This window comes from Clostridium oryzae (genome assembly GCF_002029235.1).
Lineage (GTDB): Bacteria > Bacillota > Clostridia > Clostridiales > Clostridiaceae > Clostridium_AE > Clostridium_AE oryzae.
In genome coordinates this window covers 1-57671 of record NZ_MZGV01000007.1, presented here as the reverse complement: position 1 = coordinate 57671, position 57671 = coordinate 1, and the positions used below count along the sequence as shown (strand labels likewise).

Below are 57671 nucleotides of genomic sequence, written 5' to 3'. Positions count from 1 at the left end.
CATATCCGCATCGAGGTGTTGATGTTGTAACCCATCCGGTTTGTTTATCTAAAAATGTAATACCAGTCTTACTCATTAATGGATACGATTTTTTCGTCGAATTAATCAAGAACCACTTCTTTCCACCATTTATAGTCTTATAGAGTAAAGCCGGCTGATGAAACATAGCACAATCAGTATAAACTGCTTTCCACCCTATTTTCGAGTTTATGAAAACTGCATCCGAATATAATTCTTTTTCATTATACCTTACAATTTTAACGCCAATAGGAGTAAAACCTTGCATTTCTATATTGGAATTATTACTTTTTTTATCTTTTTCTGAAGATTTACTTACTACTGAATGTTTTGATTTATTCTTATTGCTATCAATTTTTCTTTTTATTGTTTTGTTTGGAGAACAAGCAGATAAAATCAACGAGCAGACCATAACAAGAATGATGAACTTTTTCATTACATTCCTCCATAATATTAAATAATATGTGTGATTACCGCATCATATTCTTATAATATTACTTTGTTGGTAACTATTGGTTACATCATAATTACAAGTGCATATAAATCATTACATACCTCAGTTACAAATTGAAATTTTCAGATATGTAAGAAGTAAGAACTAAGAAGTAATAATTATTGAAGAAATTCAGCCCAAAAGCTGAATTTCCACCTGTCACAAAATGCTCAGATTTGTCATTGACACTTGCTTTCATATAATATCTGCTAACAATCTTACCCCCTTTTCCATTTGTTCAATTTTTGTATTGCCATAACCAAATATTAATGAATTGTCTGCTTGGGAAGTTGAATTATCCGATATATAATGCTTATTCATAGCTATGATTTCTATATTTTTCTCACCAATCTTCCTCATAAGAGCTTTGTCAAAAGTAACATCTTTAAATTTAGCTACAAAATGCATCCCAGCCTGAGCGCCGGTAATCGTTACACGCTCACCAAACTCTTTCTCAAGACATTGAGTAAGATAGTTTCGCTTTTTAAGATACAATCTTCGCATCTTGCTGATATGTCGATCAAAAAGACCTATTTCTATAAACTTTGCTAATGCAATTTGTTCAAAATTTGGTGAATGGAGGTCAGCCACATACTTTATATCTTCTATTTTTCGAAGCAATTTATCAGGTAAAACCATGTATCCTATTCTTAATGCTGGCATTAAAGTCTTAGAAAACGTTCCTACATAAATGACTTTTTCTGGATCTAAGTATTGCATAGACTGTATGGGGTCTCCATCAAATCGAAATTCGCTGTCATAATCATCCTCTACAATGTAAGTCCCATGTTTTTGAGCATATTTTATCATTTCAATTCTTCGATTAATTGGAAGGACTACTCCTGTTGGAAATTGATGACTTGGTGTTGTGAATATCAATTTTGGAGGCAGTTTAGGTAATTCAGAAATAACCATCCCCTGTTCATCAACCCTAATTGGTTTCATAGTCACCTTATTACTCTTTAATGTATGCAAAATGCCATAACTAAGCGGATTTTCAACTAGTACATATTCATGAGCTTCCACCAGTTGACATAATAGAGAAAAAGCTTGTGCTGCACCATTGGTAATCAGTATATTATCAGGAGAAGTACATACACCTCTGACGCGTTCTAAATAACTAGAAAGCTCAGAACGTAATTCATAACTTCCAAAAGAATTTTGATAATCCATCTGCGTCACTTCTATATTAAGAATACTTTCCTTATACACCTGTGCCCATTTGTTAACAGGTATGTTATCTAAATCCGGAACCCCAGTACGAAATGATATTTTTTCTATACCATTATCACTTTTATTACAGTGTGATTCCATTCTTATTTTATTTTGTTGGAACTTCAACCCTTCACATATATAAGTCCCTGAACCACTTTTCGTATAAATGTACCCTTCTGCCATTAACTGCTCATAGCAATCTAGCACTACATTCCTTGCAATATTTAGATCTTTTGATAATTCTCGTGTTGATGGAAGTTTATCATTTGATTTCAGATTACCACTTAAAATTGATTCTTTATAATACATATAAAGTTGTCTCGATAAAGAAATTCTAGATTCTCTATCAATATTTATAAAATTCATATAAACACCTTCTGCACTTCACTAAAATGGTTCCTTAAAAATCATCAAAATGTGGCTCTTATCATGACCACTATATAATGCTACATTATATCATATCAGTAATAAAAATACATTAGGAGGCCATTATGAATATATTCAGCTTTTTAATTACATCATTTATCATCATATTAATTCCAGGTACAGGAGTTACATATACGATTTCAACAGGAATAACAAAAGGAAAAAGAGCCAGCATATTTGCTGCTCTTGGTTGTACTTTGGGAATCATCCCACACTTATGTGTAAGTATTGCACTTTCATCATTTATTATGAAGATGAACAGTGAATCTTTCCTCATTCTAAAACTAATTGGTGCCCTGTATTTGTTATATCTTAGTATTGGTATGATAAGATCAAAAACAAGTTTTGAACTAACAAATGGTGATTCAGAAGAAAAAGTGAGCAAGATAATTCGCAGCGGAATTCTTATTAATTTACTCAATCCGAAACTTACTTTATTTTTTTTCTCGTTCTTGCCTCAATATGCGAAGTCAACTAGTGGTAATTATATGACTGAATGTTTGTTTTATGGATTTGCATTTATGTTCCTTACGCTCTTGGTTTTTATAGGATATGGCTTACTAGCAGGGATAACAAATAAGTTTTTTATAAACTCTCCAAAAAGGATATCCTCAATTCAAAAAATATTTGGTATTATCTTTATCGTTTTTGCAATCCAGCTTGCATTTAGTTCGATTTAGAATATTTAAAAAGAGTAGAAAGTGATTTCCGTCGACTGAAAAATACCTCCTTCAACCAGAAAAGAAAATCCTATTAACTATTTAAACTTCCAGTTAGAAAATTCTTCCGTTAGTTTTGGAAGATGTTCATCTCATACAACACAATCTATAACCTCTAAATTTAATGCTGTGTTATTTCTAATCTATATTACGTTCTACATATTCTACAATAATCCCGTCTCTATGTTTTACAGTCATATTTCATCCTGTAGGTACTTTCCTAATATCTTTAATTATATCAGCACCTTTCTAGACAGCAGCTGCAACACTTTTATCAATTCCTTCCAGCTTCTAATATGCAGATGCTCGCATTCTGGCTCTGTTTCAAAAGGTTTGCGGTAAGTACATTTTATTCTACTTTCATACCATACAGGAAACATTCCACATGCAGCTGAACTTTCCACATCAAAAACAATATTATCCCCACAATACCAAATATCTTCTGGTTTTAACTGTGATTTACTAATAGCTACTTCAAACATATGAGGATGCGGCTTTCGATATAAATATTCACTTGAAGCCAAAATGAATTCAAATTTGTTCATAGGAAGTATTTCGTTAATTCTTCTTGCTAGTACCTTTTCAGAGTGAGCCATATTACTAATTACACCACTTCTTATCCCGTTCTCATTTAAATATGTAAGTACCTCTCCAATTCCTTCCATTGGTTCAATTGATTCAGTTGCTATCCAACTCTCATATTCTAGTTCATTTGGCGTAAGATCAAATTTCAAACCAAGCATTTCAAACAAAAGCATGTCCAGTTTTTGTCCCATGACTTCTAAATCCCTTGCTCTCAAAACGGAGGATTGCTCATCAAATAGTTCCTTTTGACGTCTGTTCAACTCTTCCGCTGTAATATTTTTAGGATTATAGGTAGCATGACTTAAAATTGCTTCAGCTCCCTTAATATGATCTTCTGCAGGCTCATAAACTAATGTATGCCCGTAATCAAATAGAATCATTTTAGGTGATTTCATAGTATCACTCCATCCAAAATCATAATTTTTAATTTCAATTTAATCTAAGGATAATTATACCACTTCCTTTTTATAAACCTGTACCATCCTGTCACCTGCTCTTTGAATAAAACCTGTAACTATGGAAAAAGATTATATTCAGAGAAGTGACTTAATGAACTTTGAAGACAATGATACATTTTAGGAATTAGTGAAGACTTAGTTGCACAGGGAACCGGTTTGAGCATTGATAGCATAAGGAAAATAAAAAAGAAGCTAAATCAAGATTCCATTGGTTAGCTGAAATCCCAAGAGGCAGTTCATATAATTTGAACTGCCTCTAAAATTATTCTGAATAAACATAAAGTATAAATGATATAAGCACTTGCATTTAGGCTCTTTCATCAAATACTGCAACTAATTCTGGATAAAAATCATCAATCTTTCATATAATGATTGTATAGCTGCTCAATAGAACCGTATCGTTCTACTTTCCGTCCAACCTTGTGATACTCTTCTAAATACTTATCCATGACCCTAAGAAAGTCCTCTTTAAATGATGTTAGATCATCTGCATTGAAATATTGCATTAAATCAAACTTTTTCGTGCCTCGATATTTTGTCATTTCGTCAAGAAAGCCTTGCGCTCCCAAGGCTGCATGATAAACATAGGATTTATCCTTTGCTTCAGCACTTACTATGACCTTATTGCGATAATTGCACCATAATTCTTCATAGGTACCTCGAAGATTATCATAAGTGGGTACAGGTTGTTTTACTAAATTCGCATACATCTCATCATACAAATTAATAACGCTTTTTAGCATTTCATGTGAAGCAGTGCGTATTTCAGGTATTGTCTTAGCGTTAATCACCCTCATATACCTTTTTTCGAATTCGTCAGGTATATATTGAAAAGTAGCCATTTGCTCTAAATACCTTTTAATACCACGTTTGAAGTAGCTGTTATTTAAATTTACTATGGCATTTATCAGGTTGTACAAAACTCCACCTGCTGCATATCTTACAGTTCCTATATTTTCTGAAAGCATGGTATTGGCATATTCCTGCTTGGCTAGGTCAATACAGTTTTTAGCCCGTTCAATACATTCTTCTCCTATTGGTTTAGCAAGGGCGTCGAGAGCTCTTTGCTTGTAAGCATTAAATCTTACTAAATACTCGGGCTTAGCACAATATAGAATTTGGCAATCAACCAAATGAGAAATCAGAGGGCTTTTTAGTTGAGCTTCTGCTTCAATCCTAGTTTCCCATGGTGTGCAATAAATATCATACCCAACATCTTCTAGTATGAAACAAGAAGCTATCCCCCATCCGCGATCATTATTGTTGATAATAATCAGATCAAGGTCGCTTTTTTCATGATAGTCTCCTGTGCTAAAAGATCCTGTAAGTCCAATGATAGCAATATCTTCTGGGAAATCTCTTTTTGCTCGCTCAATTACCATATTGATTATTGAATTATTTTTATCAAATAATTGCTGTCTTGTTTTTTCATCCATAAATAACACCTTCTTATTAATCAAGTTAAATACATACTTATATTTTAACGGTAGTTACCTACTTTAAAAAGATAACAATTGCTTCTGTATAGTTTTTACACAAAAAGCTTCCTTCAGTTATGTATTAGTAACTTAGGCCTTTATCCTCAATAGGATATTTTATGACAGCTCAAAGCAAAAATCATTATTATATAGATAAAAAGGCTAGAGTTTAATTTTTTTCTAAACTCTAGCTTAAGATTTAGTGTAATTCATCTTTTATGCTTTTAATATCTTCTTCCGTAAGACCGGTTGCCTTCATTACTGTCAGCATATCCAATCCAATTAAAATTAAGTTTTTCGCTACGTCCTTTACCCCTTCTTCTCTTCCTTCTTCTCTTCCTTCTTCTATACCTGCCTGCTTGGCAGTTTTTTCTCTTGTCAATTGATCCATTATTTCTGCTTGTCTTGCCTCATAAGCCATTCTTGCCTCTTTATCTTTACTTACTCTTTGCAATACTTCATAAGCAGTTTTAATATTTTCATTTTTTTCTGCAAGCATTATCATCCCCTCCTTAGATTCTGAATTAATAAATTGTAGCCAGTCTAATATAGGATCAGCACTATCTTTTATGCTGTCTAATCTCTTTAATTTGGGCAATTCTAGAAAATGCACCTCTAATACATCTGTCAATTTGTACCCTGTTTCATCTTCTGTAATATGGTAAGTTGTATGTACTTTATCTACAGGTACACACTCAAAGTCTACAACATTTATTGTTATACATTTTTTCAGTTTATCATAAGTATCCCCAGGAATTATCTGACTATTATACATTTTACTCCAATAAAACAAGGTTCTTTCCGGCATAAAAGCTGTAGGTAATATTTGTATTTCTATATCAATTTGCTTTCCATGCTTTGTCTCTACTCTAACATCTAATATCCCTTTTTTATCTTCTCTAAACTCTCTTAAAAGCTCTGTATTTATTAATTTTATTCCTTGAAACTCTTCTGTCGAAACTCTTAGAACAGCACTTAAAAAAGCAATTAAAATATCTTTATTCTTTTCATCTCCAAATATCAGCTTAAATACAAAATCTACCTTTGGAGACATAATGAAGTCATCTTCTATATTAAATTTATCTAAATCCCTATAGTCTGTTGTCATATCGTAATATATCCTCTTTCCATCATTTACTGATACAATCTTTATACGTTGCATTAAGAACTCTACCTCGTGAATATATTGACTGTGTAGGCTTCGCCCATTTTGAATAATCACAATGTAATATGTCCTCGCACTGTATCTATTTTTAATTATGATCTTTATTCAGAATTTAATTCACATATATTACTATAACTTTATTATATCACTTCAATGTTATCATTTAAATAACTGAATTTAACTATATTAACACTGCTAAACACCTCATACTTGTGATCTATATGAATATAATGAAAAGCTTATGTTCTTTTCTTAGCACTGGAATAATAGAGAGTAAAAAACATTATATAAACTATAATTCTATCTACATACTGCCATCTTAACTACTATAATTGATTACTCTCACCCTAGTCATAAAATCTTTTTAAAACAAATTATCCTGTTTGCTTCCTCAAAACCAACTTACAAATGGAAGTCATAACTTTCTTTATTGTGTAATTCGCAATCACTTGCAAATTCACTACAGCCCTGTCTTCTAGCCAATCTTCACATTGCTTTAAAAGTTCCTTTGCAAAGCCTTATAAATACTTTCTCACAATTGCTTCATTTCCCAAATCCTTGTATACTGAAAAACCATACTTTTCATATAAGGCATAAGGCCCATGATAGCTGCGATTGCTTGCCTTACCTGTTTCTGGATATGCTTCAACATAGGTGTACCCTTCTTCACAAGCATCACTACACACTCTGTCTAGCAACTGTGCTGCAATGCCTTTACGGCGCATATGTGGTGCAATCGTAAAGCATACAATTGATTTTACACTTTCATTACAATCAACATTCCTCCATATTTCAGGATACTTTTCTTTGCTCAAGCGGTCATAGTTAGCTCTATCATTAGCATTACACCAACCCACAACAGAACCATCTGCATAAGCCAGATACCCTTGCAAAATACCATTTTGAATATATTTTATTGCAAGTTCACGCTTAAAACAACCTCCACCATCCGCAGTATATTTGCTACACTCATTCTCTAATTCATCATTCCAATGATACCAAACACAGTAGCAACCGCTCCATTCAGAATTATCGGAAAAAGCTACATTATCAAAATAATCCATATAATCTTTTGTTAATTCTAGTGATAATCTTTTAATTTCAACCTTCATAATCTATACTCCAAATTTATTTTCTATTATGGCCAACCCGTAATAATCTTTCTACCAACTCAGCGTAATGGCACATATTAGATTCTTCACAGCCATCGGTATTACAAAGCATAATAATTAGCAACTGACTTTTCGGAAACCTTGTAATTCTTGTACTAAATCCTGGTAAATCTCCTCCATGCCATACCTTGTCATTCTCTATATACCATCCCATTCCATAACCGCCCAACATAGGGCTAAACATCTGATCTAGTCTCCTATTATTTATAAACTTATTTGTATAAAGAGCTTGGTCCCATTTACTCAAATCTACTACAGTAGAATAAATACTACCTGCTGCAAAGAATGAGAACAACTGTGTCTGTTTCTCCCTGTGAGCAATTCTTGGAGATTTATATCCTGTTGCAATATTTTCAAGATTAGGCTTGTATGGAATGCATCCTGATCTCTCCATATGTAGAGGTGCAAAAATATATTTTTGCAAAAACTCTTCATATTTAATACCTGATACTTTTTCTATTAAGACTCCCAGCACTATATAATTAGAATTACAGTACTCAAACTGCTCTCCCACAGGCTTATAATCCTCTAAGGTCTTAATAAAATCATAAACGTATTCTTCAGTTATTCCTTCAATCTCTTTCCACCGGGAATTACACCAATATTCAGGCATTCCAGAAGTCATATTCAACATATCTTTAATTTTAATATGCGCTCCTCTTTTAAAATCACTTAAATATTTGCCAATGCAGTCATCTATTGAAATAACTCCCCATTGATCGAGCATTAATATACACATAGCCGTAAACTGCTTAGTTATAGATGCTATGCAAAAGATTGTATCCCTGTTATGCTTTTTCATTTCTGTGAAATCAGCCATACCAAAACTTTGTTCAAAAATAACGTTTAGGCCTTTCTTGATAAAAATATACCCATTAAAATCTTTAAAGTATTCATTTTCCACATATAAAGCATTTATCTTTTTTGACAATTCATTATCCACTTAAGTAACTCCTCCTCATTATACTTATTTAATAATGCAAAACTCATAAGCTAACGCCATTAATAAATAGTATATACTGTCCAGTAAGAAGAGAGTCAATCATTATGTATCCATATTTTACCACATATTCAAAATAAAAGAACACCACTTTTACAGTGATGTTCTTTCATTATTTTAATCTTTCAATTAATTTACTCATATCCTCCGGCAAAGGAGACTGAAATTCCATAACTTCATTTTTCCTTGGATGCATGAATTTGAGTCCACTGGCATGAAGTGCCTGTCTTGCTATAAGCTCTCTGTCATCTTCGCTTCCGTAGAGTATATCTCCTACAATTGGATGTCCTAAATGGCTTAAATGCACTCTTATCTGATGCGTTCGTCCCGTTTCCAGCTTTAAGCGTACAATATCTCCTTTAGCTAAATGTTCCATGACCTGATAGTGTGTTATGCTTCTCTGACCGTCTTCACGTACAACTCTCTTTATGGATTCAAGAGAAGGTCTTAGTATCGGTAAATCGATTGTATCTGAATCCTGTGATAAATTTCCCCATACTACAGCTGTATATTGTTTTTCAAATGTGTTTTTCTCCATCTCTTTAGCTAAAAACATATGGCTGTACTGATTCTTAGCTATAACAATAAGCCCTGAGGTATCCATATCCAACCTGCTTACAAGTCTAACGATGCAATCTTCACCATTTTCTTTGAAATGATACAGCACTCCGCTGGCGAGGGTATGCTCACCATGAGTCTTAGTAGGATGAACTACCATAAAAGGTGGTTTATTTACCACAATAATATCCTCATCCTCATAGATTATATCAAGTTCCATTTTTTCAGGAACTATATTCTGGCTTTCCTTTTTGGAAACATCTACTTCAACAATATCCTTCAATTTCAACACATAATTAAGCTTTGCAGTTTTTGAATTGACCTTAATCCTTCCGTCCATGGCAGCACCGCGCAAAAGTCTTGTAGAAAGTCCAGCTGAACTCTTTAAATAATCTCTTAACTTTTTATTATCATTTATATCATCTATAACATATTTTAAAATTGACATAATTACTTTACAGCACCAATTGCTTCTATCTCTATAGGAGCATCCTTGGGAAGTTTTGCTACTTGTACGCAAGAACGTGCTGGAGCATCAGTAGGAAAATATTTTGCATATTCCTCATTTACACTAGCAAAATCATCCATATTCTTCAGAAACATAACTACTTTAATTACATTTTCAAGACTGCTTCCGCCCTGCTCTAAAATAGCCTTTACATTGTCCAGAGATGCTCTTGTTGCTCTTCTTATATCATCAACAACTAATTCTCCGCTTAGCATATCTACTGGAAGCTGCCCTGATGTAAATACTAGATCTCCAATTTTAATTCCCTGCGAATATGGGCCAATAGCTGCTGGTGCCTTTTCAGTTTTAATTATTTCCTTCATATACTTTCTCCTCCACTATTTATTTAATATGAGCCAATTTCTAGCTCTAATTGTATCAATATGTAGTAATTGTCCTTTATCTAATATGTATTTTATACTATTATCAATAGAAAGAAGAAGCGTTCCATCTAAGTCAACGAATGCACTGCTCCTTACTTTATCTACACCAAGAAAATCCCTGGAAGGTTCTATATAATCTGCTAAATATATTATTTTTTCAAGTCGCGACATATTAGCTCTGCCAGTCGTATGATATATTACGGAGTTTAATATATCCTTATCTGAAATTCCCATCTTATCTTTTGCAATAACAGCACCAGCTTTGCTGTGAAGGAGCTGAGGAGCATAGCACTCAACTTCATCAAGTACCATTCCTGCATCTTCTATTATCTTTTTAAGTTTGTCCTTATCCATATTTTTTGCACAATCATGTATTAATGCTGCATATGCTGCTTTCTTTTCATCTTCTCCATGCACCTGAGCCAATTTAACAGCTGTATTTCTAACTCCTATAACATGTTTGAATCTTTTTTCAGTAAGATTAGTTTTTAAAAATGCTATTATTTCATCTTCACTCCACATTCTGCTAACTTCACCCCTGATACAATTTTTCTTTTTTTATTATGTCCTTAACACCCTCTGTCAAAAAAAAGGATACATTTTTCCCATCCATAATATTATTCCTTATATATGTGGAAGATATATCCAATTTAAGAATATCAAGAAAGATTATCTCTGCATTGTATTGCTTTTCATATTTAGCCTTTTGAGATTCAATATCTTTCAGATTATATCCAGGCCTATTAAAAACAACAAATTTGCAATTTTCAAGTATCTTATCTGGTCTTTTCCACTTGTCTAGATCAAACAAGCAATCGCATCCAGTTATAAAATATAAAATTGCGTCCTTTCCTTCTTTACCTTTTAGATATTCTAACGTCTCATATGTATAGCTATAACTCTCTTTTCTTACTTCATAATCACTTATTACAAATTCTTTTCTGTCCTTTATAGCAGACTTAACCATATTGTACCTTATTTTTGCATCTGTTATACTGTTATTTATTTTATGAGGAGGGTTTCCTGATGGCATGAATATTATTTTATCAAGCTTCAAAGTATAAAATGCCTCATTTGCTATGTAAAGATGTCCAATATGAATAGGATCAAAAGTTCCACCAAAAACACCAATTTTATGCATAATCCCCACCCACTTTCTAACATTGAGAATGAAGAATGAGAAATGAAGAATTAAAGTCAACTTTCTGAAACTCTAGAAAGTCTTTCGGGTTATCCATTCTTAATTCTCCATTCTTAATTGTTAATTATATAAAGTTTATCTCTCTGGCAATTCAATCTTAGGCTTCTTTGTAGATTTTCTATATATAACTAACTTATTACCTATAGCCTGAACGCCTTCACAGCCAAGTCTTTCGCATATTTCATCACTAGCTTCTCTTGAACTGTATCCACTAGCAGGCAGTAAAGTTATTTTTATGAGCTCTCTCGCTTCTAATGCATCATCCAGTTGTCTATAAAAATTATCGTCAAATCCATTCTTACCCAACTGAAAAATCGGTTGGATGGTGTTAGCCAAGCTTCTTAAATAGCTTCTCTGTTTACTGTTTATCATTAAAAAATTCCTCCTGGAATACATGTATTTCTACAATATAAATTCAAATTCAAAATCGTTTAGTCTTACAGTATCACCCTGTTTGATGCCCATTTCCATAAGTTCATTAATAATACCCTTATTCCTAAGAACTTTATGGAAGTATTTAAGCGAATCAGGCTCATTTATATTAACAGCTCCGAGCAGTCTATCCACAAAACTTCCCTCCACTATGAAAGTAGAGCCTTCCTGCCTGATTGTATAAGTAAATCTTTTTTCTTCTGGAACAAACTTTTCTTCATCAGTAATTTCAAGCTCAGATATAGGTATAGTGGACAGCATCTCATAGGCCTTTTTTATTAACTCATCTACACCCTGATGATTAGCCGCTGATATCTTATAGACCTTATCGTAGCCCATTTCATTTACTTTGTTTTTAAAATTTTCAAATACCGTCTCATCATAAAGCATATCTGCTTTATTAGCTACTACGATTTGCGGTCTATCCCAAAGTTTTACACTGTATTTTTTCAATTCGTCATTTATCTTTATGAAGTCTTCTATTGGATCTCTTCCCTCAACTCCAGATATATCAACTACATGAACCAGCAATCTCGTTCTTTCAATATGTCTTAAGAAGTCAAGTCCTAACCCTACTCCTTCAGCAGCACCTTCAATTATTCCTGGTATATCTGCCATAACGAAACTACCATCAGCTACACTGACAACTCCTAAATTAGGCTTAAGAGTAGTGAAGTGGTAATTAGCTATTTTAGGTCTTGCTTTAGAGACCATAGAAAGCAGCGTAGATTTACCTACATTAGGAAATCCTATCAGTCCAACATCTGCTAAAAGTTTTAGTTCAAGCCTTATGAATCGCTCTTCCCCCGGCATACCTGGTTCTGCAAAATTAGGTGCCTGCCTTGTTGGAGTAGTGAATTTAGCATTACCTTTTCCGCCTTTTCCACCTCTTGCAACAACATATTCATCTCCTCCATGAGATAAATCTGCCATTATTTTATCGCTGTCTGCGTCTCTTATTATAGTCCCTGTAGGCACTTTTATATATAATGTAGACCCATCTTTTCCATAACATTTTGAACCTGATCCGTCAACTCCTCTTTCAGCTACATATTTTCTTCTATATGTAAAATCTAAAAGAGTAGTCATGCCGCTGTCTGCTTTGAGGATTACATCGCCTCCTCTTCCACCGTCACCGCCATCTGGACCACCTAGTGGAACATATTTTTCTCTACGAAAAGAAACAGATCCATTTCCACCATCACCTGACTTAACAAATATCTTAGCGGTATCTATAAACATATTTCTCACCTTCTTCAATTTATAATTATTTAAAAAATACCATAATCTCATTTAAATATTATCTGCAGTTGATACAAGTTTTAAACTTTCTAAAGAGTAAAAAAAGCACCCTCTCGGGCGCTTCCTTTTACTCTGCTAAAACTTGTTCAACATCTACTGGATAAACACTAGCTTTTTTCTTATCTCTACCAAGTCTTTCGTATCTTACGACACCATCAATCTTAGCAAAAAGTGTGTCATCCTTTCCAAGACCAACATTAGTTCCAGGATGTATCTTTGTACCTCTCTGTCTAACTAATATGTTACCTGCAAGAACAAATTGTCCGTCTGAAGATTTAACTCCAAGTCTTTTTGATTCACTGTCTCTTCCGTTTTTAGAGCTACCTACTCCTTTTTTATGAGCACATAGCTGAAGGTTTATTAGCATCATATTACTGCACCTCCTTTTCCGTAACTTTTATATATTTACTGTAACTAATTTCTAAATTTCTTAGTCCTAAAAGCATAGTTTCAAGAAGTATTTGACACTTCTCAATATCCTCTTTGCTCTTATTTGAAACATCAAGCGCTATATGTCCATCTTCTGCAGCATAATCTACAGAGAGTTTTAATATCTCATTGACACCTAATATAGTGACCTGAGCTAAATTCGAAACCACACCGCATACAACATCATCGTAAACAACTTCACTATGAGCTTCATATTCAGCATGCCCGTTAACCTCATAAGAAACTATATTTCCATCTTGACGCTTAAATTCAATTTTAATCATGACTAAGCCTCTATTTTTTCAATAACTAACTTTGTATAAGGCTGTCTATGTCCTTGTTTTCTTCTATAATCCTTCTTTGCTTTATACTTGAAAACAATAACCTTCTTAGCCTTTCCTTGAGTAAGAACTTTAGCGACTACTTTAGCACCCTCAACAACTGGGCTGCCAACTGCAACTTCGCCATTATCTTTTGATACTGCAAGAATATCTGTAAGTTCAACTGTGGATTCTGGTTCAGCGTTAAGTTTTTCAACGAATATAACGTCTCCCTCTTGAACTCTGTACTGTTTTCCACCAGTAGCTAATACTGCATACATTAAATACACCTCCTCAAACCAGTCTCGCCATCTCAGGTACATATGTAAAATATGTTTTCAAACCCTATGTGTGCGGCCTACAAATGCCATTTTAACATAAGCAAAGAATTTTGTAAAGAAATTTCACCTTTAAATCTTAAAATCCTCCAAGTCTGCCAATTGATTTTTAAATAGCAGCGGTTTTACCCTATAAGGGTCAATATCATTTGAATATCTTAAGTATATTTGTTTCTCGCTGCCATCTATACTTTCAACAAATGCTTCGAGCCGCTCTTCTATATACTGTTTATATCTTTCATTTACCTCAATAAACAAATTCTCCACCATGCCATTTTTTACTAGTTTTTTTATATCATTTCGTATAAGCGAGCATATATATGAAAATTTAAGTATTTTCCCTTTGGTGCCGCAACAGGTACAGTCCTCTTCAATATATTCATTTAACATCTTGCCTCTTCTTCTTCTGGAAATCTGTGCAAGATTCAATTCTGTAAGAGGAAACACTGTAACACTATTTTTATCCGCTGAAAAACATCTTCTAAGCTGCTTTTCTACATTTGTTCTATGCTCATTATCCTTCATCTCAACAAAGTCAACAACTATTATACCGCTTAGATTTCTTAATCTCACCTGTTTAGCCACCATTGCAGCAGCCTCCATATTGGTATTATAGGCTGTTTTCTCTAAAAAGCCATCAGAAGCATTCTTCCCAGTGTTAACATCTATAACATTCATAGCTTCTGTTTTTTCAATTATTATGTAACCGCCGCAGTGCAGGTTTACTCTTGAATTTCTAAGAAAGAGGATCTGCTTTTCTATGCCGTAAGTATCAAAGAGTCCTACTTCATCTTTGTGCAAAGCTGTTTTAAGAGCCTCGACTTTCTTCTCTGACAAAAATTCATTTATTGTCTCAAGGTCCTCCTCTGAATTAGCTCTTATGACCTTCATATCTTCATCAACAAAATCTCTCAGCGCATGTAAAAGAGCTCCTCCATCACTATATAGAATTCCTGGTTTCATAGTGTAGCTGCTTTTACCTAATATCTTTAAATATTGAGCATGCAGTGACTCTATTTCAGTATTAATTCTATCCATATCAGCAAATTCAGCGTTTGTCCTTATCTTTATACCAATATCATCGGACTTTATTATTTGCCGCTTAACTTTATCCTTCAGATGCTGATCTTTTATCTTTGAAGAAAAGCTTATGCCGCAGTTATCTGTTAAAAGCACGCAATATGTTCCTTGAATACTAAAAGCAGTAGTAATTTTGGCACCCTTATTACCTGTTTCCTCTTTAACGACCTCTACAATAAGTTCATCGCCCTTTTTAATACCTTTCTTTTCATACTTTCCACCCAGATACAAATATGCATTCTGATCCATGCCAATATCAACAAAGGCACTTTTTATACCTGGTATAATACTTTTAACTATTCCTTTATAGATTTCCCCCTGATGCGCTATATTCTTTTGCTCTTCAAATATGATATCTGTTATAACATTATCTTCTCTTACAGCAATTCTAAGCATTTCCTTTTGTTTTTCAACAAACATTTCTTTCAAAATTCTGCACCCCTTGGTTTATTGCTTAAAACATCTTATCAATAGCTACATATTTTCCATTTTTCTCTGCATACATTTCTTTTCTTTCGATATCTACAAAAGCTAATTTATTTATTCCGTCACAATTTTCCTTAATAAACGTTACGAATAGATCTGCTGAAAGATTCTCTCTGCTTCCGCAGCTTAATCTAACGTTAAATTTTATATAATCATCTTCTTTTGAATATTCAATGCTTTTTATCATTGGACGAATATCCACTTCTTTTTCACTCTTCTTGCTCTTCTTTAATATATTCCAGTTATCTAGTTCCATCAGTCTTTTTATACCTTCAAGAAAAACTTCACTATCTTCATACTTTATTTTTATACTATAGTCAGCAGCATCAAGAAGCGCCATGGTCTGTGGAATTTTTCTATCCTTCTTCTCTTTAACTCTTATAGCTTTAAATATCTCTATGCCAGAAGGTGCATATTGATTTAACTTATTTACAATAACATCACCGTCGACTTCTTCTATAAGATCTACGTCCATATATTCACCTATGGAGTAAACTCCTACCGCTAGCGGCTGAGCTATAGAAGTAGCCATATGCGGATTAAACCCCTGTGAGTACTCAACCGGAAGTCCTGACCTTCTTATAATCTTCTGCATTGTTCTCAGAAGATCCAGATGTGATATAAATTTTATTTCGCCCGCCTTACTGAATTTGATCACATATCGCACCTTCAAAGCACTTCCCTTCTTTAAAATTAACATTTATTCCACACTGCTTACATCCAAGTCTGCAGTCAGGTGTAACTTCAGCTACCTTTGCTCTTTCATTCTCCTTCATTAAAAATTCCTTATTAACCCCTATATCAATGAAATCCCAAGGCAGTATTTCGCTGTAATCTCTTTGCCTATAAGCATAAAAATCTCCATCTACATTACATGCTTTCAGGGCTTCCATCCATACATCGAAGTGGAAATACTCAGTCCAGCCGTCGAATCTCTGACCTAGCTCATAAGCCTTTATCAGGACATCGCTCACTCTTCTATCGCCTCTTGCGAAAATAGCCTCCATATAACTTACCATGGACTCATGCCAATTGTAAGTTATAGATCTGCTCTTAATGTTCTTTCTTACAATACCTATCTTTTCTCTTACTGCTTCCATAGTATCCTGTGGTGCCCACTGAAATGGAGTAAATGGTTTTGGTACGAATATTGACGTGCTTAAAGTTACCTTGAGACCCTTCTTTCTTATATCTCTAGGTATTTTGAAATACTCATCTGTAACCTTTTCACCTAACTCAGCAATACCTTTTACATCTTCAGCAGTTTCATAGGGCAAACCTATCATAAAATACAATTTTATCGTAGACCATCCGGAAGAAAATGCGTTTCTAACAGAATTCATAAGATTTTCTTCTGTAACTCCCTTGTTTATTATATCTCTCATTCTCTGACTTCCAGCTTCAGGAGCAAAGGTAAGACCGGTTTTTCTAACCTTTTGAATCTCTTTTATAAGATCTACTGAAAAAGAATCTATTCTTATTGAAGGAAGTGACACTCCTATCTTATCTTCTTTATGTTTTTCAATAAGTGAAAAAACGAGATTACGTATATCAGAATAATCGCATATGCTTAAAGAAGTAAGCGAAATTTCCTCATATCCTGTATTTTTAAGCAGTGTTTCAGCCTGCTGTATAAGTTTATCAGTTTTCTTTTCCCTTACAGGCCTATATATCATTCCAGCCTGACAGAATCTACATCCACGAGTACAACCCCTAAAGGTTTCTAGCATAATTCTATCATGGACTATCTCTGTATAAGGAACTACCATTTCTTCTGGGTAGGTAACATTATTAAAATCCTTAATAAATCTTTTTACAACTCTTTTTGGTACATCTTCAAACTTAGGTTCAAAGCTCATTATTGTACCATCTTCCTTATATTTAACTTCATAAAGCGAAGGAACATATACTCCTTTTATATGTGAAGCTTCTCTTAAAAAAGCTTTTTTATCATTTTTGCCTTTATACTTCTTATAAAGATCAAGAACCTCATGAAGAGCTTCTTCACCTTCCCCAAGCTGAAATAAATCTGCAATATCATAAAGAGGTTCCGGGTTATAAGCACAAGGACCTCCGCATATTACTAAAGGATCTGTTTCTTTTCTTTCTGATGCTCTCAGTGGAATGTTAGCAAGATTAAGCATATTTAATATATTTGTATAACTCATCTCATATTGAAGAGTAAAACCTACAAAATCAAACTCTGAAAGAGAATCCTTACTTTCTAATGCATAAAGCGGAATGCTGTTCTCTCTCATTAGCTTCTCCATATCCGGCCACGGAGCAAAACACCTTTCACAGTAAGTATCCTTCCTAGAATTTAAAACATGATAAAGAATTTTCATTCCTAGATGTGACATACCAACTTCATATACATCTGGAAAGCAAAATGCAAATCTTATATCTATATTACTTTTATCTTTTACTACACTATTAAGTTCACCACCAATATATCTTGCAGGTTTCTCAACCCTATACAATATATCGTCATTAATTTTTCCCATTTTTCCTCCTCATGTTTTTCCAAAAATTTAAGAATATTAACATTCTAACATAGTTACAGATAGTAAACAACAAGAGAAATGCAGAATGTAAATATATTGCGAACCAGCAGTAGGAGCGTTGACCGCTCGGTCAACGCTCCCTGCGGGCTCTGTAAATTATATAGATTGCTAGTTTTAAAGTACCGTCTCTAAAATTTTTACACGTTAATTTTACAGACGTTATTTGATGAAGTTGTATCTTTAATTTTTCTTCGTAGATTATTAAGTGAGATCTTAATTATAAAGAGAGTTAAAGGCTTCTCTTCAATATGGAAACTGTTATAATTAACTTTCTTTTAATAATCCAACTACTTAAAAGCCTATTAATCGTGGCAGGGCTCTACAAAGAAGCAGGTCTTCCAAGCCAAGACCTTTCCTGCTTAGATAGCTTTTTAAGGTTATTTCTATTAAAATGGATATTAGTTTTAGCAATTTCCAAATTAAAAAGATGTTTTTTATCTTTCTAAAAAATTAGCGATGCACTTTAGTTTTCTTCGAAGAAATTAAAAAATTGTTATTCCATAGAATAACGTTTATCCAATAGCACTTAGTTTATATTTAAAAGGTATATTAAATAATTAACAGCTATTTAATTTACAGAACCCGAAGGGCGCAATGACCGGTAGGTCATACCCCCATCGTTGGTTTGCAATATATTGATAATTCTTAATCACTGCTCTCCTTCATCCGTTCCACATATTCCGCAGCAGATATATTACCGTAAATCTTTAATGCATCTATCAAATCCTCTTCAAATAAATTGTACATAACTTTCATATCATCATCCAATATCGTAAATATACAATACTTATTCTTATCTACAAGACTCATTATTCCAAGTAAATCTATGCTGCAATGCACAGATATGTACTTATTCTCTACGTATTTTTTCCTTATAAACCTCTCTTTTTTCTTCACAATATCCCCCATTATTATGTACGCTATTCTCTCTTTTTCTTTATAGGACGATATTATAATAAATACAGCTATAATGCCTATATTATAAATCCTATGACCACAAAAAAACAAAAAAATAAAACAGCTTAAAATTAAGAAGCCTAATATAATACTTATATTGACCGTTAATTTATTTGCTTTTCTATATACCATTTTAATTGAAAAAATATCTCTTAGAATCCTCCCACCATCAAGTGGGAATGCTGGTATTAAATTAAATAAACCAAGAGTTATATTTGTTTCAATAAAAAGTTTTAGGTTTCCAAAGCCAATCGCTAATTCTAAATAATATGCTGCTACAGCAACAACAATATTAAAAATAGGACCAGATATAGATATTATCAGGTCCTCAATAGGCGATGCCTCGTCTATTTCTCTAAGCGAAAGTACTGCTCCTATAGGAAGTATAGTTACATCAAAACCTGAATAGCCTAACAAAACAGCTGCAATATAATGCACTGTTTCATGCATAAGCACCATTATAAAAGCCAAGAAAAGCTGACCTTCGAATCCTATTATGATTAACAACAATATATATGGTATAAAAAATTTATTTAACTTAATCATACTTAAATCTCCGAATTCTATTTGTTACCCTAACATATATTAAACTCCAGCTAGCAGCTTACATCCAGTAAAAGGTTCCTAAACTTCCATATATTATTGCATGTAGGCTAAGTTCCGCATTATATTTACAATGGTTTGTTTTGAAAATTCACTCCATCCTTTATTAGCTTATCTACTTTTTTCGAATATTTATTAATATACTTTTCTACATCTTTATATTTTATGCTGCTTATTTCTGTCCATGCTTGCTTATAGTTGATACTGTAATTAACAGTTTTTTTCATATAATTATATGCAACAACTGTCTGTGGTGTTTTTACTAATTTGCAAAACATTATAATAAAGCTAAGCAAAAATACTCCTACAATTTCCTGTATAAACCTATTTATGTACTTGCTTTTACGGTTTAAATTTTTATATGTACCTCCCGCCCTATTTTTCTGTATGTTTGCATAGTAGGATTCATACTGCGAATCGTAGCTACCCATATGACACTCCTCTATAATTACTTATCGATTAATTATATTAAGCCTAGAGAAAGAATATGACAAAAGGAGTATATGATCTCCTTCATGCCACAACATTTCCTATGCCCTGACTCTTAATATTCACAAATACTTTTATTATTAAGTGTGTATCTTAACATTATCCACAATTGACAAAAACATAAGTTCATAAAGAGTAAAAATAAAAATCAACCTTTCAGTTGATTTTTATTGCTTATTTAAATCATAAGCATAATCTATACTTTAAATTTAGAAATCTGCTCATTCAATCTTTCTGCGCTTTCATTTGTTTTAAATATCTGTTTTAATACATTACTTGAGTCACTATTAATTTCAGTCATGCTTCCCGCTATATCCGTCGTTCCATCTGCTCCCTCAGTAGTAGCTTTTGCTACGCTGTCTATTGTATGAAGCACATCATGTATCGATGCTAACAATTGTTCTGATGTAGAACTAAAATCCATTACAAGTCCATCTACGAATTCTGCATCTAAACTATACTGCTCCGCAACTTCAGCCATTTCACTAAAGTTATCCTCCACATCAGTTGATATAAAACTTAATATATTATTAGAATTATTCATTAACTTTTCTACTGCCATAGTAACTTTATCTGTTATACTTTGTATTTCTATAACCGTCTGCTTTGATTGTTCAGCCAATTTTCTTATTTCATCGGCAACTACAGCGAATCCCTTTCCAGCTTCACCAGCTCTTGAAGCTTCTATAGCTGCATTTAAAGATAAAAGATTTGTCTGAGACGTAATCTGCATTATAGCTTCAGACAATACGCTTATCTTCTCTACAACCTTAGATTCTTCAATAGCTTTTTCAAGTTCTGTCTTTGCATCGACAAATATTTCTTGAGCTTTTTTCTGTGATATTACCATACTTTCCTTAATTTTTTTAGCTCTATCACTTATCTTTCCAGCCTCTGCCGCACCCTGTTGAGACTTTTCAGCAATAGAATTTACGGCTCTTTCTATTTCTTGGGATGTTGCTGACATTTCCTCAGCAGCAGCAGCTGTTTCTTCCATACTAGCAGAAAGTTCCTGAGTAGTAGCGGAAGCCTGCTGTATATTTCCATCTAGCTCCGTTACACTTCCTTTAACTGCTTGTACAACATTTTCAATAGTATTAGTTTCATTAACAATATTAGTTATCAATTCTTTAAATGTAATTTGAATAGCATAAATTGCATTTGCTATATTCCCTATCTCGTCTTTTCTATCTCTTAACTTTTCATCTACCTGACTTCTAAAATCACGTTTTGAAATGCATAATAATTCCTGTACAGAAAGACTTAAAGGAACAGTAATATTCTTTGCTATGACAGTTGAACCTATAAAAATAGCCACTATTGATATAAGCAGTATTGTAAAAAACATGATTATTGTGTTTCTATACGCAATATTATTACTTTTATATAAATTGTCTGACGCTTTTATGTTATAGTCAGCTAGTTCTCTAAGTTTGGTCTGGAACTTCTCAGAAATAGCTTCTACTGAGTCATATTTTATTAGAGCTGCTTTTCTATTCCCCTCTAAAGATAACTTAATAATTTCATCTCTTGCTTGTCTGTATTCACTAAGACTGTCATCTATAGCCGACAATTCATCCTTCTCATATTCATTCACTGCAATTTTCCTATACTTATTAAGGTTATCATCAAAAATTGTTTTTCGTCGTTCTATGTCCTTAATCTTTTCATTTTGCCTATCTCTTTCTCCAGTATGTAATATGACATAAAACATATCTGCCAGTATAGCCCTTGCTTGATTACGATTATCGTTCAACCACTCAATGGCTAATAGATTATCTTTATACATTTCTGTTATCTTTTTATTACTTTTGCTAATTTGAATATACCCAACCATTCCTATAATTACTGTAAATACCAATGACAAAGATATAAGTACTCTTATCTTATTTTTTATTTTCATGTTGCTTAACATTAAGCAGCCTCCTTTTAAAAATAATTTCAACGTTTTTATAATTATACTTTATATTTTGCATAATATTCAAGTTGTTTATAGGTATACTAATATCATTTTGTAGAATATAGTCGTACGCAATTAAAAATTATCTGCAATTGTCAAAATGCTTAAATTCCTACAGACTTAAAAAAGGCAGAAATTCAGCCACGCTGAATTTCTGCCTACTCTCTACTCTTTTCTCTTCTTTTAGTTTTCTCTCATTTTAAGAGCTTTTACAAAAACTTCTGCAGAGCCTACATTGGTTGCAAGAGGTATGCAATGAACATCACATAATCTTAAAAGTGCAGTTACATCAGGTTCATGTGGCTGAGCTGTTAGAGGATCTCTTAAAAATATAACAAAATCCATTTCACCAGTAGCTACCTTTGCTCCTATCTGCTGATCTCCGCCCATAGGTCCTGAAAGAAATCTATGCACTTTAAGTCCAGTAGCTTCTGCTACAAGCTTTCCTGTAGTTCCTGTTGCAAAAAGCTCATGTTCTTTAAACACATCCACATATCTTTTTACAAAATCAATCATATCTTCTTTCTTCTTATCATGTGCAATAATTGCTATTTTCATAATAATCCCCCGTTCATTAAAAGTTAATTTTTTTCCTTCGCATACCAACATTAATTACAAGACCAAGCGCTATAAAATTTGTAACAAGCGAACTACCACCAGCACTCATAAACGGCAATGTTAGACCTGAAACTGGAAGCATACTTATAGCCATTCCTATATTCCACACTACAGAAAATAAAAATGATGAAAATACACCTACGCAGATTACTGTTCCAAATATATCCTTACTACTCCTAGCTATCTTTAAGATTTTCACAAGTAGTATGGCATAAAATAGTAGAAGCATTACTGAACCAACGAACCCCCACTTTTCACCTACTACTGCAAAAATAAAGTCATTTTGTCTCTCTGGAACGAAATTAATAAATCCCTGGTGAGAAGCCGGGCCTATCTTTTCTCCAGAACCAAACAAAGAGCCTGAACCTATAGCGATCAGTGAACGCACTATCTGAAGTCCTTTTCCCAGCTCGTCAGCCTCTGGATGAAGAAATACAGTCAGTCTACTCTTCCAATATTCAGGCATAATGCTTGAATTAAATAGTATAGCTACAGCAACAGCCAAGCTGGCTAGTCCACCAACAATAATCTTAAGATCTAATCCCATAATAAAATATATTCCTAGTGCTATAAAGAAACATACCATCGTCATTCCCATATCAGGTTGTATAATTATAAGTCCCATGGGGATAGCAGCATAGAAAGTAAGTATCATAAAGTTCTTAACATTATTTATGTTTCCTTCCATATCCTCAAGCTTCTTTGCAAGTAGAATCAACATAGCAAGCTTTGCAAATTCTGAAGGCTGCATGCTAACTCCACCTATTCGTATCCAGCCTTTGGCTCCATTTACAACTTTACCGGCCACATCATTATATATAAGTAATAAAATAGTACCTGCATAAAAAATATATGCATAATTACCAAGCACATTATAATCTATCAATGACATTACGCAGACAACAACTACACTTATCAGAAGGAATAAAATCTGCATTTTCATTAAATGGGTACCTACCGCATAATATATGTTTATACACCCAAATGCAACAATAATAAGTGCTACTAATAATATTCCAAAATCAAAATGCTTTAGAACTTTCCTATCAACTGTAAACTTTCCCAGCAATTTTATACCTCCCAGTTTAATATAATCAGTAATTTAGCTCTATCGATAAATAATACGAAACTTAGTCCTAATAGTGTGAAAGTAAGCAACCTATCGCATTTTGTACCCTATATTAGGCTTTCTTATTGATTATAACAGTTTAGCATAAAAAAATCTATTCCAATTATCTCTATCTGCTCTTTGCTTTTCTTATCGGGATATTTGCAACAAGTGCTGGAAAGTTGCCATTATCTTCATTGGTCTTTGTAAGTTCTATCTCTACTTCAGAATTATCAATTTCAACATATTTAGATATAACGTCAAGTATCTCTCTTTTAATATTATCAATAACATCAGGTGACAAAGCAGCTCTATCATTTATCAAAATAAGTCTAAGCCTATCTTTGGCGATATCTTTAGATGAGGTTCTATTTATTCCTAACATCTTTAACAAGTCCACAAAATTCATCCCCCTATTTTAAACAGTTTCTTTATAGTAGCTATAATACCACTGCTCTCTTCATCCAAATTCATTAGTGGTACTTCCTCACCTGTTATTCGTTTAGCTATGTTTTTAAATGCTTGACCTGCATATGCTTTATCATCCAAAACTATAGGTTCACCTTTGTTTGTAGAAACTGTTATATCCCTATCATCCGGCACTACTCCAATGAGCTTTACTGATAGTGTTTCTATAATATCATTAATATTAAGCATATCACCTTTTTTTACCATACTTACATTTAGCCTATTTATAATGAGTTCATGTCTTTCTAACCCTTTTGCATCTAACTTTCCAATAACCCTATCTGCATCTCTTACAGATGTTACTTCAGGATTAACAACTACTACAGCTCTGTCTGCACCGGCTATAGCATTTTCAAAGCCTTGCTCTATGCCTGCTGGACAATCTATTAAAACATAGTCCATTTCTTCCTTTAATTCATTTATAATTTTAAGCATATCCTCAGTTTTTATATCATCCTTATCTCTCGTTTGAGCCGTAGGAAGCAAATATAAATTGTTAAATCTTTTATCCTTTATCATAGCTTGTTTTAATCTACATCTATCTTCTATTACGTCGATTAGCGTAAATACTATTCTGTTCTCAAGTCCCATAAGAACATCAAGATTTCTAAGTCCAGTATCACCATCCACTACAGTCACTTTCTTGCCCATGGCCGCAAGTGCAGTACCTAAATTAGCTGTAGTAGTAGTTTTTCCAACCCCGCCTTTTCCTGATGTTACAACTATTGCTTCTCCCATTTAATAAACCTCCTGTATGTTATATATATTTATCTGGTATATAAGGTTCCACTATTATCGAACCCTCTTTAATTTTTGCTACTTCTGGGTATGATGGTTTTAAATTATCTTCAGGAGCCCTAGTAATCAGATGAGCTATTTGAAGTATATCTGGCTGCAGCAAAAAGGCAGCAACTATTGCTCTTTCATTGCCCCCGACACCAGCTTTTACGTACCCTCTAAGTTTTCCAAGAACTATAATATTGCCGCTAGCTTCAACCTCTGAGCCAGGATTGACATCACCGATAATAACCAAATTACCATTATATTGTATTACTTGACCACTTCTTACAGTTTTTCTTATAAACTTCGTCCTTCCTTCATACACTCCTGTAAATACTTTATTCTTTTTTTCAGAGGCATCTTCAAATATGCAATCTTTTATTTGAAAGTCCTCGAACAGCTTTTCCTTTAATTTTATCGACTGTCTTTCGTTTATAAGCTTCAAATCCGTCGTTATTTTTAAGGTACAACCTTTATAAAATTTTTTCCCCTTTTCCAATCTACTGCTAAGAGCATCAAGCATGTCTTGAAAATCCCCAAATTTATCCATGTTGATTACTGCATTAAGTCCATCCTTATTACCTTTAATAATTATTCTGTCCTCCATTGGAAAACCTCCGTATCTGAGTGTAATTAAATATTCAACACAGCATCATAAAATTCCTTCTTATTTTTAAATAAATTCAAAAAAAGATATGAACATATAAAAAAAATGGTAGGAAGTGATTTCCGTCGGCTGGAAAATGCCTCCTCCAACCACTTCCTACCCTATGCCGACTCTATGCATTTACAAAGCATTATTTTCTACATTACTTCTCACAAATTATTTTTCTAGTTTATTTATTTACTAGTATTTTCTTAAGAGCTTTCTTCATATTACTTCGCATATTATATAGTTATATCCTTTTATCAACTATACAATTTATTCATACACAGTTAAAAGCTATCCACAATTGGCAAAAATCATAATTTCCTTAAGACTAAAAAATGAAATGTTGTGCACTACGGAGATTGATCCGTTTATTAAGCAATTGTAACACTAATTTATGTAAATTTCCTAATTGGGGCAAACTCGTCTACGCCTCAAACACTGCCCAAATCTTAACGGAAATTCACATAAATTCGCTAACAATCGCTAAATTCACTCTATATCTCCTTCGTTCCACAACATTTCCTATGCCCTACCTCTTAATATTTACAAAATACTTATATATAAAAGTATCTTAGCATTAGCCAAAACATGAATGCCTAAAAAAATTGATTCATCGAAATTCAGTGCAGCTGAATTCCCACCTTCACTTTTCTCTTTTTTATTCCTTTGCAATTCTCTCTTTGCTTATATCGTTTTCTCTTAAGTGAAAATGCTGTTCATATATTTTTTTAGCAACTTCAGATACATAGCCGCCGTGTCCACCGTTGTAAATAACAACACAAACAGCTATCTCAGGATTATTAAGCGGTGCAAAGCCTAAATATACTCCATAGGAGGTTCTTCCTACCTTTTCCTGTTTTCCATTTTCTAAGTATGTTCCAGAACCTGTCTTTCCTGCTGTCTGAATAGGAAAGTTTGCGAAAGTTGATCCAGCTGTACCATTTTCATCAGTGACTTTCCTCATTCCTTTCTTTACTGCATCTATCGTAGACTGTTTCAACTTTATCCTTTCGACAACTTCAGGTTTATATTTTTCTATAATCTTTCCACTGGCATCCTTAAATTCACTAACTAAATGGGCCTTATACCTAGTACCGCCATTGGCAAACGTGGCTATATAATTTGCTAGCTGAACTGGAGTAAATTGATTTATTCCTTGCCCTATTGAGGCATTATATACATTTGCCGGCGTCTGTATCTGAGGAATAAAATCATACGTTACCATATTTGCCAAAGCCGTTGACATTTGAGTCGGATCATTTGGCTGGTAAGTTTCCTTCTCATCTTCTGGCAGCACATCAATAAGATCTTTAAATAGCTTTAAAAAATCTTTCTGCAATTTGTTATAAAATGCACTCTGATTTTTATCATATTCACCGGTTATAGCAATTTTGAACCTATCCTTAATAGCCGCTTTTGCATCAGCAATCACCTGTTTGTCTGAAGCATTATAGTATATATCTATAGGTGTAAAACTAAAACTTCTATATCTACCTTCCTTAAGCATTTTTGCTATATCAAATTTAAAACTATTAGCAGAAAGCTGCTTATCGGTACTGTCATTATATACATTACCAAAACCCTCATATATTTCAAGTCCCGTAGATCTTTTTGCATTTGATTTAGGATTAACTCCTAGCCCAAATTTCCATGCATACTTTGCAAGTTCATTAAGACCTCCAAGATTATATAATCGATTCCCTAACTCATAAAAGAAATAGTTACAAGATTTTTCAAGAGCTGTTCCTACATCTATTATACCGTGAGTTGCATGGTGTTCCTTCCATAACCAACAGGATCTATTATAATTATGTACTTTATATACACCTTCATCTCTTATAGTTTCATTAGGCTGTAACACTCCTGTTTCAAGTGCAGCAATTGCAGTTAGCGGCTTAAAAGTAGAACCACATGGTATAGCTGTCGTTGCGTAATTGGTAAATGGCTTTGGATATATATTATATTTATCTCTATTTTGCTTAAAATCAAATAAGTAATTTGGACTTACACTTAAATTCATTCTTTCTATATATTTTTTTGCAAAGCTTCTATAATCAGGAGAAAACAATTCTCTGCTCTTTTTAGCTGTAAGCCTCCCTGGTATTGAAAATACATTGGGATTATATTTAGGTAAGCTAGCCATAGCTAGAATAGCTCCTGTTTTTACATCTATAGCAACAGCTGCTCCACTGGTTGCATTTCCTGTATCCATCCCTTGTTCTGGATGACGGTTAACTTGAAGGGCTGTCATTCTCTGCTGCAATGCGTCTTCCGCCGTCTTTTGAAGTTTACTGTCGATTGTAAGAATCACATTCTGACCAGGATAAGGATCAAGTTTAAATAATTCCTCTGTAGCTCTTCCCTCATTATTTACTCTTACGGTAGTTCCGCCTTTCGAACCCTTTAGTCTATCCTCAAATGCACTCTCAAGACCTGCCATACCTATATAATCTGAACTTACATCATATCCTCTTTCTTCGTACCTGCTGGAGCTGCTTTCAGGTATCTTTGAAATATAACCTATAAAATCAGATCCTAAGCTCCCTTTAGGATAACATCTTATTGGTTGAAGCTTAACATCTATTCCAGGTAATTCACCTTTAATTTGTTCAAAAAGAAGTGCCATACGCTTACTAACATTAGAAGCAATAGTTACAGGTTTATAGACAGTATATTTTTGAAGTTCAATTTTATCCTTAACTAATAAATACTTTCTAAGTTCATCAACAGAATACTTTTTTAATAACATTTCCTTTATCTGATGATAGCTGATTTTTTTATGCTTCACTTTATCTCTTAGCTCACTTTGTTTTTCACTGCTTAATCCTAAAAGCTTATAAAGATGATATTTGTAAACAAGATAATCAAACGTTTCTTCAGGTGTCATCTTAAGCAATGCTTCATTAACTTTCTTCTTATCCGCATCTGTCAGTTCGGTATCATTTTTAATTTTATCAAATAATTTCTTTTCGACAAAACCTTGCATTTGTCTGTCCTTTTTAAATTGAATCTCTTGGGCCTGCTTAACTTTTTCTACTGAAGAAGAAAATTCAAATCTATATGGATTCACTTTAAGCTGTAATTCATCTAGAAGTTTATCATTCTTTCCTTTTTCTTTTGACTTCTCTAAATATCTAAACACCTTTTTAAAGGTTGGAAAGAAACTTTTTTCCACATTTTCAGGTTCCATATATACTATGGTGTAACTCTGCTTATTTGTAGCTAAGACAACCCCTTTAGAATCTATGATTTTTCCTCTCGGTGCCTGTTCCGATATCTGCCTTATAGACTTTGTATTTGCCTTTGCAATATATTCATCGGCATTTATTATCTGTAAAGAAGTTAATCTAGTAACTATAACAGAAAAAATCATAAACATTATTAGTATCAGCGCTGTAAACCTATTAAATATTTTTTTCTTTTTTTTCAATCTTCTCACCCCATGAACCCTTTACCTATATAAGTTGCAATAAAGTTCTTACATTATGGCTTCTAAAATATCACTGCTGAATCGGTTGACCCTAGGATCTTTTAGAAGTCAGAATGTATTAGAACTTTCACAACTTATATATCATAAAGTACGTCTAAGTATTTATACGTATTCACATACATAACTGTAACATTTATGTAATAATTTTACAACAGTATTAATTTGAATGTCTTTTTAATACGCCATAATATTCTTTTACTATAAATCCATAAATTATACATAAAAGTAAAGCTAAAAAATAACGGCTTAGTGATCTTTTTAAAATTTCACTAAACCGTTATTATATTATTGCTGAATATTATTATTATTTGTTTTTGCAGTATCTTCTGCTTTAGTCACATCATTTGTATCTTTCGTCTTTTTATCATTTAGATGGAAATATTGTTCATATATCTTTTTTGCTACTTCAGCTACATATCCACCATGACCACCATTGTAGATAATAACAAAAACTGCGATTTTAGGTTTATTCACTGGTGCAAAGCCCAAATATAGTCCATAGGAAGTTCTTCCTACCTTTTCCTGTTTACCACCCTGTATATAGGTTGCTGAACCAGTTTTACCTGCAGTTTGAATCGGAAAGTTATTAAACGTACTTCCTGCTGTACCATCTTCGGCACTTGTAACTAATTTCATTCCAGATACAACCGCATCAAAAGTAGATTTCTTTATGGTTGTCTTTGACACCACTTCAGGCTTATATTTTTGAACCACCTTTCCACTGGCATCTCTAAATTCCTTAACCAAATGAACCTTATACCTTGTTCCTCCGTTTGCAAAGGTAGCTATATAATTTGCCATCTGAACAGGTGTAAATTGATCTATTCCTTGTCCCAAAGCTGCATTATATACGTTACCTGGAGTCGTTACCTGAGGAATAAAATTATAAGTGATCATATCTGCTAAAGCTTCTGCCATCCTAACTGCATCATTAGACTTATATTGTGATCTTGATGCATCTGGAAGTACACTGATCATTTTTCTAAATAACGGAGTCATATCCTTTTGCAATTTATTATAAAATTCATTCTGACTATTTCTGTCGCCTTTCATTATTGCATCCTTGAATCTTGCTTTAATGGCAGCTTTAGCATCCGCAATAGATTTCTTATCGGATTCATTATAGCCTATATCTATAGGTGTAAAACTGAAGCCATTATATTTGCCGGCCTTAAGCATATTAACCATATCAAAGCTGAAACTACTGGAACTGCTGGAACTTAACAGTCTGTTGGTGTAATCATTATATACATTACCAAAACCCTCTGATATCTCAAGTCCTGTAGAACGTTGGGCATTTGACTTCGGATCAACTCCAAGACCAAATTTCCATGCGTACTTAGCTAATTCGTCCAGTCCCCCAAGATTATATAGCCTGTCTCCTAGTTCGAAAAAGAAATAGTTACAGGAAATTGCAAGGGCTTCTCCTAGATCAATTAATCCTCTCGGTCTATTTAAATCATGTCCTTTGAAACCATTTTTTGTGAATATACCAGTATCATTGATTAACCCCCCTGGCTTATATACTCCCGTTTCTAGAGCGGCTATAGCTGTCATAGGCTTGAAGGTAGAACCTACAGGTGTAGCAGTTGTAGCATAATTGGTAAATGGTTTCGGGTATACATTATATCTGTCTCTGTTAGTTTTAAAATCAAATAGATAACTCGGTGTTACATTCAAGTGATTTTTCGCAATATACTCTTCAGCAAATTTCTTATAGTCCGGAGAGAATAGTTCTCTGCTCTTTTTTGCTGTAAGCTTACCTGGTATTGAGAAAAGATTCGGGTTATATTTAGGTAAGCTTGCCATCGCAAGTACCCCCCCAGTTTTTACATCCAACACAACTGCTGCACCACTTGTTGCATTTGCTGTATTAACATCAGAGCCCTGATGAGGATGTTGCTGCAGATATGTCAATCTCTCCTGAAGGGCATCTTCTGCAACCTTCTGAAGTTTACTGTCGATTGTAAGTACCATGTTTTGTCCTGGATACGGATCGAGCTTGAACAATTCTTCTGTTGCTCTTCCCTGACTGTTAACTCTTACTGTTGTTCCACCTTTAGAGCCCTTAAGTCTATCCTCAAAAGCACTTTCAAGTCCAGCCATTCCTATATAATCCGTACTTGTATCATAACCTTTTTCTTCATATTTACTTGAACTGCTTTCCGGTATTTTTGAAATATATCCTAGAAAATTTGACCCCAGACTGCCTTTAGGATAATATCTTATGGGTTCAAGACTTACATCTATTCCAGGTAATCCACTTTTAACCTGTTGGAAAAGCAGAGCAAGATGTTTACTAACATTAGATGCTATAGTAACAGGCTTATAGCTTGAATAACTCTGCATTTGAATGGCATCTTTAACAAGAAGATATCTTCTTAATTCAGTTACGGAATACTTTTTTAAAAGCATCTCTTTAAGCTCATGGTAAGACATCTTCTTATTTTCTATATTTTTAACAAGCTGTTTCTCTTCATCACTGCTAAGCTTTAATAATTTGTATAAATCATACTTAAACACAAGATAGTCAAAAGTTTCTTCCGGCGTTATCTTCATAAGAGCTGCATTAATTTTTTTCTTATCACCATCAGTCAAATCGCTGTCTTCTTTTTTCTTTTCAAATAATTCTTTTTCAACTATATCCTGCATTCCTCTATCTTTTTTAAATTGAAGTTCCTGAGCTCTCTTTACACTCTTAATGGATGAAGTAAATTCAAACCTATAGGGTTTTACCTTTAGTTCCAACTCATCTAAAAGCTTATCGTTTTTGTATTTCTTTGAAGACTCATCAATATACTCAAAAACCTTTTTAAAGGTAGTGAAAAAATCATCCTCACCAGTTGAAGTTTCCATATATTCTATTGTGTAGCTTTGTTTATTAGTAGCCAAAACCACACCATGCTTATCTACAATTTTACCCCTTGGAGCCTGCTCAGGTATCTGCCTTATAGATTTTGTATTTGCTTTCGCAATATACTCATCAGCATTAACAATTTGGAGTGAAGATAATCTAGTAACTATAACAGAAAAAATAAGCAACATTATAAGTGTCAGTGCCGTAAATCTATTAAAAATCTTTTTCTTTTTTCCCAAATTAATCCTCCTTAAACTTCCACCTTTTCATCATAGTTTTAGATTGCATAAGCTTATATACAAACTTATATGTGAATATTCCGATCACCGCATTATATATCGCCTTATAAAAAATAGCATCAAATTTAGAACTTATACCAATTACAAACAATATGCAAAATACTAATACGCCTTTTACTACAGAAAGTCCTAATGTTAAAAAGACAGGAATTATTCTTCTCTCTTTAAAAATATTCTGTCCAATTGCATAAGCAGCCAAACTAACAAATATATTCAAAAGAGGATTTATGCCAATGATTGAAGAAAAGTAAAAATCTTGCAGTAATCCCACAAATATGGCTAAAACGATTCCTTCTATCATACTTTCATTTAAAGAAAAAAATATTAAAAATATTAAAAGCAAATTTGGATAACTGCCTTTTATCGCAAAAAAAGGCATAAGTGTATTATCTGCAAACCATAATAATACACATATTACAAAAATTATAACTCTCTTCATTTTATCTCTCCACCACTATAACCAGAACTATTTTTATCTTTAGGTATAATTATAGAAACTTCCTGTAATTTATTTAAATCAACGTAAGGCTGCAATATAGCATTTTTCATTACCTTACCTTCATCCTTTTCCACCTTTACAACATAGCCTATTCTTATGCCTTTAGGGTATATATCACCAACATTTTCTGTAGTTACAACATCATTTTCTTTTACAGACGATGACATCGCTAAATTATACATTTTTGCCTGTATCTGATTATGGCTGTTTGTAAAACCTTCCACATAACCTGTCTCATTTGAATTCTGTATTTTTGCTGCTACAGCTATATTTTTACTTCCAAGAGTTTCGACTATAGCACTATCTTTACCAGCTGAGGTAACCTGTCCAACAAGTCCCTCGTAAGTAACAACAACCCTACCAGGTATAACTCCATCGTTTCTTCCCTTATCAATCGTGAATTCATCTATGAGTGAATCTCCACCCCTATTTATTACGTTGCAGGTCACAAAATTGAAATAGCCATTTCTATTCTGAAAATCCAATTCTTTACTGAATCTGTCATTTTGCTTTTTTAATTCATCATACATGAGAGCTTTATATTCCAACTCAGCATTCTTTTTCTTTAGCTGTTCATTTTCCGATTTTACCTGAGAAAAATTAAAAACGAAACTTAGAAAGCTACTCAATTTATTATTAACACTATATACTGCCTTCTGTCCATAGTTAGTGACAACGCCAACAATATCCTCCGCACCGCTTCTTTGATCACGCATCGCGCTTAAGCCTATTAATGCTAAAAATATCACTGACAGTAAAATTATTATTACTGTCAGTTTATTTTTCAAAAACTTCATGGTTAACCTCTTCTTTTACTCATTTTATCAAAAAACTCTAGAGCCTTTCCTGCTCCCAAAGCTACGCAATCCAAAGGAGATTCAGCTATATGAACTGGCATGTGTGTTTCTTCGTTTATCAATCTATCAAGGCCTTTAAGCATAGCCCCGCCCCCTGCAAGCATTATTCCTTTTTCCATAATATCTGCAGCAAGCTCAGGTGGTGTTTTTTCTAGTGTAGTTTTAATAGCTTCAATAATTGTAGCTACAGGCTCTTTTATGGCTTCTCTTATCTGAGCTTCAGTTATTGTAATGGTTTTTGGAAGTCCAGAAATCAAATCTCTTCCCTTTATCTCCATGCTATCTTCTTCTTCTAATTGGAAGGCTGACCCTAGCTGTATCTTAACCATCTCAGCAGTTCTTTCTCCAACCATGAGGTTATATTCTTTCTTTATATAGCTTATTATAGACTGATCCAGCTCATTTCCAGCTATTCTTAAGGACTTACTTGTAACAATTCCATCCAATGAAATAACAGCAACCTCAGTTGTTCCTCCTCCAATGTCAACAATCATGCTTCCTGTTGGTTCATCTACTGGAAGTCCTGCTCCTATAGCTGCAGCCATTGGTTCTTCCATAAGAATTACTTCTCTTACTCCAGCAGATTTAGCAGCTTCATCAATAGCTCTCTTTTCAACCTCCGTTACTCCAGATGGAAAGCAAACTATTATTCTTGGACTAGCAAAAGAACTTCTGCCCATAGCTTTAGTAATGAATTTTTTAAGCATTGTCTGCGTAACATCGAAATCTGCAATAACTCCGTCCTTCATAGGTCTTATAGCAACGATGTTCCCTGGTGTTCTACCAATCATCTTTTTAGCTTCCTCACCTACTGCAAGAACCCTTTTATTTGTATTGTTTATAGCAACCACTGACGGCTCCCTTAAAACTATCCCTTTTCCCTTAACATAAACTAATGTATTTGCTGTGCCTAAGTCTATTCCCATATCTTTTGAAATTCTAAATAATCCCATGAAAAAAATCTCCTTCCAAGTTATAGTATTCCTTTTTCTTTTAAGCTTATATAGTCACCATTACCAATTATTATATGATCCAATAATTCTATTCCAATCAGCTTTCCGCATTCTTTTAATCTCGTTGTTATACTTAAGTCCTCAGAACTAGGTGATGGATCTCCAGACGGATGATTATGACATATTATTATAGATGTAGAAGAGTGCTTTATAGCTTCTTTAAAAACTTCTCTCGGGTGTACTATAGATGAATTCACTGTTCCCACTGAAATATCAAGAACTCTAATAACTATATTTTTTGTGTTAAGCAGTATTACTTTCAGCATTTCTTTCTTTTGATATCGCATGGTATTCATCAATAAATCAGCAGCATTTTTAGGGGAACATATCTTATACTCTTCACCTGATTTATAGGTCATAAAGCGTTTAGATATCTCCGCTATAGCTAGAAGCTGAGAAGCTTTAGCCTCTTTTACCCCTTTAAGTTTCATATATTCTTCTGCACTATAGTTTAATAAATTGTTAAGTCCTCCGCATTCTTTTAATATCCTGTTGCATAAGTTTAATATGTTCTCACCAGAAGTTCCACTTCTAAGTATCAGGGCAAGCAGCTCAGCATTAGATAGAGCTTCAGCTCCATACTTAAGAGCCCTTTCTCTAGGTCTTTCACTTTCAGGTAAATCCATTATTTTAAGACAGTTGTACATTAAAACTACCCCTTTTATAGATTTATCCCCATTTCCCCTAACATATTTTTTAATTTATTTAAAGGCAAACCTACAATATTAAAGAAACAACCATGTATTTCTTCAACAAAAACACCAGCATAGCCTTGTATTGCGTAAGCTCCAGCTTTGCCATAAGGTTCACCGCTGTCAACATATTTGCATATTTGTGCATCATCCAGTTTTGAAAACTTCACAGAAGTTTTCACAAAATCCTTTACGGTTTTATTGCTTACCGTATTAAGTACTGTAACCCCGGTATATACGTAATGAATCTTTCCGCTAAGCTTTTTCAGCATTCTTATGGCATCATCACGATCTTTAGGCTTACCAAGTACTTCCCCCTCTATAGCAACAATAGTATCACTACCTATTATTATAGAAGGCTCAGCTATTTTTGAGAAAACACTTAATGCTTTATTTTCAGATAATTCAACAACATATTTTCCAAAATCCCCTTGAAATTTAATAGTATCCTCATCAAAATTGCTAGGTATAACTATAAAATTTTCGGTAATTCTTTTAAGCAGTTCAAGCCTTCTTGGAGATGATGAAGCTAACACTATTTCCATCGAATCACATCCTAATGTTTTCTATATAATATTATTATTGCCAAAATCATACCTATAATAGACATAATGTTTATACCAAAATTGAAACCTAACGTAAAAGTCATCACTTTTAGGTCTATTGTCATAGGTGAACCTGTTCCAATATGATATACGTGTTTAATAAAATTGAGTTTCGTCATATTTCCTAAAATATCTCCAACAATACTTCCTGATATAGCACCTAAAAAGATTACAAAAGCAAAAAATAATGCCGAACTATTCGAATTCCTCAATTTTATCCCCACCTTTAAACATACATCTAATATAGTTTATCATTTAATAAATGTATAAACAAGATATTTACCCGGTAAATTGCAAAAATTCAGCATAAAACTGAATTTTTACATTGACATATATATTTTATATTGTTTATTGACGAATTTTCATCCTTCAAAGCATTTTTTTTTTTAAATCATTTTGACGTTTTAGATATTTCTTTAAGCATTTTATAAATATATATATAATTATCTTCGCAATTATCTTTTTTCATTTCCTTAGGCATTTTATTTATGTATAATTTATAACTTTTATAGAACTTATAATTACTGCTGTTCTTTTCTGCATGCTTCAGTCCGTTAGCCCATTTTACATATTCTTTAGTTTTAAATTTTACGTCTGCTTTTACAAATTCCATAAGGATCTTAAGATTCCCTTTAATCATTTCAGCTATCAATTTAGTCGTGTTATCCTTTATTGATATATTATAGGTAACTTTTGCTGTAGTTATTTTTTTGCCTTTTAGTCTTTTTAAAATCTTATTATAGTCTTCAGTATTATAGATTCCACATAATACCCTGTATTTTCCATCCTCTTTAATAGTGAAAGGATTAAGAATCTTCTTTAAATCCTTTTGTATAGCCTTAGCATTACCCTTTTTCGCAAAATATCCTGCCTGAACCACAATGAAACTATATTTTTCAGATTGTACAGGTGCCGTATTTGAAGTTGAAGCCCCCTGATTTGAAGATTTAGTTTCAGTGGTTTTCTTTATATCAGTTTTGTTACTGCTACTGGTAGGTACTGCCCTTTTAACATTACTTTCTGTCGGTGATTTTATGAACAGATTAAATATTATTGATCCTATGAAAAAAGCTAATACAATAAGGCTAATAAATATTAACGGCATAGGAATATATGTGTTTCTTTTCCGCCTATAATCATATCTTGTGTATCTCATGCTATAACCCCCTGATATAAATTACTATAGTATATAATATTTATATCAGTTTTCTTTTAGAATGACTTTTCCAAATTTCTTTTTAAAAGTAGCATGTCCTTTTCTTCTTTTCCATTTGAAAAGAAATTTTTCGAAATCCTGTATTCATTAAATTTATTTTTGTTCCAGAACTTTATTGATCCATCATTATCTCCTACAACTCCAGTTATATAATTTGTAATCCCATAATTTTTCTTAAAATAATCGATTATAATTTCTAATATAAAGCTTCCCACACCGTTTCTCCTCAAATCATTTTCTATAATATAACACCATATAAGAAGCTTATCCTCCTCTATTCTCCCTTTAAACACGCCAATTATACAATCATCCTTTATTAGCTTTAAAAATATCTCGTTGCCGCTTATGTAATATTCAACAAGCCTATCCCTCAGTTCACTTATATTAATCCACATAATCTCATAACATTCTCCTACCTGATGCTTCATCCAATTCTCTATATCGTCAAAATCTTCTTTTTCAATATTGGATATAAATATGTCCTCACATGAAATCTCTACATTAAACATATTATCACCACCCATTGAATATAAAATTCTACACTTATCAAAAAATTCCTTTCTAAAAGTATTAATAAAAAGGGAAATGTTGTAGCCTTCTGAGACTTATTCACTCACTAAACTCTGCATTTTTCTATTCTAAATCTCTAAAAAGTCAAAAAACAAAATAGAAAGAGACAGCACCTTATAGTGTATCTCTTTCCATTTGAAGTTTTTTCCATATTGCAGCAATTTTAACGTTGCTTTATTTTTTGTCAGTCTTTTTCTTCCTATTGACTACTAATGAATATATCTTGGAACTTACACCATCCTCAGCAGTTACCTTTATATATGCCTTATTATTGCCAACACTCAAATTTAACTTTTTATTAGCTATCTCTTTTGTGCAGGCCGCATCCTTGTATAATTTCCACGAAGCTTTTTTGCTTACAGAAACCTCTACTTTTATCTTTCCTGTTTTATATTTTACTTTTGCTGATAACTTTGTTCCAGATATTTGAGCTGCTGTTGGTGTCTTAACTTTTAGTATCTTACATTCAGAAGACTGCTTTATAATTTTATCACCTTTAACAATTGTAAAAACGCTGAACTTGGTTACTGTAAATTTAATTCCTAATACACCATCTTTATATTGAACAATTTCACCATGTATAAGTTCCTTATCACCATCACTATGCTCTATATATATCCCAAGTTTGTCCAAAAATGCTTGTCTTTTTTTAGCGTTAGTAGGAATTCCCACACCGTCCAGCGGCAATATAATATCTACAGGTGTTGATGAAAGATTAGTTTCAATAGCCATTGGTCTTCCAATTATTGATAGTGTACCAGTCCTAAAAACTGTGCTTATTACTGATTGTCCTTCAGCCCTATCTACTATCTCTTTTTTTTCCTCATCTGTTTTCATCGGTACTAATTTAAAGTATAAATCTCCGTTTATATTATTAGCTGCATACTGTACTGATTGTGCAGGCAGTTCAACTCTGCCGTTTTCTGTTTCTATACCAATACCTACGCTGCCATCAGCTAAGACGTTTAAGCTTGAATTAGGTATAGCTACAGTTGTTTCAGAAACTTCATCTTGTGCATCCGGTATATTTATAGTTGCCTTCGTCTTACATGCTTCAGACAATTTTTCAACTGTATCTTTTGCTGTATTCTCTCCATAAGTTACAGCATCAGATTTTGTACCATCAGATTCTGTAGTTCTATTTACTGTAATTTGTGAAATTACTCCATCTGAACTTCCACCTGTCACATCTGCTGGAATTTCTTCTACAGTCTCTGATGGTACTGGCGTAGTTGGCGTTACTACAGGTGGAGAAGTTATTGGATTTATTGTCACCGTAAAGCTCTTGCTAACTGTCGCTGCTAATTCATCCGTTACAGAAACTGTGAAAGTAGTAGTTTCAACATTAATTGGAGTACCTGACAATGTTCCATCAGTTGAAAGCGTTAGCCCCTGTGGTAAAGCTCCTGATACCTTTGAATAAGTTTTATTTCCTTTACCTCCCGTAGACGTAATCTTTGTGCTATAAGCAGTTCCAACTGTTCCTGAAGGTAGTGCTGAACTATTTATTGCCAATGGTTCACTACTTGTAGTAAAACTTACATCACTTCCATAACTAACTCCGGCACTATTTTTTGCATAAGCTCTAGCATGGTAGGTTGTATTAGGTTGTAGCGTTGAAAGACTTACTAAAAATGCTCCTGTTCCGCTAGAAGTTGCATTCACCTTTGTATCACTTGCTATAGTTGGATCGGTCTTTGTTCCATATACAACACCTCTTTCAGTAACTACAGAATTACCATCTGACGTAACTTCTCCACCTACTGAAGCAGTGTTATATTTAATTGCTGAAGCAGCAGCCGTAGTTACTACCGGTACATCTATTCCAACTCCTTTTATATTAAAGTAATAAGGATTTTTAGTAACATCATCGCTCGGAATGTTTATTGTAGCTGTTTTGGTTCCAGTTGCAGCTGGATTAAAGGTTACTTCTATGGTTATGCTTCCACCTGCTGTTATTGTTGTACCTGCTGCTGATGGTTTAACTGAGAAGTCATCTTTGTTTGCTCCACTAATTGTTACAGGTCCAATAATAGTAAGAGCTTTCGTTCCATTATTTTTAATTGCATAAGTTTTGGTTATACCAGCCTCACTCAGCTTAAGGGTTCCAAAGTCAGTATCATCTGACACAATTGGCGTAGTATCACCATTTGCTATTATTGTGTTATTACCTTCTATACTTATTACCGGAGCTGCTGTTCCAGTTCCCTGAATATTAAAAGTATAAGAATTTTGTCCACTGTCACTATCGTCATTTGCAATGCTTATTGAAGCTGTTTTCGTTCCTATTGTAGTCGGATCAAAAGTTACTTGAAAAGTTATGCTTCCACCTACTGCAATTGAACTTGCTGTTGGCTGACTGACTGTAAAATCCCCTGCGTTTGTCCCACCTACTGTTACTTTAGGTATACCGCTCAAATTAAGTGCATATGCTCCAGTGCTTTCAATTGTAAAAGTTTTTTTCACACTGCCTGTGGCTATGTCGGCATTTCCAAAGTCCGTATCATCTGACGAACTCGGAGTAATATCTTGGTTTAATATTACTTTGCTATTACCTTTTACATTAATAGCCTTAGCCTTTTGGCTTAATTTAAGTTCTATACCATCAAATTCTATAAATTCTATAGATTCTATAGGTCCTGCTACTGGATCAACGATTGATGGTATATCAGCAATAAGTGATACTCTAATCTTCCTTGTACCTGAAGGTATTGTTCCAGAAGCTGATTTCTGCTGCCAATCCATTATATAATTGCCAGTAGCATCCTTAACTGCATCTGTTGAATAGTCAACTAACGTCTTTGAACCAATTTTCTGATTTCCAGCATCAAAAAAATCTGCTTCTATTTTAGCAGTAGAGTTTGAAAATAATTTACTCATATACCCACTCAGATTAAATGCCACATCACTTGAATCAACCTCTTGTGAAATATCAGATACGTCTATATCTTGATAAGCAGTATCAGTTGAAGCTGCACCTGGGTAGTAATCAAAACTATATCCTCCGTTAGGACTAGGCGTATATCCCATATCGCTAAGATTTTGAAGCGTAAATTTACCATTACTATCCATCCATGGATTTATATTTCCCGCAGCTCCGCCTCCACCGCCATCACCATCACCATTTACTACTAAATTTCGTCCATCATACTTAGATGAATTCCAAGCGTAAACCTTCACCTCACCCAAATTCATCAATATTCCTAATGTCATAAGCAGCATTACTGTTGTAGCAGTAATTTTTTTTATACTTTTTTTCATTTAATATACTTCCCCCTTTTAATTGTTTATTACTATAAATAAATCCTCCTATTATTAATATAATAGCAATGGCCTCTGACAGGATTCTGACAAAAGTAAGAGTTCACTACAAAATATGTTAATTCTCTAGGTTAAATGTTTGCAAAATATATAGTTTTCTTTAGAGCAAAAAAAGTTGCAGCAATCAGCTACAACTTTTCTTATTTTTTCACTTTTATATTCTACAGATATAGGGTTTCTAACTCAACTATCCAAACTTCGTACCAAATCTGAGATGCGCTTTGCTGGGCACATATCATACTCGCTCCTTAAGATTTTTTCAAGCCACTTATAGTAGTTTTTTATATCAGTATGTTTGTTTAATCTCTCCATACTTTTAATCATCCTATAACTTGCTTTTTCATAATATGGTACTATTTTCACAAGTGATTTCAATATCTTTATTGAACTATCATATTGGCCTTCTGAAAAATAAACTTCACTTATTTCATCTAATATGCTTGCAAGTTCTTTTTTCAATTTCTCATTTTTCTCAAAACTCCATATATATCCCTGTTTGCTTAAAAAAACGTCACCAAATATATTAGCTGCCTCTTCCACCGCTCCATATGTTGTTTCATCTTCTGAAGTATAATTAGCTAAAGCTTTATTGAATTCTATATAATCACACTGAGCATTCCTTATAATCAAACAATATTTGTTTCCACTGTAATCCAGCGATACCTTATCCTTTAATTCTGCAAATATTTTTCTTGTCTTATATACTGTAGTCTGCAATATTGGTAAAGCTCTGTGTTTCTCATACTTCGGCCATAAATACTCAATTATCACATCTTTATGAACATAGCTATCCAGATTCATCAGCAATAAAGCAAAGAGTTCTTCTGCTTTGCTTCTCCCCCACTTCACGGGCGTTCCATCTATATTAACTAATAAATCATCAAAACATTTTATAGTTAATGTGCTTGTCCCATTATGCTCAATAAAATTTATTTTGTTTTTTACCTTTTCAATCATAACATTAAAACGTTTTATATTTATTGGTTTCATAATATAATCAAGCGCATTTACATCAAAAGCCTTAACCGCATACTGATCATAAGCGGTGATAAATACGATATTTATTTTAGGATTCTTCTCCATAAGTTTTTCTGCAAGAGTAATGCCATCCATCTCCGGCATATCCACATCAATAAAAGCAAGCTGTGGAGAAATATCATCCGATTCTTCCAGCGCGTCTAAGGGGTTTAAATACTTTCCCTCTACAGCTATACAGCCTGTATCTTTAATTAATTCACTTATTTCCTGAAGATTGTACCATTCATCTTCAACAACTATTGCTCTAATCATCTAAATACTCCTTCGATACTATAGAAAGTAAATATCTATATATCTTGCTTTTGCATATATTCATTAGGAATTGAAAATGTAACTATCGTTCCTTGTCCAACACTACTGATAAGGCTTAAACCTTCACCATAATATCTAACTAACCTTTTATGTACGTTATATATGCCAACTCCCTGCTTAGCATCATTTCCGCTTAGCAAATTGAGTATTCTGCTATCTTCTATACCAACGCCGTCATCTTCAATTTTAAAGCATGTCTTATCTGCTTTTGAGGTTATTTCTAAACTCACGCTTCCGCCCTCCATTTTTCTTAAAATACCATGCCGAATTGCATTCTCAATGAGAGGCTGAAGTATAAGCTTAGGAATTTTCATATTTAAATCGCCACTGCAAAGTAATTGAAAATTAAGCCGTTCTCTAAATCGTGCTTTCTCAATGCTTATGTATGTATTAACAAGTTCTATTTCCTCGTTCAAACTTACCATAACAGATTTATTTCCAGTAGAATATGAATTAGCAAGATACTCACTAAGACTAACTATAAGCTCTTTCGCTGCATATGGATCTCTGGTTATCATCGATGATATCACACTGAGCGTATTATTTATAAAATGTGGTTTAATCTGAGCCTGCAGAAAAAATATTTCATTTGTTTCCGCTTTATCTATTGCATTATTTGCAATAAGCTCCAGCCTTTTTTGCTTTTCCACAAATAAACTTATATCCGTTATCACTAATATTTTGCCAATTTCTAGATTTTCTTCCGCTAGTATGGGTATAATTTCAGCTGAATAGTTTACTCCATAATATTCATATTCAAATTTATTTTTGTCTTCCATTATTCCTGCAAGCTCTAAATGTTTCTCTATAAATGTATTTATTTTATTTTTCTTCAGATAATCAGTAATGTCAGAATATATTTTTTTAAACGCAATATTAGCGTCAATGATATATCCACTTAAATCTATAATTAAAATAGCTTCCTTGGATTGATTAAACACGGTTTCAACAGCTATAGGAACTGCTCTAAAGATTCTGTAATGAAATATGCCATACATGTACAAAATTCCAGTAACACCTGTAAGCACCGGGAAGTAATCAACGCCTAAGTAATTCACATTTGTCGCAGTTAAATATACTGAAAACCATGGAAACATACATGCAATAATCATTACTATATATCCTCTTCTAAGAGGTTTAACTGCTTTTATATACCCATAAATATAAATTGATGTACACAGTATTCCTATCATCGAAATTGAAATCACATTAACTGCATAATAAATAATGGTTTTATGTGTGACTATTACTTGGAAATAACCGTTATAAACAAACTCATAGGAAGATATATACAAATGATTTATACTATTAGAATAAAAAGCGGCAAGCATAAGTACTGGATGATATAACATTATGTAACGTGCTGCCGTTAAAATTTTTTTAGGTGCTCTTATGTAATCCAGACCCATCAATATCCATACATAAGGTAAGATTGCAATAGATATATGTTCTAAATAGAACCAAAACATAGCTAACTTGAGTGTATTTGAATTTATCTCTCCCATATAAGTTGCCATATAGAATACCATTAGGACTGCATTAGCTATAAAATAATTAGCTCCTGGCATTTGCCTTCTTTTACAGGCATAACTAATTAGAACTATTCCGCATATACAGGATGCAAAAAGTACAAATGAGTATAAAAATCTTACTGCATTCATAGTATCTCCTTTAACGTATAGGGAAACACTGCGAAAACTTAACTTATACATGTTCGAAAATTGCAGCATCAAGCGATTATCGTCATGTATAAGTTAATAGTTGAAGCTGTTTCCCTATATTACTCACATTATTATAGCTTATAAATACAAAAACTGCTATACAGAAAATCTGTACAGCAGCTTTTATATGATCACTCTTTTTGCTCTTTTCAGGAAGGTAGTCAAAAGCTTTGCCGTGAGATATTAATCGATAGTGGTTTTTATCCTTTAGCAATTCCTTAACTTCATTTGTTTGCTTTCTTGTGAGTTTTAAATTTATATCAACATCAAACTCTTCTGTAGACGGAAGTTCGAGGCCTTGTAGAATGCCAGATGAATAAGTTTTGTGATCTTTTATTCTTATAAGATATTTCCATCCACGTTCCTGTATATGTGCCATGTTGTTATAAGCTTCATATCCTCTATCAGCTATAATTAATGCGGATGTGTTTATCTTGGAACGGTCTACCATAAGAGTCCCTAATTTTGAATTTTAAAAAATTTTGTTTATTAAAAAGCCTTGATTTTAAAGGCTTATTAAAGTGCGGCGTTTTTGATATTTCTAGCTGATTTTGTTAATAAATAGTCCTAAAAAACTCATAAATCATCAAGAAAAAGGAGCTTCACATCAGCAATTTTTAATTGCTAATGCAACAGCTCCAGATTTAATTTATAGAAAGTAATATTTAAGAACCTTGAAAACTTCATGTTTCCCATACGATTTCTTTCTATAAATCTTTAGGATTGCATAATGTCTATTCTAGTGTTTTGCTATTCCTGTATAAAAAATACAGGAGGTAAACCAGAATGAATGAAACCAAAAACTACAGCAGTTTATGGAAGACATGGCGTCCGAAATGGAAAAGCTCCGTTATTCCAAAAATAACATGCGACATTATCATGAGGTATGGAACAGATATCTGAGGTATACTATCCGCACGGACATTAACCGACATGACATGGAACAGTTCCTGTCTGAATGCTATGGAATTTCTGCTGATATGAATCCGCCAACAAGATACCAGTGCGGCGCTATCAGGGTAATGAACGTGCTGGCCTATTATGCAGAGTTCGAGAAAATCTATATCCGTTTTCCGCTTGCGACTCCACTAAATACTCAGATACCATTTGATTCTATTCTTGCCGAATTTACAGCTACGCTGAAGGAATCCGGTTATGCCGTCTCAACCATCCATACACACGAAAGGGTAATAGTCCGTTTCCTACAGTTCCTCAGGGATGATGACGTCCAGTACGTGCAATTAATTAAAAGTTATCCACAATTGGCAAAATACATAAATTACTAGAGACTAAAAAAACTCCACACGCTTATTTAGTTTTTATCCTAAACAACGTGTGGAGCTTTTTCTGTTTTATAGTATCATCTTTATGATGATTATTTTTATGACTATATCCAAAATACCGCTCGCCCTATTTTGACGCCCTATCTTCAGATAGGTGGGTGTCCTCACTGATACTTCTATCTCCTTAAATACCCTAAGGGATTCACTGAAAGGCACATATCCATATCAAAATATTAAACTCCCTTGCATGAACTGTAGGTTCAAAATAAAGGTTCCCGAATATCCCAGAAATTTATTCGATCGTTTGGTGCGAAAGACGGGACTTGAACCCGTACGATGTTACTCACACGCCCCTCAAACGTGCGCGTCTGCCAGTTCCGCCACTCTCGCATTACTTGGTTATTATATACTAAGACCGTAAATCTGTCCAGTGGTAAATAAATCAATATTTGCTGTTGTTTCTAATAAAGTTGTAAACGTTATACCTAAAGTCTACCCCTTACTCAAGCAACCTTAGTATAATATTTAGTATCTATATAACACTTTATCTCTATCAACAACCTTATTCTACTACGTATTAATTAAATCGTCAATAGAAAAATAAATTGTGATATTTACTTATGTTACGCGCTGTTTCTTTATTTATTCAATACGAACTTCTCAAAATTACGAATGTTTTTTGCTTTATAATTTTCTTGATTACTTCAATCTATTCTTGTACAACAATTTATAGATTTTATAATTTCTTTCTATTTTCCTTACATACCTTTGAGTCTCTCTAAAGGGTATTTTATGTAAAGTAACTCCGTTCTTAGAATACTTTTCATCCTTTAGCCAATTATTAACATTACCTCTTCCTGCATTGTAGGCTGCTAGTACAAGATTCACATCATGAAACTCTTCATTCAAGTTGTTTAAATACCAGCAGCCCATTTTTATATTTGTTTCCTCTTCATTTAGCGAAGCTATAGTGTAATCCTTCATTCCCATCTTTTGAGCTATCCACTTTGCAGTACTGTCGGTTATCTGCATAAGTCCTATTGCATTCTTATGGGAAACTGCCCTGCTCTTAAAATTACTTTCTGCCTTAATAACCGCGGCTACAAGATAGGGGTCTATGTTATACTCCTTAGCATATCTGCTGATAAGCTTATCATATTTCAGCGGATACGTGTTAAATACAACCCATTTAGCCAAAAATAGCGCACATAATATTAAAACTGCTCCGATCAAATATTTTTTTCTCATCTTATACCTCTGTGTAATTTATATTGATAATATTCTAATTATATTCTCTATCTGTGCCTTAGTATTCTCAAAATCACCGCTGCTATCAACTATAAAATCCACATAGTTTTTCTTTTCATCAAGATTCATCTGAGAATTAATTCTGTCCAGTGCTGCCTCCTTATCCATTTTATCTCTTTCCATCACTCTCTTAATCTGATTTTCCTTATCCACCCAGACTAATATATTTATGTCCATATCACCATCTAGCTTGTTTTCTATAAGTGTTGGAGCATCTAACACACATATTTTTTCATCAAGCTTTTCGTACTTGCCAAAGCGCTTATTGATTTCCGTTTTGATAACTGGAATCATTATGTCTTCAAGCTTCTTTCTTTCATGAGGATATTTAAATATAAAATCACCAAGTTTCCTTCTGTTAAGTTCCCCTTTTTCATCGAAAAATGCTTCTCCGAAACAAGCCTTTAACTTACTTATTAGTTCCGGATATAATTTTAGTACGTCTCTTGAGACTACATCAGCGTCAATTACTGATATGCCATTTTCTCTAAATATAGATAATGCATTACTTTTACCCGAACCAATTCCCCCTGTAAGTCCAACTTTTAACATAACGTGTTATTACCTCCGTTTTTTGTGATTTCCTTTTGATTTTATTTAGCAGAATACCATGTATCACCAGTGTTTATATCAACTTCAAGCGGTACCGAAAGCTCTATTACCTGTTCCATCTGTTTTTTTACAATATCTTTTACAATCTGTTCTTCATCCTTATAGACATTTAAAATTAATTCATCATGAACTTGCAGTATAAGAGAAGATTTTAATTTTCTATTCTCTATTTCATTAAATACATTAACCATAGCTAACTTGATTATATCTGCTGCACTTCCCTGTATAGGTGCATTCATTGCAAGTCTATCACCCAATGATTTTACTATTTTATTCGACGCTCTAATCTCAGGGATATATCTTCTTCTATTCAAAAGTGTCTTTACATATTCCTGCTTAGCAGCTTCCCCTACTATATCCTCCATGAATTTTTTAACATTAGGATATCTTTCAAAATAAACATCCATATAATGCTTAGCTTCACTTTTAGGAATTTTTAAATCCTTAGCCAGACTAAAATCGCTTATTCCATACACAATACCAAAATTAACAGCTTTAGCTCTGCTTCTCATTATTGACGTAACTTCATCTATTGGTACTTTAAATACTTCTGAGGCAGTCTTTGTATGAATATCCTTGTGTCCTTTGAATGCATCAATAAGATTCTTATCGTCAGCAATATGAGCTAGCACTCTAAGCTCTATCTGCGAGTAATCCGCTGATAATATTACACATTCACTGTTATCAGGTTCGAATACCTTTCTAATCTCTTTCCCCATCTCATACTTTACAGGTATATTCTGAAGATTAGGCTCTGTACTTGATAGCCTTCCTGTAGTAGTAACTGTCTGATTAAAGTTTGAATGTATCTTACTATCATCTCCGATTACGTTTTTAAGTCCTTCGATATAGGTTGAATAAAGCTTTGTAATCTGCCTGTAATACAATATTTTTTCTATTATAGGATGTTTGTCATAAAGGGCATCCAACACCTCAGCATTTGTTGAATATCCAGTCTTTGTTTTTTTGATCACAGGAAGATCAAGTTTTTCAAACAGTATCTTTCCTAACTGCTTTGGAGAATTTATATTGAATTCCTCTCCAGCCAAATCATATATCTGAGTCTGAGCAGTAGCAATTTCATCGCTAAACTTCTGTTTTAATTCTTCAAGTTTATTTTCATTGACCTTAAATCCTTTTTCTTCCATGCTGGCAAGTACCCTGCAAAGAGGAAGCTCAAGATCATAATACAACTTTTCCATTTCAAACTCAGTAAGCTTACTGTTTAATATCTCGTATAGCTTATTCATATAGTAATTTTCTACCACTTGATCCTTAACATCATCATCACTTGCATCGATTCCAATGTAATTTGAAATAAGCTCTGATAATGGATATTCTCCTTTAGATGAGTCTATTAGATATGCTGCTATCTTAACATCAAAAATCAAACTCTCCATATCTAAATTCAATTTTCTAAGAGCAGTATAAAGGTTTTTCATATCATACCCAACCTTTTTCAGCTCTTTGTTCAGAAACACATTACGTAAAAATGATGCAGCAGCAGCTTTATCCTGTTCAATTAATCTGCTTACTTCAACTACATAGCTGCCATCTTTCTCTAATGTAAAAACAATATGATCTATATTCATTTTTGAATATGCAGTACTGTTTGATATATACGGTGTCACGAAAATCAGCCCTTTAGCAGCCTTAACTTTTTCGGAAAGGTTATTAAGAGCAGCTACGTTATCTATATTCTCAAACGCAACTTCTTCCTTAGCTTCAGCAGTTTCTGCTGCTTCAGGAAGCTTATCCAGCAGCGACTTAAATTGAAGCCTGTAGAACAGTTTTCTAAGTTCCTCTGCATTATAATTTTCCTGTGACTTTATGTCTTCCATATCTATTTCAACTGGAACATCAGTAACTATTGTTGCCAGTTTTTTACTGAATATAGCTGTTTCCACATTATCTTTTATGTTTTCTTTAAGCTTTTTACCCGGTATATTCTCTACATTTTCTATTACACTTTCTATGCTCTTATACTGGGAAATAAGTTTAAATGCTGTCTTCTCACCTATTCCAGGAACTCCAGGTATATTATCAGAGGTATCCCCCATAAGTCCTTTTACGTCTATAAATTCTTTTGGTGTCACACCAAAATCTTCTATCATCCTTTTTCTATCATATATCTCTTTTTCAGTAATACCTTTCTTTGTAATAACTACCTTTGTTGTATCTGTAGCAAGCTGAAGAGCGTCTCTATCTCCCGTTACTATATAAACCTCTATACCTTTTTTTTCAGCAAAAACTGCCAATGTGCCTATCAGATCATCAGCTTCAAAACCATCTATTTCAAAACAATTTATGGCAAAGTATTTGAGCATATCCTTTACAACTGGAAATTGTTCAGCAAGTTCATCAGGCATTTTCTTTCTTCCGGCCTTATAGTCATCATACTGTTTATGCCTAAACGTTGGTGCTTTCCTATCAAAGGTACAAACTATATAATCAGGCTCTATCTCTTCTCTCATTTTAATTAACATATTAGCAAAACCATATACTGCATTTGTATGTAAACCCTCCGAATTAGTTAAAGGAGGCAGTGCATAAAAAGCTCTATTCATAAGACTGTTTCCATCTAAAATCAATAATTTTTCCATCTTTAATTCTCCCCATAAAATATGAATATATATCTTATATTCTACCCTTATTTGAATTTTTAGTCTACAATCTAAATAAAAGGCGAACTAAATGCTCTAGACGAAATAGTTAGGAAAAAGTGCATTAAATAGATATGAGAGTTAAGAGTAAAGAGAAAAGAGTAAAGTGAAGGTTAAAATTCAGCCATGCTGAATTTTGATTGTATAGAGACTCCTAATTATTTTGATAATCCTTTTGTAATACTATGTATAGCCTTAGTTATTAAAAATTATCTGCTGATACTCAGATTTAAATTTTCAGAAATTCTGCATAGCAGAATTTCTTCATTCACTTTACTCTTTACTCTCTACTCTCTACTCTTTACGCTTTTCTCTTCTATTTAATCACTATGCTGTAGCTGCAGCTGAAACTTTCTGCTGGAGCTAGTTTATTTATTCCTTTTTTGTTCTCAATATTTCCACTGCAATTTTCATTATCTGATACACCGTACCAAGGTTCAATGCACACAAAAGGTGCGCCTTCAAGTTTTGACCACAGTCCTACAAAAGGGAAGCCTGCAAGTTCTACTGTTACCGACTTACTATTTTTATGACTCTTAAGCGCTATAGTTTTTGACTTTATATTTTCAATAATTAACGCATCATGTTTAAATACATCTTTGCTAAGCTCTATTTTACTCTCTGGATTCTTAAAATCATATAGTTCTTGGCACAGTACTCCATCCTTAAAATCGTAAGTATGCAGCACTTCTTTCTGTTCAAATTCTAGATAATAATCCTCCATTTTTTCTCCAACCATCAATGGACAATTAAAGCCAGGATGACCGCCTATTGAAAAGAACATTTCCTTATCGTCCTCATTGATTACAGTATATCTAACATTAATTTTATTTCCATCAAGCTCATACCTTATCTTTAGTTTAAATTTAAATGGATATCTCTTTAACGTCTCTTCATTATATCCAAACTCTAACTCGACAGCATTGCTACCGCCTTCAGCCACCCCAAATACATTATCTCTTGCAAAACCATGCTGATTAAGTTCATAGGTTTTACCATCATATGTATAATGATTATCTTTTAATCTTCCAACTATAGGGAAAAGTACTGGTGCATGCCTATTCCAGTATGTACTATCTGCTGTCCAAAGATACTCAGTACCATCTTTCTTCAACTTAATACTTAATAGTTCAGCCCCTTTCTCTGCAATTTCAACTTTAAGTATATTATTTTCTACGCTTACCATGCTACATTGCTCCTTACTTATTACAACGTTGATTATATATTTGTAATGCTCTTCCTATAAATCTTGCAAAGCCGTCTTCTCCACTTTCTTCATCAGTAACTTCATCATCCATTTCAATAAAATATTTACCTGTAGCTATATCAATGGATATGGAATCCAATGGGAACCCTTTTGTCATCTTAGGATAAGGCTTATCCGTTATTATAAATTTATCTAAGCCAATATCCTCCCCGTCATATTTAAAAATATTATTATCATCCATAATTAAACAAATCGCATTTCTATATTGCGCTTTAACACTGCCGCCAAGTTCCTTAGCTAGATTGGTATAATACTCCAGCATTTGCTCATCATCTAATTCAATGCCGCCATCCGCTCTTCTTACGTAAACCCCTGGCTGCCTGCTCTCCTCAAGTCCATCAATATACAATCCAGTATCACAGGAAAATAAGGGAATCCTATACTTATCATAATATGCTTTTGCTTTTATCACAGCATTTTCAAGCGGATTGTTTCCCGTCTCTTCCACTGATATTTTCTCTATATTAAGTTCATTTAAGCCAACAACTTCAACATCAATATTCCTCAATCGTCTTTTCATGCTGTCAAGTTTTCCAGCATTTGTCGTTCCATATAAAAGCCTCAAACCCTCATCTCCCCTAAACTAATTAGAAAACAAAATTGCCGTTTCTAAATACCGGCACCTCTTCACCATTTACAGTTATTCCAGTTATGTCAAGCTCCTCTGTTCCTACCATAAAATCTACATGAGTCATCGAATCATTAGCACCTTCTTTTTCAAGCTGCTCTTCACTCATTTCAGATCCGCCTTTTAGACATGTAGGATATGCTTTTCCTATAGCAAGGTGACAGGATGCATTTTCATCAAAAAGGGTATTATAGAATAATATCTTACTATTGGATATTGGGGAATCATACTGAACTAATGCTACTTCACCAAGGTAATGACTGCCCTCATCAGTTTCAATTAAGTGTTTTAATGTACTATATCCCTTCTCTGCTGTGTAATCTACTATTCTTCCATCTTTAAATGTTATCGAAAAATTATCAATAAGATTTCCATTATAATTTAAAGGCTTTGAACTAACTACCTTTCCATTAACACCAGTTTTTAATGGCATAGTAAATATCTCCTCTGTAGGAATGTTAGCAATAAATTCTATACCGTCTTCACTATAAGATGAAACACCTGCCCATATAGCCTTTGGATTTAATTCTATCTTTAAATCTGTACCTACAGAATTTTTATACACAAGATATTTAAAATTGTACCTGTTCATTATATCTACGCGCTTTTTACCTGCATGTTTATGCTCATTCCATGCCTCCACTGCATCTCCCTCATTGATTCTGGTAACGCTGAATATAGCCTTCCATAAAAGCTCTACAGCTTCCTCTTCTGCTGCATGTGGAAACACCTTTTTAGCCCAGCTCTTTGTCGGGACAGAAACAACACACCACGCATTCTTATCATTCATAAGTTTTTCCCTGTAATACTTTTTTCCAATGCTGTTTGCTCTTGTTCCGCGCACAATTCTGCTTTCGTCTACCCCTCTCATAATTTCTGGGTCTGCCGCATCAATGCTTAAAAATGCTGCTTTCTTGTCTATATATTCCTGATAAAATTTCTTGCTCCATTCCGGAAATTCATCAAATATATCCTCATGTTTAGCTTCAGTATACTTAATTCTTGTAGAAATCTCATCATTCCAATTCATAACCACTTCTCGCGCACCGCTTTTATACGCAACTTCTGCTGCTAATCTGGCAAACTCAGCACATTCTATAGGAGAATTTATAACAAGAGTCTGATTATCTTGAATGTTTATTCCTTCTTTTATGATTACTTCTGCATATTTCTGTAAATATTCTTTGTTCATGTCTCATCCTCTTTTCTAATATATAAGTTTCTAAAGTTCTAATAGATTCTGACTCCTAAAAGATCCTAGGGTCAAATCTACTTTTAGAAGTCACAATGTAAGAATTTTATTAGAACTTATATATATTACTATAATAATTATTAATATACTTCTCATTCATATATATCTTTATTTATATATATCTAATTTAGCCTTATTCGGTAATAATTATATATTATAGAATATTTATTTACAATAAAAATGCCCTGACAGCAGTTTATTTTTGTATTATCTATAAAACATTAATATTTATATAAAGTTGTGCCAGCAAAACACCGCATGGTATAATATGTATACAGATTTTAAATAAAATAAACATAATATCAAATAGAAACTTTATAAGTAAAAAGGAGTAGCTATGAAACTATCGGTGTTTTATGACCATATACTTGAAGCAGCAAAACAAACGGGTTTAAGCACACAGCAAGTACTTAAAACTGCCAAAGACAGCGGCATTAACGGTATTGAAATAAACTTAACCTGCTTATTAAAAGATGAAGAAAGAATAATTCAAGAGATAAAAGAAGCAGATATGTGCATCAGTTGTATTTATGAATTTCATAACTTTGAAAAATCTATTGATATTTCCTATGGTAAAACACATATCGATACAGCAAGACGTGTTGGAGCCAAAAAGATTTTACTAGTACCTGGCTTTGTGTCGGAAGTCCAAGCAGCCCTCTTGCGAATACCAAATGCATCTTATCCTGAAGTAGCTCAGGCCATGGAACAAAATGAAAATGTACAAAAAATTAAAAGAACTATTGTTAAACTTATACCCTATGCGAAAGAAAGAGACATCTCAATAACTTTAGAAGATTTTGATGCTGTAACAGCACCATTTTCCACATTAAATCAGCTAAGATGGTTTATGGAACAAGCAGAAGGTTTGAAATTTACAATGGATATTGGAAATTTTGCATTTAGCGATGAAGACGCTTATGAAGCATATAGTAAATTAAAAAAATACGTAGTACATATGCACTGCAAAGACCGAGGTAAGGAGACGAATGTTTCTAAGTACAATAAACATAATCAAGGTCTTGCTGCCTGTGCAGTAGGCGATGGTTATATGCCAATAGAAAAAATAGTAAAGGATCAAATTGCGGAAGGATATGATGGATTTTTTGCTATCGAACATTTCGGCGTAGCTGATCAATTATCATGCATTAAGAAGTCAGCATTATATCTGCGTACGCTTTAGCAGGAGGTTATTTATGAAAATTACGATATGGAATGAATTTATACACGAAAATGAATATGAAGCCATTCATAAAATATATCCTGATGGCATTCATAACTGTATTAAAGGTTTTTTGCAAAAAGAAGAAGATTTTTCAGTCAGAACAGCAACTCTTGATATGCCTGAATGTGGACTTTCAGAAGAAGTTCTAAATGATACAGATGTTTTAATCTGGTGGGCACACTGTGCTCACGATAAAGTACCGGATAAAATTGCAGAACGTGTAAAAAAATATGTATTGCAAGGAATGGGATTTATTCCACTGCATTCGGCTCATCTTTGTAAACCGTTGCAGCTATTGCTTGGAACCTCTCTTTGCCTTCGATGGAAACATGGAGATAGGGAGCTAGTTAAATGTATCTCTCCCTCACATCCTATTGCAAAAGGTGTCGCAGAAGGATTTGCATTGGAACACGAAGAAATGTATGGGGAATACTTTGATATTCCTAAACCAGATGATGTCGTATTCATCGGCTGGTTTGCTAGCGGCGAAGTATTTCGAAGCGGCTGCACCTGGTCAAGAGGAAGAGGGAAAATTTTCTACTTTCAACCTGGACATGAGGAATACCCTATTTATTATGATTCAAACATACAAAGGGTCATTATTAATGCCGTTCGCTGGGCAAAACCTGTGAATCACTTAGAAAAACCATATGACTGCACCGAAGTAAAATAGCATGAAAACAATTTTTTACTTCACTATAAACATTAAAGGCAGACTAAAATCTTTTATCCACGTTAAAATAAACAGTTGACTTTTTATTTTAAAAGCTCTATACTTTTTTTAATAAATTTATTAATATCTATGATGGAAAGAGTAAATAGTAAATTTCAATTACAGAGAGTCGGGATAGCTGAGAACCTGACAGTGTAAATTTCTATTGAAGGACATTCCTGAGATGCCTGTCTGAAAGCTTTTGTTATTAGGTCAGGTCGGCTTCCAACGTTAACTGGAATAAAGCGAGTCTTTACGATTAATAAGGATGGTACCGTGGGCATATATCTCACTCCTGTATGGAGTGGGATTTTTTTATTAAATGCGCAGACTTTTGATGTGTTATTTAACCCCTATTATCCTATTTATCTTTAGACTAACTTGGGTGGTACCGCGAATTCTTTCGTCCCTTGAAATTAATTTTTCAAGGGATTTTTTCATTACTGAAGCAGGTTATGTGTCCGGAAACATATACTTGCCTCAAAAATTAAAATTCTGGAGGTAATTTTATGGATAGAACTATGATTAATCAAATAGAAAAATTTAATAATGAAACTGTGTGTATAAAAGGCTGGCTGCATAGAACAAGAAAGCTCAGCAAAATTGCCTTTATTCAGCTTAGAGACAGAACAGGGCTTATTCAATGCGTAGTAAGCAAAGATAGGTTTGAACAAATAAAGAATTTAAAACTTGAAAGCATCTTAGAAATAATTGGTAAAGTATCTGAAAGTACAAATTCTACAGGAAATTATGAAATTCAAGTAGACTCTCTCAATATACTATCTGCCGTAACTGAGGATATGCCAATAGAAATAAATACTGAAGATATGAATATAAACATCGATACTGAGCTTAATCACAGAGTATTGAGTCTTAGAAATGTAAAAAACAAAGCTATTTTCGAAATACAAGCACAAATCTCTGAAAGTTTCAGACGCTTCTTAACTAGCAGAAGCTTTACAGAAATTTTTACTTCAAAAATAGTTGCTCAGGGAGCTGAAGGCGGAACAGCCTTATTTAAAGTTAAGTATTTCGAAAAAGATGCCTACCTTACTCAAAGTCCGCAATTTTATAAACAGATGATGGTAGGTGCAGGCTTTGAACGAGTATTTGAAGTAGCCCATGTATATAGAGCCGAAGAGCATAACACTGTGCGTCATTTAAATGAATATGTCAGTATGGATTTAGAAATGGGTTTTATTAAAGATGAAACTGAACTTATTGAATTAGAAACTCAATTTTTGAAATACATGCTGCTGGAATTAAAAAATAATTACAGTAAACAGCTTGAACTTTTAGGAGCAGAGCTTCCTGTAATTGAAGGAAAAATACCTTGTCTTAAACTTAGCGACGCAATAAATATTTTAAAACAGGAATATGGAAAAAATGAACTTGAAAATGATCTGGACCCAGAAGGTGAGAAACTAATAAGCGACTACGTTAAAAACAAATTTGACTCTGATTTTGTATTTCTTACGCATTATCCCATAAGCAAAAGGCCTATGTACACTATGCCGCTGGATACTTCGGTTACAAGGAGCTTTGACCTTATCTTTAGAGGACTTGAAATAACCACAGGCGGTCAAAGGATAAATGATTACAATATGCTTAAACAGAGCATGATAAATAAAGGCTTAAATCCGGAAGATTTCTCAGATTACATGAATGTATTTAAGTATGGTATGCCTCCTCACGGCGGGCTTGCCATAGGACTTGAGCGAATCACCTGCCAACTGCTGGGATATAGAAACGTAAGATATGGCTCTTTATTTCCGCGCGACAGAACAAGAGTCACTCCTTAGCGCTTCAAATAAGTATATTACTAACCAACGATGGGGGTATGACCTACCTGTCATTGCGCCCTTCGGGTTCTGTAAATTAAATAGCTGTTAATTATTTAATGTATCTTTTAAATATAAACTAAGTGCTATTGGATAAACGTTATTCTATCGAATAACAATTTTTTAATTTCTTCGAAGAAAACTAAAGTGCATCGCTAATTTTTTAGAAAGATAAAAAACCTCTTTTTAATTTGGAAATTGCTAAAACTAATATCCATTTTAATAGAGATAACCTTAAAAAGCTATCTAAGCAGGACAGGTCTTGGCTTCGAAGACCTGCTTCTTCGTAGAGCCCTGTCACGATTAATAGGCTTTTAAGTAGTTGGATTATTAAAAGAAAGTTAATTATAACAGTTTCCATATTGAAGAGAAGCCTTTAACTCTCTTTATAATTAAGATCTCACTTAATAATCTACGAAGAAAAA

52 protein-coding genes, 1 tRNA gene, 1 other RNA gene and 1 other annotated feature (1 of these 55 running past the window's edge) are annotated in these 57671 nt (G+C 33.4%); of the genes, 5 read left to right on the top strand and 49 right to left on the bottom strand.

Going from position 1 to position 57671, the window contains the following annotated elements:
* A protein-coding gene (locus CLORY_RS04915; RefSeq protein WP_079422397.1) for a WD40/YVTN/BNR-like repeat-containing protein crosses the window boundary here: on the bottom strand, positions 1–454 show its 5' portion. It extends 335 nt beyond the left edge of the window; the window shows 454 of its 789 coding nt (coding positions 1–454); its start codon is at positions 452–454; the stop codon falls past the left edge of the window.
* Positions 455–706: 252 nt separating this feature from the next.
* Positions 707–2092, bottom strand: coding sequence for a MocR-like pyridoxine biosynthesis transcription factor PdxR (gene pdxR / locus CLORY_RS04910; RefSeq protein ID WP_079422396.1), 1386 nt, complete (start codon positions 2090–2092; stop codon positions 707–709).
* 125 nt (positions 2093–2217) lie between these two features.
* Between pdxR and CLORY_RS04905 the strand changes: the two genes are divergently transcribed.
* Positions 2218–2832 carry a LysE family translocator gene (locus tag CLORY_RS04905; RefSeq protein WP_079422395.1) on the top strand — a complete coding sequence of 205 codons (615 nt, stop codon included), beginning with the start codon at positions 2218–2220 and terminating at the stop codon, positions 2830–2832.
* A 272-nt stretch (positions 2833–3104) separates the two neighbouring features.
* Here CLORY_RS04905 and CLORY_RS04900 read toward each other — a convergent pair whose 3' ends face one another.
* The 39 genes from CLORY_RS04900 to CLORY_RS04710 form a co-directional block, all read right to left on the bottom strand.
* A complete protein-coding gene (locus CLORY_RS04900; RefSeq protein ID WP_079422394.1) occupies positions 3105–3851 on the bottom strand; it encodes an HAD family hydrolase in 747 nt (248 codons plus the stop codon).
* 416 nt (positions 3852–4267) lie between these two features.
* Positions 4268–5350, bottom strand: a complete 1083-nt coding sequence (locus CLORY_RS04895) for a nucleotidyltransferase domain-containing protein (protein ID WP_079422393.1) — start codon at positions 5348–5350, stop codon at positions 4268–4270.
* A 241-nt stretch (positions 5351–5591) separates the two neighbouring features.
* Entirely contained in the window at positions 5592–6554 is a 963-nt protein-coding gene (locus CLORY_RS04890; RefSeq protein WP_341456633.1) for an Rpn family recombination-promoting nuclease/putative transposase, read from the bottom strand.
* Between the two features lie 521 nt (positions 6555–7075).
* Positions 7076–7669: a GNAT family N-acetyltransferase gene (locus CLORY_RS04885; protein ID WP_079422392.1), complete on the bottom strand. Its 594-nt coding sequence runs from the start codon at positions 7667–7669 to the stop codon at positions 7076–7078.
* Positions 7670–7685: 16 nt separating this feature from the next.
* Complete coding sequence (locus CLORY_RS04880; RefSeq protein ID WP_079422391.1) at positions 7686–8672, bottom strand: serine hydrolase domain-containing protein; 987 nt, start codon at positions 8670–8672, stop codon at positions 7686–7688.
* A gap of 169 nt (positions 8673–8841) precedes the next feature.
* A complete protein-coding gene (locus CLORY_RS04875; RefSeq protein ID WP_079422390.1) occupies positions 8842–9735 on the bottom strand; it encodes an RluA family pseudouridine synthase in 894 nt (297 codons plus the stop codon).
* Between the two features lie 2 nt (positions 9736–9737).
* Entirely contained in the window at positions 9738–10118 is a 381-nt protein-coding gene (locus CLORY_RS04870; protein ID WP_079422389.1) for a RidA family protein, read from the bottom strand.
* A 15-nt stretch (positions 10119–10133) separates the two neighbouring features.
* The gene (yqeK, locus tag CLORY_RS04865) at positions 10134–10700 is read right to left on the bottom strand and encodes a bis(5'-nucleosyl)-tetraphosphatase (symmetrical) YqeK (RefSeq protein ID WP_079422388.1); all 567 of its coding nucleotides are present in this window, start codon (positions 10698–10700) and stop codon (positions 10134–10136) included.
* Between the two features lie 10 nt (positions 10701–10710).
* Positions 10711–11319 carry a nicotinate-nucleotide adenylyltransferase gene (gene nadD / locus CLORY_RS04860; protein ID WP_079422387.1) on the bottom strand — a complete coding sequence of 203 codons (609 nt, stop codon included), beginning with the start codon at positions 11317–11319 and terminating at the stop codon, positions 10711–10713.
* Positions 11320–11454: 135 nt separating this feature from the next.
* Positions 11455–11751 (bottom strand): YhbY family RNA-binding protein, encoded by a 297-nt coding sequence (locus tag CLORY_RS04855; protein ID WP_079422386.1) that lies wholly within the window; start codon positions 11749–11751, stop codon positions 11455–11457.
* Between the two features lie 30 nt (positions 11752–11781).
* On the bottom strand, positions 11782–13053 hold the full coding sequence (obgE, locus tag CLORY_RS04850) for a GTPase ObgE (RefSeq protein WP_079422385.1): 1272 nt from the start codon (positions 13051–13053) through the stop codon (positions 11782–11784).
* 127 nt (positions 13054–13180) lie between these two features.
* Positions 13181–13483 carry a 50S ribosomal protein L27 gene (gene rpmA / locus CLORY_RS04845; RefSeq protein ID WP_079422384.1) on the bottom strand — a complete coding sequence of 101 codons (303 nt, stop codon included), beginning with the start codon at positions 13481–13483 and terminating at the stop codon, positions 13181–13183.
* A 1-nt stretch (position 13484) separates the two neighbouring features.
* On the bottom strand, positions 13485–13826 hold the full coding sequence (locus tag CLORY_RS04840; protein ID WP_079422383.1) for a ribosomal-processing cysteine protease Prp: 342 nt from the start codon (positions 13824–13826) through the stop codon (positions 13485–13487).
* A 2-nt stretch (positions 13827–13828) separates the two neighbouring features.
* Positions 13829–14143 (bottom strand): 50S ribosomal protein L21, encoded by a 315-nt coding sequence (rplU, locus tag CLORY_RS04835; RefSeq protein ID WP_079422382.1) that lies wholly within the window; start codon positions 14141–14143, stop codon positions 13829–13831.
* 129 nt (positions 14144–14272) lie between these two features.
* A complete protein-coding gene (locus CLORY_RS04830; RefSeq protein ID WP_242954346.1) occupies positions 14273–15700 on the bottom strand; it encodes a ribonuclease E/G in 1428 nt (475 codons plus the stop codon).
* A 34-nt stretch (positions 15701–15734) separates the two neighbouring features.
* On the bottom strand, positions 15735–16439 hold the full coding sequence (locus CLORY_RS04825) for a TIGR03936 family radical SAM-associated protein (protein WP_139375960.1): 705 nt from the start codon (positions 16437–16439) through the stop codon (positions 15735–15737).
* Positions 16408–18270, bottom strand: coding sequence for a TIGR03960 family B12-binding radical SAM protein (locus CLORY_RS04820; protein ID WP_079422380.1), 1863 nt, complete (start codon positions 18268–18270; stop codon positions 16408–16410). Before CLORY_RS04820 ends, CLORY_RS04825 begins: the two co-directional genes overlap by 32 nt.
* 705 nt (positions 18271–18975) lie before the next feature.
* Complete coding sequence (locus tag CLORY_RS04815) at positions 18976–19833, bottom strand: M50 family metallopeptidase (protein WP_079422379.1); 858 nt, start codon at positions 19831–19833, stop codon at positions 18976–18978.
* Between the two features lie 125 nt (positions 19834–19958).
* Complete coding sequence (locus tag CLORY_RS04810) at positions 19959–20321, bottom strand: hypothetical protein (protein ID WP_079422378.1); 363 nt, start codon at positions 20319–20321, stop codon at positions 19959–19961.
* Between the two features lie 254 nt (positions 20322–20575).
* Complete coding sequence (locus CLORY_RS04805) at positions 20576–22294, bottom strand: methyl-accepting chemotaxis protein (protein ID WP_079422377.1); 1719 nt, start codon at positions 22292–22294, stop codon at positions 20576–20578.
* Positions 22295–22522: 228 nt separating this feature from the next.
* Positions 22523–22897, bottom strand: a complete 375-nt coding sequence (mgsA, locus tag CLORY_RS04800; RefSeq protein WP_079422376.1) for a methylglyoxal synthase — start codon at positions 22895–22897, stop codon at positions 22523–22525.
* A gap of 16 nt (positions 22898–22913) precedes the next feature.
* Entirely contained in the window at positions 22914–24026 is a 1113-nt protein-coding gene (gene rodA, locus CLORY_RS04795; RefSeq protein WP_079422375.1) for a rod shape-determining protein RodA, read from the bottom strand.
* Between the two features lie 169 nt (positions 24027–24195).
* On the bottom strand, positions 24196–24465 hold the full coding sequence (gene minE / locus CLORY_RS04790) for a cell division topological specificity factor MinE (RefSeq protein WP_207652169.1): 270 nt from the start codon (positions 24463–24465) through the stop codon (positions 24196–24198).
* Between the two features lie 5 nt (positions 24466–24470).
* On the bottom strand, positions 24471–25271 hold the full coding sequence (gene minD, locus CLORY_RS04785; RefSeq protein ID WP_079422373.1) for a septum site-determining protein MinD: 801 nt from the start codon (positions 25269–25271) through the stop codon (positions 24471–24473).
* A gap of 19 nt (positions 25272–25290) precedes the next feature.
* Positions 25291–25920, bottom strand: coding sequence for a septum site-determining protein MinC (gene minC, locus CLORY_RS04780; protein ID WP_079422372.1), 630 nt, complete (start codon positions 25918–25920; stop codon positions 25291–25293).
* A gap of 703 nt (positions 25921–26623) precedes the next feature.
* A complete protein-coding gene (locus CLORY_RS04775) occupies positions 26624–29395 on the bottom strand; it encodes a penicillin-binding transpeptidase domain-containing protein (RefSeq protein WP_079422371.1) in 2772 nt (923 codons plus the stop codon).
* Between the two features lie 345 nt (positions 29396–29740).
* Positions 29741–32551, bottom strand: coding sequence for a peptidoglycan D,D-transpeptidase FtsI family protein (locus CLORY_RS04770; protein WP_079422370.1), 2811 nt, complete (start codon positions 32549–32551; stop codon positions 29741–29743).
* Position 32552: 1 nt separating this feature from the next.
* Complete coding sequence (gene mreD, locus CLORY_RS04765) at positions 32553–33050, bottom strand: rod shape-determining protein MreD (protein WP_079422369.1); 498 nt, start codon at positions 33048–33050, stop codon at positions 32553–32555.
* Complete coding sequence (gene mreC / locus CLORY_RS04760) at positions 33047–33907, bottom strand: rod shape-determining protein MreC (RefSeq protein ID WP_079422368.1); 861 nt, start codon at positions 33905–33907, stop codon at positions 33047–33049. Before mreC ends, mreD begins: the two co-directional genes overlap by 4 nt.
* Before the next feature lie 2 nt (positions 33908–33909).
* Positions 33910–34920 (bottom strand): rod shape-determining protein, encoded by a 1011-nt coding sequence (locus CLORY_RS04755; protein ID WP_079422367.1) that lies wholly within the window; start codon positions 34918–34920, stop codon positions 33910–33912.
* A gap of 20 nt (positions 34921–34940) precedes the next feature.
* Positions 34941–35627, bottom strand: coding sequence for a RadC family protein (gene radC, locus CLORY_RS04750; RefSeq protein WP_079422366.1), 687 nt, complete (start codon positions 35625–35627; stop codon positions 34941–34943).
* Positions 35628–35641: 14 nt separating this feature from the next.
* Positions 35642–36217: a Maf-like protein gene (locus CLORY_RS04745; protein ID WP_079422365.1), complete on the bottom strand. Its 576-nt coding sequence runs from the start codon at positions 36215–36217 to the stop codon at positions 35642–35644.
* Between the two features lie 11 nt (positions 36218–36228).
* Positions 36229–36489 (bottom strand): DUF4321 domain-containing protein, encoded by a 261-nt coding sequence (locus CLORY_RS23705; RefSeq protein ID WP_242954338.1) that lies wholly within the window; start codon positions 36487–36489, stop codon positions 36229–36231.
* 179 nt (positions 36490–36668) lie between these two features.
* Positions 36669–37433, bottom strand: coding sequence for an SPOR domain-containing protein (locus CLORY_RS04735; protein ID WP_079422364.1), 765 nt, complete (start codon positions 37431–37433; stop codon positions 36669–36671).
* A 56-nt stretch (positions 37434–37489) separates the two neighbouring features.
* The gene (locus tag CLORY_RS04730; RefSeq protein WP_169911532.1) at positions 37490–38002 is read right to left on the bottom strand and encodes a GNAT family N-acetyltransferase; all 513 of its coding nucleotides are present in this window, start codon (positions 38000–38002) and stop codon (positions 37490–37492) included.
* A gap of 235 nt (positions 38003–38237) precedes the next feature.
* Entirely contained in the window at positions 38238–41324 is a 3087-nt protein-coding gene (locus CLORY_RS04725; RefSeq protein WP_079422362.1) for a choice-of-anchor D domain-containing protein, read from the bottom strand.
* A 243-nt stretch (positions 41325–41567) separates the two neighbouring features.
* Positions 41568–42674: a response regulator gene (locus CLORY_RS04720; protein WP_079422361.1), complete on the bottom strand. Its 1107-nt coding sequence runs from the start codon at positions 42672–42674 to the stop codon at positions 41568–41570.
* A 35-nt stretch (positions 42675–42709) separates the two neighbouring features.
* The gene (locus CLORY_RS04715) at positions 42710–44395 is read right to left on the bottom strand and encodes a sensor histidine kinase (RefSeq protein WP_079422360.1); all 1686 of its coding nucleotides are present in this window, start codon (positions 44393–44395) and stop codon (positions 42710–42712) included.
* An 82-nt stretch (positions 44396–44477) separates the two neighbouring features.
* Positions 44478–44906 carry a transposase gene (locus CLORY_RS04710; RefSeq protein ID WP_079422359.1) on the bottom strand — a complete coding sequence of 143 codons (429 nt, stop codon included), beginning with the start codon at positions 44904–44906 and terminating at the stop codon, positions 44478–44480.
* A gap of 364 nt (positions 44907–45270) precedes the next feature.
* Between CLORY_RS04710 and CLORY_RS04705 the strand changes: the two genes are divergently transcribed.
* Positions 45271–45741 carry a hypothetical protein gene (locus CLORY_RS04705; RefSeq protein ID WP_139375959.1) on the top strand — a complete coding sequence of 157 codons (471 nt, stop codon included), beginning with the start codon at positions 45271–45273 and terminating at the stop codon, positions 45739–45741.
* Positions 45742–45841: 100 nt separating this feature from the next.
* Here the strand turns inward: CLORY_RS04705 and ssrS are convergent.
* The 8 genes from ssrS to CLORY_RS04665 all read right to left on the bottom strand — a co-directional run bounded on the left by ssrS (position 45842) and on the right by CLORY_RS04665 (position 53408).
* Positions 45842–46032: non-coding RNA, 6S RNA (gene ssrS, locus CLORY_RS04700), on the bottom strand.
* An 11-nt stretch (positions 46033–46043) separates the two neighbouring features.
* Positions 46044–46128 (bottom strand) — tRNA-Leu (locus tag CLORY_RS04695).
* Between the two features lie 309 nt (positions 46129–46437).
* Positions 46438–46986 (bottom strand): lytic transglycosylase domain-containing protein, encoded by a 549-nt coding sequence (locus CLORY_RS04690; RefSeq protein WP_079422357.1) that lies wholly within the window; start codon positions 46984–46986, stop codon positions 46438–46440.
* An 18-nt stretch (positions 46987–47004) separates the two neighbouring features.
* The gene (coaE, locus tag CLORY_RS04685; RefSeq protein WP_079422356.1) at positions 47005–47598 is read right to left on the bottom strand and encodes a dephospho-CoA kinase; all 594 of its coding nucleotides are present in this window, start codon (positions 47596–47598) and stop codon (positions 47005–47007) included.
* A gap of 41 nt (positions 47599–47639) precedes the next feature.
* Positions 47640–50261 (bottom strand): DNA polymerase I, encoded by a 2622-nt coding sequence (gene polA / locus CLORY_RS04680; RefSeq protein ID WP_079422355.1) that lies wholly within the window; start codon positions 50259–50261, stop codon positions 47640–47642.
* A 376-nt stretch (positions 50262–50637) separates the two neighbouring features.
* Positions 50638–51507, bottom strand: a complete 870-nt coding sequence (locus CLORY_RS04675) for an aldose 1-epimerase family protein (protein WP_079422354.1) — start codon at positions 51505–51507, stop codon at positions 50638–50640.
* A 13-nt stretch (positions 51508–51520) separates the two neighbouring features.
* Entirely contained in the window at positions 51521–52153 is a 633-nt protein-coding gene (locus CLORY_RS04670; protein ID WP_079422353.1) for a non-canonical purine NTP pyrophosphatase, read from the bottom strand.
* Positions 52154–52175: 22 nt separating this feature from the next.
* The gene (locus CLORY_RS04665; RefSeq protein ID WP_079422352.1) at positions 52176–53408 is read right to left on the bottom strand and encodes an aminopeptidase; all 1233 of its coding nucleotides are present in this window, start codon (positions 53406–53408) and stop codon (positions 52176–52178) included.
* Positions 53409–53805: 397 nt separating this feature from the next.
* On the opposite strand from CLORY_RS04665, the gene CLORY_RS04660 reads away from it, so the two are divergent.
* The 3 genes from CLORY_RS04660 (at position 53806) to aspS (ending at position 57207) form a co-directional block, all read left to right on the top strand.
* A complete protein-coding gene (locus tag CLORY_RS04660; RefSeq protein ID WP_079422351.1) occupies positions 53806–54651 on the top strand; it encodes a sugar phosphate isomerase/epimerase family protein in 846 nt (281 codons plus the stop codon).
* A gap of 13 nt (positions 54652–54664) precedes the next feature.
* Positions 54665–55366 (top strand): ThuA domain-containing protein, encoded by a 702-nt coding sequence (locus CLORY_RS04655; protein WP_079422350.1) that lies wholly within the window; start codon positions 54665–54667, stop codon positions 55364–55366.
* Between the two features lie 120 nt (positions 55367–55486).
* Positions 55487–55705: a binding site (T-box leader), on the top strand.
* 209 nt (positions 55706–55914) lie between these two features.
* Positions 55915–57207: an aspartate--tRNA(Asn) ligase gene (gene aspS / locus CLORY_RS04650; RefSeq protein ID WP_079422349.1), complete on the top strand. Its 1293-nt coding sequence runs from the start codon at positions 55915–55917 to the stop codon at positions 57205–57207.
* The last annotated feature ends 464 nt before the right edge of the window (positions 57208–57671 follow it).

Excerpts from the sequence above, each read along its gene's own strand:
- CLORY_RS04890 (WP_341456633.1), bottom strand. The coding sequence starts at position 6,554 with ATGCAACGTATAAAGATTGTATCAGTAAATGATGGAAAGAGGATATAT.
- CLORY_RS04820 (WP_079422380.1), bottom strand. The coding sequence starts at position 18,270 with ATGGGAAAAATTAATGACGATATATTGTATAGGGTTGAGAAACCTGCA.
- minC (WP_079422372.1), bottom strand. The coding sequence starts at position 25,920 with ATGGAGGACAGAATAATTATTAAAGGTAATAAGGATGGACTTAATGCA.
- minD (WP_079422373.1), bottom strand. The coding sequence starts at position 25,271 with ATGGGAGAAGCAATAGTTGTAACATCAGGAAAAGGCGGGGTTGGAAAA.
- nadD (WP_079422387.1), bottom strand. The coding sequence starts at position 11,319 with ATGCATAAAATTGGTGTTTTTGGTGGAACTTTTGATCCTATTCATATT.
- CLORY_RS04715 (WP_079422360.1), bottom strand. The coding sequence starts at position 44,395 with ATGAATGCAGTAAGATTTTTATACTCATTTGTACTTTTTGCATCCTGT.
- CLORY_RS04705 (WP_139375959.1), top strand. The coding sequence starts at position 45,271 with ATGGAAGACATGGCGTCCGAAATGGAAAAGCTCCGTTATTCCAAAAAT.
- CLORY_RS04730 (WP_169911532.1), bottom strand. The coding sequence starts at position 38,002 with ATGTTTAATGTAGAGATTTCATGTGAGGACATATTTATATCCAATATT.
- radC (WP_079422366.1), bottom strand. The coding sequence starts at position 35,627 with ATGTACAACTGTCTTAAAATAATGGATTTACCTGAAAGTGAAAGACCT.
- CLORY_RS04840 (WP_079422383.1), bottom strand. The coding sequence starts at position 13,826 with ATGATTAAAATTGAATTTAAGCGTCAAGATGGAAATATAGTTTCTTAT.
- pdxR (WP_079422396.1), bottom strand. The coding sequence starts at position 2,092 with ATGAATTTTATAAATATTGATAGAGAATCTAGAATTTCTTTATCGAGA.
- CLORY_RS04755 (WP_079422367.1), bottom strand. The coding sequence starts at position 34,920 with ATGGGATTATTTAGAATTTCAAAAGATATGGGAATAGACTTAGGCACA.
- yqeK (WP_079422388.1), bottom strand. The coding sequence starts at position 10,700 with ATGTGGAGTGAAGATGAAATAATAGCATTTTTAAAAACTAATCTTACT.
- obgE (WP_079422385.1), bottom strand. The coding sequence starts at position 13,053 with ATGTTTATAGATACCGCTAAGATATTTGTTAAGTCAGGTGATGGTGGA.
- polA (WP_079422355.1), bottom strand. The coding sequence starts at position 50,261 with ATGGAAAAATTATTGATTTTAGATGGAAACAGTCTTATGAATAGAGCT.
- CLORY_RS04660 (WP_079422351.1), top strand. The coding sequence starts at position 53,806 with ATGAAACTATCGGTGTTTTATGACCATATACTTGAAGCAGCAAAACAA.
- CLORY_RS04875 (WP_079422390.1), bottom strand. The coding sequence starts at position 9,735 with ATGTCAATTTTAAAATATGTTATAGATGATATAAATGATAATAAAAAG.
- CLORY_RS04665 (WP_079422352.1), bottom strand. The coding sequence starts at position 53,408 with ATGAACAAAGAATATTTACAGAAATATGCAGAAGTAATCATAAAAGAA.
- CLORY_RS04855 (WP_079422386.1), bottom strand. The coding sequence starts at position 11,751 with ATGATAAACAGTAAACAGAGAAGCTATTTAAGAAGCTTGGCTAACACC.
- aspS (WP_079422349.1), top strand. The coding sequence starts at position 55,915 with ATGGATAGAACTATGATTAATCAAATAGAAAAATTTAATAATGAAACT.
- CLORY_RS04725 (WP_079422362.1), bottom strand. The coding sequence starts at position 41,324 with ATGAAAAAAAGTATAAAAAAAATTACTGCTACAACAGTAATGCTGCTT.
- CLORY_RS04810 (WP_079422378.1), bottom strand. The coding sequence starts at position 20,321 with ATGGGTAGCTACGATTCGCAGTATGAATCCTACTATGCAAACATACAG.
- CLORY_RS04710 (WP_079422359.1), bottom strand. The coding sequence starts at position 44,906 with ATGGTAGACCGTTCCAAGATAAACACATCCGCATTAATTATAGCTGAT.
- CLORY_RS04735 (WP_079422364.1), bottom strand. The coding sequence starts at position 37,433 with ATGAGATACACAAGATATGATTATAGGCGGAAAAGAAACACATATATT.
- CLORY_RS04885 (WP_079422392.1), bottom strand. The coding sequence starts at position 7,669 with ATGAAGGTTGAAATTAAAAGATTATCACTAGAATTAACAAAAGATTAT.
- mreD (WP_079422369.1), bottom strand. The coding sequence starts at position 33,050 with ATGAAGAGAGTTATAATTTTTGTAATATGTGTATTATTATGGTTTGCA.
- mreC (WP_079422368.1), bottom strand. The coding sequence starts at position 33,907 with ATGAAGTTTTTGAAAAATAAACTGACAGTAATAATAATTTTACTGTCA.
- CLORY_RS04805 (WP_079422377.1), bottom strand. The coding sequence starts at position 22,294 with ATGTTAAGCAACATGAAAATAAAAAATAAGATAAGAGTACTTATATCT.
- CLORY_RS04690 (WP_079422357.1), bottom strand. The coding sequence starts at position 46,986 with ATGAGAAAAAAATATTTGATCGGAGCAGTTTTAATATTATGTGCGCTA.
- rplU (WP_079422382.1), bottom strand. The coding sequence starts at position 14,143 with ATGTATGCAGTATTAGCTACTGGTGGAAAACAGTACAGAGTTCAAGAG.
- CLORY_RS04675 (WP_079422354.1), bottom strand. The coding sequence starts at position 51,507 with ATGGTAAGCGTAGAAAATAATATACTTAAAGTTGAAATTGCAGAGAAA.
- coaE (WP_079422356.1), bottom strand. The coding sequence starts at position 47,598 with ATGTTAAAAGTTGGACTTACAGGGGGAATTGGTTCGGGTAAAAGTAAT.
- CLORY_RS04815 (WP_079422379.1), bottom strand. The coding sequence starts at position 19,833 with ATGATTAAGTTAAATAAATTTTTTATACCATATATATTGTTGTTAATC.
- CLORY_RS04830 (WP_242954346.1), bottom strand. The coding sequence starts at position 15,700 with ATGTTTGTTGAAAAACAAAAGGAAATGCTTAGAATTGCTGTAAGAGAA.
- mgsA (WP_079422376.1), bottom strand. The coding sequence starts at position 22,897 with ATGAAAATAGCAATTATTGCACATGATAAGAAGAAAGAAGATATGATT.
- rpmA (WP_079422384.1), bottom strand. The coding sequence starts at position 13,483 with ATGATGCTAATAAACCTTCAGCTATGTGCTCATAAAAAAGGAGTAGGT.
- CLORY_RS04900 (WP_079422394.1), bottom strand. The coding sequence starts at position 3,851 with ATGAAATCACCTAAAATGATTCTATTTGATTACGGGCATACATTAGTT.
- CLORY_RS04655 (WP_079422350.1), top strand. The coding sequence starts at position 54,665 with ATGAAAATTACGATATGGAATGAATTTATACACGAAAATGAATATGAA.
- CLORY_RS04745 (WP_079422365.1), bottom strand. The coding sequence starts at position 36,217 with ATGGAAATAGTGTTAGCTTCATCATCTCCAAGAAGGCTTGAACTGCTT.
- CLORY_RS04895 (WP_079422393.1), bottom strand. The coding sequence starts at position 5,350 with ATGGATGAAAAAACAAGACAGCAATTATTTGATAAAAATAATTCAATA.
- CLORY_RS04870 (WP_079422389.1), bottom strand. The coding sequence starts at position 10,118 with ATGAAGGAAATAATTAAAACTGAAAAGGCACCAGCAGCTATTGGCCCA.
- CLORY_RS04720 (WP_079422361.1), bottom strand. The coding sequence starts at position 42,674 with ATGATTAGAGCAATAGTTGTTGAAGATGAATGGTACAATCTTCAGGAA.
- CLORY_RS04905 (WP_079422395.1), top strand. The coding sequence starts at position 2,218 with ATGAATATATTCAGCTTTTTAATTACATCATTTATCATCATATTAATT.